42 protein-coding genes (2 of these 42 cut by a window edge) are annotated in these 57,671 nt (G+C 71.4%); 15 read left to right on the forward strand and 27 right to left on the reverse strand.

Annotation, left to right across the window (positions count from 1 at the left end; genetic code table 11):
• Positions 1–385, reverse strand: the start of a protein-coding gene (locus OHS59_RS41100; protein WP_443061585.1) for an RICIN domain-containing protein. Its footprint begins 1,838 nt before the window's first position; only the first 385 of its 2,223 coding nucleotides appear in the window; its start codon is at positions 383–385; its stop codon lies off the left edge, out of view.
• Positions 386–673: 288 nt separating this feature from the next.
• On the opposite strand from OHS59_RS41100, the gene OHS59_RS41105 reads away from it, so the two are divergent.
• Positions 674–1,579 (forward strand): alpha/beta fold hydrolase, encoded by a 906-nt coding sequence (locus OHS59_RS41105; RefSeq protein ID WP_328498423.1) that lies wholly within the window; start codon positions 674–676, stop codon positions 1,577–1,579.
• A gap of 73 nt (positions 1,580–1,652) precedes the next feature.
• Here OHS59_RS41105 and OHS59_RS41110 read toward each other — a convergent pair whose 3' ends face one another.
• On the reverse strand, positions 1,653–2,405 hold the full coding sequence (locus tag OHS59_RS41110) for an NPP1 family protein (protein ID WP_443061586.1): 753 nt from the start codon (positions 2,403–2,405) through the stop codon (positions 1,653–1,655).
• 229 nt (positions 2,406–2,634) lie between these two features.
• Between OHS59_RS41110 and OHS59_RS41115 the strand changes: the two genes are divergently transcribed.
• Positions 2,635–4,377, forward strand: coding sequence for a phospholipid carrier-dependent glycosyltransferase (locus tag OHS59_RS41115; RefSeq protein WP_443061587.1), 1,743 nt, complete (start codon positions 2,635–2,637; stop codon positions 4,375–4,377).
• Positions 4,378–4,513: 136 nt separating this feature from the next.
• A complete protein-coding gene (locus OHS59_RS41120) occupies positions 4,514–5,473 on the forward strand; it encodes an endonuclease/exonuclease/phosphatase family protein (RefSeq protein WP_328498425.1) in 960 nt (319 codons plus the stop codon).
• On the opposite strand, the gene OHS59_RS41125 is transcribed toward OHS59_RS41120, so the two are convergent.
• A complete protein-coding gene (locus tag OHS59_RS41125; RefSeq protein WP_328498426.1) occupies positions 5,446–7,209 on the reverse strand; it encodes an acyltransferase in 1,764 nt (587 codons plus the stop codon). The two genes, OHS59_RS41120 and OHS59_RS41125, sit on opposite strands and share 28 nt — an antisense overlap.
• 273 nt (positions 7,210–7,482) lie before the next feature.
• Between OHS59_RS41125 and OHS59_RS41130 the strand changes: the two genes are divergently transcribed.
• Entirely contained in the window at positions 7,483–8,127 is a 645-nt protein-coding gene (locus OHS59_RS41130) for a DUF6629 family protein (RefSeq protein WP_328498427.1), read from the forward strand.
• 151 nt (positions 8,128–8,278) lie between these two features.
• Here the strand turns inward: OHS59_RS41130 and OHS59_RS41135 are convergent, their stop codons facing one another.
• From OHS59_RS41135 to OHS59_RS41155, 5 genes are all read right to left on the reverse strand, one after another.
• Positions 8,279–10,525 carry a M4 family metallopeptidase gene (locus tag OHS59_RS41135; protein WP_443061678.1) on the reverse strand — a complete coding sequence of 749 codons (2,247 nt, stop codon included), beginning with the start codon at positions 10,523–10,525 and terminating at the stop codon, positions 8,279–8,281.
• Between the two features lie 475 nt (positions 10,526–11,000).
• The gene (locus OHS59_RS41140; protein ID WP_328498429.1) at positions 11,001–12,005 is read right to left on the reverse strand and encodes a helix-turn-helix domain-containing protein; all 1,005 of its coding nucleotides are present in this window, start codon (positions 12,003–12,005) and stop codon (positions 11,001–11,003) included.
• Between the two features lie 120 nt (positions 12,006–12,125).
• Positions 12,126–15,977 (reverse strand): S8 family serine peptidase, encoded by a 3,852-nt coding sequence (locus OHS59_RS41145; protein WP_328498430.1) that lies wholly within the window; start codon positions 15,975–15,977, stop codon positions 12,126–12,128.
• Between the two features lie 145 nt (positions 15,978–16,122).
• Positions 16,123–17,073: a TauD/TfdA dioxygenase family protein gene (locus OHS59_RS41150; protein WP_328498431.1), complete on the reverse strand. Its 951-nt coding sequence runs from the start codon at positions 17,071–17,073 to the stop codon at positions 16,123–16,125.
• A gap of 136 nt (positions 17,074–17,209) precedes the next feature.
• Positions 17,210–17,914 (reverse strand): TetR/AcrR family transcriptional regulator, encoded by a 705-nt coding sequence (locus tag OHS59_RS41155; protein ID WP_328498432.1) that lies wholly within the window; start codon positions 17,912–17,914, stop codon positions 17,210–17,212.
• Between the two features lie 227 nt (positions 17,915–18,141).
• On the opposite strand from OHS59_RS41155, the gene OHS59_RS41160 reads away from it, so the two are divergent.
• Positions 18,142–19,683, forward strand: coding sequence for an APC family permease (locus tag OHS59_RS41160; RefSeq protein WP_328498433.1), 1,542 nt, complete (start codon positions 18,142–18,144; stop codon positions 19,681–19,683).
• A 64-nt stretch (positions 19,684–19,747) separates the two neighbouring features.
• Positions 19,748–21,406 carry an amidohydrolase gene (locus OHS59_RS41165; RefSeq protein ID WP_328498434.1) on the forward strand — a complete coding sequence of 553 codons (1,659 nt, stop codon included), beginning with the start codon at positions 19,748–19,750 and terminating at the stop codon, positions 21,404–21,406.
• Positions 21,407–21,440: 34 nt separating this feature from the next.
• On the opposite strand, the gene OHS59_RS41170 is transcribed toward OHS59_RS41165, so the two are convergent.
• The 5 genes from OHS59_RS41170 to OHS59_RS41190 form a co-directional block, all read right to left on the reverse strand.
• A complete protein-coding gene (locus OHS59_RS41170) occupies positions 21,441–21,914 on the reverse strand; it encodes a carboxymuconolactone decarboxylase family protein (protein WP_328498435.1) in 474 nt (157 codons plus the stop codon).
• 146 nt (positions 21,915–22,060) lie between these two features.
• Positions 22,061–22,753 carry a DUF5825 family protein gene (locus tag OHS59_RS41175; protein ID WP_328498436.1) on the reverse strand — a complete coding sequence of 231 codons (693 nt, stop codon included), beginning with the start codon at positions 22,751–22,753 and terminating at the stop codon, positions 22,061–22,063.
• 18 nt (positions 22,754–22,771) lie between these two features.
• A complete protein-coding gene (locus OHS59_RS41180; protein WP_328498437.1) occupies positions 22,772–24,751 on the reverse strand; it encodes a RiPP maturation radical SAM C-methyltransferase in 1,980 nt (659 codons plus the stop codon).
• Between the two features lie 297 nt (positions 24,752–25,048).
• On the reverse strand, positions 25,049–26,806 hold the full coding sequence (locus OHS59_RS41185; RefSeq protein WP_328499559.1) for an alpha/beta hydrolase family protein: 1,758 nt from the start codon (positions 26,804–26,806) through the stop codon (positions 25,049–25,051).
• 7 nt (positions 26,807–26,813) lie between these two features.
• Positions 26,814–28,064, reverse strand: a complete 1,251-nt coding sequence (locus OHS59_RS41190; protein WP_328498438.1) for an MFS transporter — start codon at positions 28,062–28,064, stop codon at positions 26,814–26,816.
• 145 nt (positions 28,065–28,209) lie between these two features.
• Between OHS59_RS41190 and OHS59_RS41195 the strand changes: the two genes are divergently transcribed.
• Positions 28,210–30,984 carry an AfsR/SARP family transcriptional regulator gene (locus OHS59_RS41195; protein ID WP_328498439.1) on the forward strand — a complete coding sequence of 925 codons (2,775 nt, stop codon included), beginning with the start codon at positions 28,210–28,212 and terminating at the stop codon, positions 30,982–30,984.
• 6 nt (positions 30,985–30,990) lie between these two features.
• On the opposite strand, the gene OHS59_RS41200 is transcribed toward OHS59_RS41195, so the two are convergent.
• The 3 genes from OHS59_RS41200 to OHS59_RS41210 form a co-directional block, all read right to left on the reverse strand.
• Positions 30,991–31,551 (reverse strand): GNAT family N-acetyltransferase, encoded by a 561-nt coding sequence (locus tag OHS59_RS41200; RefSeq protein WP_328498440.1) that lies wholly within the window; start codon positions 31,549–31,551, stop codon positions 30,991–30,993.
• Between the two features lie 165 nt (positions 31,552–31,716).
• Positions 31,717–34,521 carry a beta-L-arabinofuranosidase domain-containing protein gene (locus OHS59_RS41205; protein ID WP_328498441.1) on the reverse strand — a complete coding sequence of 935 codons (2,805 nt, stop codon included), beginning with the start codon at positions 34,519–34,521 and terminating at the stop codon, positions 31,717–31,719.
• Between the two features lie 242 nt (positions 34,522–34,763).
• Positions 34,764–35,246 carry a MarR family winged helix-turn-helix transcriptional regulator gene (locus OHS59_RS41210; RefSeq protein ID WP_328498442.1) on the reverse strand — a complete coding sequence of 161 codons (483 nt, stop codon included), beginning with the start codon at positions 35,244–35,246 and terminating at the stop codon, positions 34,764–34,766.
• 181 nt (positions 35,247–35,427) lie between these two features.
• On the opposite strand from OHS59_RS41210, the gene OHS59_RS41215 reads away from it, so the two are divergent.
• Together OHS59_RS41215 and OHS59_RS41220 are read left to right on the forward strand one after the other, a co-directional pair.
• Positions 35,428–36,396 carry an alpha/beta hydrolase gene (locus OHS59_RS41215; RefSeq protein ID WP_328498443.1) on the forward strand — a complete coding sequence of 323 codons (969 nt, stop codon included), beginning with the start codon at positions 35,428–35,430 and terminating at the stop codon, positions 36,394–36,396.
• A gap of 179 nt (positions 36,397–36,575) precedes the next feature.
• Positions 36,576–37,022, forward strand: coding sequence for a MarR family winged helix-turn-helix transcriptional regulator (locus OHS59_RS41220; RefSeq protein ID WP_328498444.1), 447 nt, complete (start codon positions 36,576–36,578; stop codon positions 37,020–37,022).
• On the opposite strand, the gene OHS59_RS41225 is transcribed toward OHS59_RS41220, so the two are convergent.
• Entirely contained in the window at positions 37,006–38,763 is a 1,758-nt protein-coding gene (locus OHS59_RS41225) for a PP2C family protein-serine/threonine phosphatase (protein WP_328498445.1), read from the reverse strand. The genes OHS59_RS41220 and OHS59_RS41225 overlap by 17 nt on opposite strands.
• Before the next feature lie 181 nt (positions 38,764–38,944).
• Positions 38,945–40,117, reverse strand: a complete 1,173-nt coding sequence (locus tag OHS59_RS41230) for a PP2C family protein-serine/threonine phosphatase (RefSeq protein ID WP_328498446.1) — start codon at positions 40,115–40,117, stop codon at positions 38,945–38,947.
• A gap of 156 nt (positions 40,118–40,273) precedes the next feature.
• Between OHS59_RS41230 and OHS59_RS41235 the strand changes: the two genes are divergently transcribed.
• A complete protein-coding gene (locus OHS59_RS41235; RefSeq protein WP_328498447.1) occupies positions 40,274–40,753 on the forward strand; it encodes a MarR family winged helix-turn-helix transcriptional regulator in 480 nt (159 codons plus the stop codon).
• A 223-nt stretch (positions 40,754–40,976) separates the two neighbouring features.
• Here OHS59_RS41235 and OHS59_RS41240 read toward each other — a convergent pair whose 3' ends face one another.
• The 4 genes from OHS59_RS41240 to OHS59_RS41255 form a co-directional block, all read right to left on the reverse strand.
• Complete coding sequence (locus tag OHS59_RS41240) at positions 40,977–41,357, reverse strand: STAS domain-containing protein (RefSeq protein WP_328498448.1); 381 nt, start codon at positions 41,355–41,357, stop codon at positions 40,977–40,979.
• Between the two features lie 169 nt (positions 41,358–41,526).
• On the reverse strand, positions 41,527–43,941 hold the full coding sequence (locus OHS59_RS41245; protein WP_328499560.1) for a SpoIIE family protein phosphatase: 2,415 nt from the start codon (positions 43,939–43,941) through the stop codon (positions 41,527–41,529).
• 219 nt (positions 43,942–44,160) lie between these two features.
• The gene (locus tag OHS59_RS41250) at positions 44,161–48,438 is read right to left on the reverse strand and encodes a HAMP domain-containing protein (RefSeq protein ID WP_328498449.1); all 4,278 of its coding nucleotides are present in this window, start codon (positions 48,436–48,438) and stop codon (positions 44,161–44,163) included.
• 347 nt (positions 48,439–48,785) lie between these two features.
• Positions 48,786–49,664: a SigB/SigF/SigG family RNA polymerase sigma factor gene (locus OHS59_RS41255; protein WP_328498450.1), complete on the reverse strand. Its 879-nt coding sequence runs from the start codon at positions 49,662–49,664 to the stop codon at positions 48,786–48,788.
• A 418-nt stretch (positions 49,665–50,082) separates the two neighbouring features.
• Between OHS59_RS41255 and OHS59_RS41260 the strand changes: the two genes are divergently transcribed.
• Together OHS59_RS41260 and OHS59_RS41265 are read left to right on the forward strand one after the other, a co-directional pair.
• A complete protein-coding gene (locus tag OHS59_RS41260; RefSeq protein ID WP_328498451.1) occupies positions 50,083–51,006 on the forward strand; it encodes a SigB/SigF/SigG family RNA polymerase sigma factor in 924 nt (307 codons plus the stop codon).
• A gap of 361 nt (positions 51,007–51,367) precedes the next feature.
• Positions 51,368–52,312 carry a sensor histidine kinase gene (locus OHS59_RS41265; protein ID WP_328498452.1) on the forward strand — a complete coding sequence of 315 codons (945 nt, stop codon included), beginning with the start codon at positions 51,368–51,370 and terminating at the stop codon, positions 52,310–52,312.
• Positions 52,313–52,433: 121 nt separating this feature from the next.
• On the opposite strand, the gene OHS59_RS41270 is transcribed toward OHS59_RS41265, so the two are convergent.
• Together OHS59_RS41270 and OHS59_RS41275 are read right to left on the reverse strand one after the other, a co-directional pair.
• The gene (locus OHS59_RS41270) at positions 52,434–53,006 is read right to left on the reverse strand and encodes a Dps family protein (RefSeq protein WP_328498453.1); all 573 of its coding nucleotides are present in this window, start codon (positions 53,004–53,006) and stop codon (positions 52,434–52,436) included.
• A gap of 76 nt (positions 53,007–53,082) precedes the next feature.
• Positions 53,083–53,253 carry a hydrophobic protein gene (locus OHS59_RS41275; protein WP_107017343.1) on the reverse strand — a complete coding sequence of 57 codons (171 nt, stop codon included), beginning with the start codon at positions 53,251–53,253 and terminating at the stop codon, positions 53,083–53,085.
• Positions 53,254–53,524: 271 nt separating this feature from the next.
• On the opposite strand from OHS59_RS41275, the gene OHS59_RS41280 reads away from it, so the two are divergent.
• A complete protein-coding gene (locus OHS59_RS41280; RefSeq protein WP_328498454.1) occupies positions 53,525–53,896 on the forward strand; it encodes a PRC-barrel domain containing protein in 372 nt (123 codons plus the stop codon).
• Between the two features lie 244 nt (positions 53,897–54,140).
• Positions 54,141–54,623, forward strand: coding sequence for an ATP-binding protein (locus tag OHS59_RS41285; RefSeq protein ID WP_328498455.1), 483 nt, complete (start codon positions 54,141–54,143; stop codon positions 54,621–54,623).
• 133 nt (positions 54,624–54,756) lie between these two features.
• Here OHS59_RS41285 and OHS59_RS41290 read toward each other — a convergent pair whose 3' ends face one another.
• Positions 54,757–55,197: an ATP-binding protein gene (locus tag OHS59_RS41290; protein ID WP_328498456.1), complete on the reverse strand. Its 441-nt coding sequence runs from the start codon at positions 55,195–55,197 to the stop codon at positions 54,757–54,759.
• 346 nt (positions 55,198–55,543) lie between these two features.
• Here OHS59_RS41290 and OHS59_RS41295 point away from each other — a divergent pair, with 346 nt between their 5' ends.
• Entirely contained in the window at positions 55,544–55,720 is a 177-nt protein-coding gene (locus tag OHS59_RS41295; protein ID WP_210893339.1) for a hypothetical protein, read from the forward strand.
• A gap of 123 nt (positions 55,721–55,843) precedes the next feature.
• On the opposite strand, the gene OHS59_RS41300 is transcribed toward OHS59_RS41295, so the two are convergent.
• On the reverse strand, positions 55,844–57,565 hold the full coding sequence (locus OHS59_RS41300; RefSeq protein WP_328498457.1) for a dolichyl-phosphate-mannose--protein mannosyltransferase: 1,722 nt from the start codon (positions 57,563–57,565) through the stop codon (positions 55,844–55,846).
• A 97-nt stretch (positions 57,566–57,662) separates the two neighbouring features.
• On the reverse strand, positions 57,663–57,671 hold the 3' end of the coding sequence (locus tag OHS59_RS41305; RefSeq protein ID WP_328498458.1) for an RICIN domain-containing protein. 2,046 nt of this gene lie beyond the right edge of the window; only the last 9 of its 2,055 coding nucleotides appear in the window; the start codon falls outside the window, past its right edge — the gene reads right to left on this strand; it ends in the stop codon at positions 57,663–57,665.

Here is a 57,671-nt window from a genome sequence, read left to right on the forward strand (position 1 = left end):
CGTACGTCCACAGCTGCACGGGCGCGCCGTCCGCGACCGAGACGTCGGCGACGTCCCAGGACTTGGTGGCGTCGGCGCGGTTGTCGACCCGCACCCGCCCGTCGCTGGTGTCGCGCAGCTCCCACTGCTGGGCCTGGCTGCTGTTGCACGCGTACTGCTGGACCGCGGTGCCGTCGGCCGTTCCGGCGGCCCGGGCGTCGACACACTTGCCGCTGCCCGCGTTGACCACGGTGGTCCAGCCGGTGGGGAGGGCGGCGGCCGACTCGGCCCGTGCGGGTGGGGCGGCCACCACGGCGCTAGCCGCCGACGCCACCAGGACGAGGGCGGAGAGCAGCGTGGGTGTCCGGCGGCCAGGTGATCTGGTCGGTCCGCTCGATCTGAACACGGATTCTCCTGTGCGTGGGGGGTGGGGGGGGTGAGAAGACGTTGTTCATAGACATGAACAACGGGCGCATTCGTGGAATCTCGGCGATCGGTGAACCTAAAGGTCTGAACCAAGCTCGTCAAGATGTGAAGCAAAGACGGCCGACATTCGCCCGGAGCACGCAAGGACTTGAAGGCGGCACGGTCTCCGGAGGGGCGGTCCGCGGTATCCGTCATTACGATGAAGGAGATCGTCGCGCCGCCCGACGGCCCGCGTGCGAGGGGGCCGACCGACGTCAGGAGGGCCGCCGTGAGCACGATCGCGGTGAAGGCCGCCCAGCTGCGGAGCGGGCTCGTCCTCCCGTACGCGGAGGCGGGGTATCCGGACGGCGTCCCCGTCCTCTTCGTGCACGGCCTCGCGGACTCCTGGTGGGCGTTCGAGCCGCTGCTCAGGCAACTCCCCGCCGCGCTGCACGGCTACGCCCCCACCCAGCGCGGCCACGGCGACGCCGAACGGCCCCCGGCGGGCTACGGCCCGCAGGATTTCGCCGGTGACCTCGTGGAGTTCCTCGACGCCGTGGGCATCCACCGCGCGGTCCTGGTCGGTGCGTCGAGCGGTGGTGTGGCCGCGCGGCTGGTCGCGGGCAGTCATCCCGACCGGGTGGCGGGTCTCGTCCTGGCGGGCGTCCCGGCCACCCTCGCCGACAAGCCGGGCGCGAAGGCCCTGGCGGAGAAGGTCGAGGCTCTCGTCGACCCCGTGCCGCGCGCCTTCGTCGACGAGATGCTCGCCGGCCTCACGGCCCGTCCGCCGGGGCGCGGACTTCTGGCGACGATCGCCGAGGAGAACCTGAAAGTGCCCGCACGGGTGTGGCGGGAGACTTTGCGCGGTCTGCTGGAGACGGATCTCGCGGCCACGCTGAGAGGAATCGTCGTTCCCGCACTCGTGCTCTGGGGCGACGCCGACGGTGTCCTGCCGCGCTCCGACCAGCAGCAGATCCTCGACACGCTCTTCGACGCGAGGCTCGTCGTGTACGAGGGCGCCGGTCACGCCCTGTACTGGGAGGAGCCCGAACGGCTCGTCCAGGACGTCGCGGCCTTCGCCGCCAAGGTCCTGCCCGACCGTCCGGACCCTCCCGACCGTTCCGGGGGTGGCGACGCCCCGGGCAGGGCCGGGACGCCACCGCCCCCGGGAGGCCGGGCGGAAGGGCGGAAGTGACGCGCGATCAGGCGTCGGTCATGCGTCGATCGGACGCTGATCAGGTGGTGGCCAGGCGTTGATCAGGTGCTGATCAGGCGTTGGGGTCGAACGCGATCCCCGACGGCTTCGCCGACGACAGGTGCGAGTTGAACGTGCTGTCCTTGATGCCGAGCGTCGCACTTCCGAAGTTGTACGAGGTCAGCGTGGAGCGCAGCCCGGCGGGATACCCGTTCCAGCCGACCAGCGGGGGTCGCTGCCAGGTCCCCTTGTGGTTCTCCGGCGGCTCGTCGCCCGCGGTCGCGGCGCGGAAGCAGTGCGTGCTGATCCCGTCCTTGTGATAGACGACCTTGGCGTGCGTACCGTCCCAGCGGATCGCCGAACGGTTGTGGACCGTGAACGAGCCGTGGTTGGACGTCGAGACGTACTGGGCCTCGTTGTTCTGCACCCAGACCACGACGTGCTCCCAGTCGTGCCGGTGGCCGCCGAGCCCGCTGCCGGCCAGGGCCTGGTCCTTCTCGAAGTAGGAGCCGTAGACGATCGCGCACCAGCCGTTGTTGCACTTGGAGCGCGAGTAGGTGTTGACGCTGTCCAGGTCGGACGCGTCATGGCACTGGCCGTTCACGGCGCCGCTCGGGTTGAGCCCGCCGTTGACGGTCCCGTCGGGGCCGATGGCCGCCGTGGCGTAGCAGCCGTCCGTGTCGTAGTCGTACGCGGGCTGGAACGTCGAGTCCAGCGCCTCCGCGTTGGCGGGCAGCGCGGGGGGCGGCGCCGCCAGGGCGGTGGCCGGGAAAACAAGGACCAGAGCCGCGGCGCCCGCCAGGACGCCGAGCGACTTCCGGCCCAAGCGCCGGGATCCGAAATGCTTCGAAACCGGTCTGCCGTTCACAAGCGTCCTCCTCATCGGCCCTGTGCAGGCCAACACCCTTTGTGACATGTGCAGTTCAGAGTCGCGGATTTTCACTCGCGTGCCAAGAGGTCGCAGAAGTCACAACGGTTACGGAGCGCCCAACACTTGTAGCTCAACCGGTCCAAGAACGTCACGGACGAGAGAGGTTGATGGGAAGGTGTGCCGCATGAGCGCCCCGCACATCGCCCGGCCGGCGGGTGACGAGCACACCGCCCCCCGTCCACCCGAACCGACAGCCGCGGGCGAACGGCCGGGCCGTACAGGCGGGTTGCGGTGGTGTGTCGGGCTCGCACGGCACCGGCGGTGGCTGTACGCGCTGGCCGTCGTCGCGCTCCTCGCCGAGATGGCGGTGGCGATGGTCACCACCGCCGTCGAACAGACCCCCACCATCGACGAGCCCGTGTACGTGGCCACGGCCGAGGTCTACCTCAAGGAACGCAGCTTCCGTTACAACCCCGAACACCCGCCCCTGGGAAAGCTGATCATCGCGTCCGGCCTGGTGTTCACCGACGCGCGGCACGACCCCGACTTCGTCGGAAGCCAGACGGCGCTCGGACGGCACGTCCTGTACGAGACGGGCAACGACCCGGGCCGTCTGATGCTGTACGCACGCCTCCCGGTGATCGTCCTCACGCTGCTGTTCGGCCTGGTCGTCCTGGCGTTCGCCCGCGACCTCGCTGGACCGGCCGGCGGCCTCCTGGCCCTGGCCCTGTACGCGTTCTCCCCGGACGTCATCGCGAACGGCTCGCTGGCCACGCTCGACGTGCCCGCCGCCGGATTCCTGCTCACCACCGGCTGGCTCCTGTGGCGGGCGCGGCGGCGGCCGTACCTCTGCCTCCCGCTCGCGGGCGTGGCCCTGGGCGCGGCGGCGGCCACCAAGATGAGCGTGCTGCCGGTGGTTCCGGTGCTGATGCTGCCGGCCGTCCTGTCGTTCTGGCACGCCCGACGGACCCCGGGAGCCGACGCCCGCGCCCGGCTCAGGCTCCTCGCGTACGGGGCGGCGGCCGCCGTCGGCATGGCACTGGTCGCGGTCGCCGTCGTCTGGGCCACCTATCTCGTCGTCGACCCGCGGCTGCGCTGGGCGACGCCCGAGAACGTGCCGGACATCCGCGGGATGCGCGGCCGTGTCGCGGCCTGGCTGCCGTTCCCCGAGGCCTACCGGGACGGCATGCGCATCCAGTTCGGCTTCGAGTACGACGTCTGGGAGGGCTTCCTGTTCGGGCGGCTCTACGAGGGCTCGCTCTGGTACTACCTGCCTGCCGCGCTCCTGGTGAAGACCCCGCTCGGCATGCTCGCACTGTGGACCGCGGGCGCCGTCGCGATCCTGGCCGTACGCCGGCTGCGCCCCGCCGCGCCGTACGTGCTCGTCCCCGCCGCCGTACTCCTGGCCGTCTCGATGAACGGCGCCCGGGATCTCGGTGTGCGGTACGCCGTGTTCATGCCGATGTTCCTGGCGGTCGCCGCCGCCGGAGCGACGCTCTTCCGGCACCGCGCGGCCCACTGGGTGACGGTGGCGCTGGTCTGCTTCGTGGCGGTCAGCTCGCTGCGCGCCTACCCGTACTACCTGCCGTACTCCAACGAGGCGTTCGGCGGACCGTCGAAGACCCATCTGCGGCTGCACGACTCGAACGTCGACTGGGGCCAGGACCTGGGCCGCCTGGCGGACCACCTAGACCGGCACCATCACGGCGAGCGGGTCTGGCTCGTCTACAAGGGCGCGGGCGTGCCCTCCTACTACGGCATCGACGCGTCCGACCCGCTCAAGGCCCCCCTCGGCGAGGTGCACGGGCTGCTGGTCGTGTCCGACTCCGCGGCGGCGAAGGCCGACGGACGCCTGGCCGCACTGCTCGACACCAGTACGCCGGTCGACGAGGTCGGCCACTCGATCACGGTGTACCGGCGCCGCTGACGCGCACCGCCACGGGAGAAGAGCTCTGTCACATCCGGCACTTGGGCCCGACTGGTTCGGCCCGTCCGGCGGTATCGTCGAACTCATGACGACGCGTCGCACGGGTCACACGAGTCGTGTGACGCGTGGGAGTCGCGTGCGAAGACGCGGCACGGCCAGGGCGCTCGTGACGGCCCTCATGTGCGTACTGGTGGCACTCCCCGCGAGAAGCGGTGCCGCGCCCGAGGCGGCCGCCGCACCGAACACCGCCCGTGACGTCTACGTCGGGACGTTCAACATCTACGGGAACATCGGCCACCGGGGAGACGCCGGTGACTGGATCAGGGACGAGGCCGACGCCGTCCGGGAGCTCACCCTCGGCGACACCGACCGGTGGCTGTTCATCGGCCTCCAGGAGGTCTGCAAGACGCAAGGGGAGCGGTTCGCAAGGGAGTTGGGCATGCGCAGCGCCTTCGTGGACACCGGGACGGACTGCGCCGACGGCCAGCCGTACGGGAACACCATCCTCTTCCACTCGGCAGAGAGGCTCCTGCCGGCGGCACTGCTGCCCAACCCGGACGGCAGGGGTGGCGAGCGGGGCATCATCTGTGCCGTCGTCCGTGTTCCGGAAGATCCGGACCGGTCGGGGCGGCCCGTCCCCGATCGGCCCGACTCCGATCCGCCTGTCTCCCATCCGCCCGTCTCAGATCCGAGGGTGTCCGAACCACCCGTCACGGCCTGCAGTACGCACCTGAGCGTGGGCGAGACCAAGGACCGTGAGCGGCGGGCACAGACCGAGTTCATCCACGACGAATGGAAGCCGGACGGCACGCACGCGCTCGGCGCCGACGGCCCCGTCGTCCTCGCGGGAGACCTGAACGCGCTGCCCGACGCGCGGGAGTTGGACGTCATGTACGGCGGCAACGCCGTCGAGGCGAGCGGCCCTCGTGAGGCCGGACCGCCGTACACCCGGGCGACCTACGACGACGGCCGCAAGCTCGACTACCTGTTCACCTGGGGTGAGCGGGGCGCCGGGCGCTGGCACTGCACCGGCACGCGCCGGACCGTCAACTCGGACCACAGCTTCTACTACAGCGTGTTGTCGACAGGGGTCTGAAAAGCAGCTGCCGGACGAGCGGGCAGCCCCGGTACGGGTGAGCGGGCGGCCTCGGGGCGGTGGACGCCACGCGGCCGGTACCCCAGCCGGTCCGCGACCCCCGCGAGATCGGCGAGCAGCCAGACGATGGCCAGCCACATCTCGGTGCCCTGGAGACCGGGTTCCCGGCCGGGGCCCGTACCTTGCTCACCCGGCGGGCCGAAGCCGAATCCCGTTCCGTCCCGCCACTCTCCCAGCGCGTGAGCCAACTGCTCCCCGGCCCAGGCTCGCGCCTCGGCGGTCCGGTGGCCGCTCTGCCGCCCGGCGAGCCACAGCGGGTGGGCGACGTCCAGCACGTTGCACGCGTTCTGCCGGCCCGCGGCGAACCAGCGCGGGTCCCCGCCGTGGGCGAGCGCGGTGTCCACCGCCCGCTCCGCGTACGGCAGTGGGAGCCCGAACTGGGCGAACGAGCCGCGTGTGAGCCGGTAGTAGCCGTTGACGAGCTGCAGTCGGCCCTCAGCCGGTGAGGGAGTCCCGCCCCACATCCCGGTCCATGGATCCACCCGGGTGCTCAGCCAGCCGAACAGCGCCTCCAGAGTGCCCGGTTCGCCCGCTCCGGCGCCCAGCCCGAGGTTGTGGTGCGCGCCGGTCGTCCAGCAGTCCACCCAGGCACCGGCCGACCATGCCCGGGTCTGCCAGGGCAGTGCCTCCAGGCGTGCGACCAGTCGGCCCGCCGTCATGCGTTCCACGGTGCGGACCGGGTGGGCGAAGCGGGAGCCCAGCAGATCCAGCGCGTAGCCCACGGACAGCACGTGGTACTCGGCTGCGCCGTCGTCGATCCAGCCGTCCGCCGCCCGGGCGGGCAGTACGCCGGGGCCGCCGTCGCGGGCGAGTTCGGGCACCAGTCCGTCGGTGGGGTCCTGCAGGGCGCGCAGCCGCTCGGCGTGCTCGGCGGCGGTCAGCTGCGGCGGGGACGAGCCCAGGAGCAGATCGGCGATCTCCACGGCGTCGCAGTGGGCGCGGACGGTCGGCGGAGCGCCGGGCCGGTCGCGGTACCGGCCCGCGTCGGCGTCCCAGGCGCGGGCGAGGAGGTCCGCGGCCTGCGACCGGGCACGGTCGGCGAACAGGGCGACCGCGTCCCCGAGTCCGCCACCGCTCTCCGCCGTCGCGCGCCGGGAGGGACCGAGGTCGCGCCGGTCGCGCAGTCTGCGGGCCGGGTTGCCGGCGGCGACCGACCAGGGCGGCAGGTCCTTGGTCACGACCGCTCCCGCGCCCACCACGCAGTGGTCGCCGATGGTCACCCCGTCCAGCACGACGACGTTCGAGCCGATCCACACGTCGTCGCCGACGGTGATGCCCTCGCTGGTGAGCGGCTGCCGGTGCACGGGCCGGTCGGGCGCGAACCCGTGGTTGAAGCCGAGCAGCGAACTGTGGGCGCCGATCCGCACCCCGTCCCCCAGCGCGATCCGCCCCCGCACGGTGGCGTACGGATTGACGGTGCAGTCGGAGCCCGTAGTCACCTCGCCGGTGACGTAGGCATGCCCGGCGATGTACGAGTTCCCGCCGAGACGCAGCACGTCGGTGAAGACTCCGGCGGCGGGCGAGACGAAGCAGCGCGGGCCGATGCTCGCCCCGCCGTCCGCCAGGCGCTTCTGGTGTGCGGCCTGGGCGTCCCGTTGCCCGGCGGAGGCGCGATCGCCGAAGTCCCAGGGGCAGTGGTCGAAGTAGGAGTCGTCGAGGGCGCTTTCCGAATCCATCACACCTGAGCATAGAGAGCGCTTACCCTCCCGGCAATGTCGCCGGATGCCGGGTAAGGGGCCGAACGGAGGTACAAGGCACGGCCTCCGGCCCCTCGGGCCGTAACGTGACCACGGCAGCCCGGATGCTGTGCCCCGACCCCGAGCCCACCCTTGAAACCAACCCAACCTGGAACCCGACCCGACCCGACCCGACCCTGAACCCAACCTCGACCACGACCCGAGCTCGACCCCGACCCCGGTCCGAGTCCGACACGAACCCTTGGTGGCGCGATGTGCTTCAGTGCGACGGCCGATCTCGTGGCGGGCTGTGGCATCGCCGCCGTCGGGGTGGCCTGCGTGGCGCGGACCCGCAGGGCGGTCGACCTGCCGATGGTCGCGCTGCCCCTGATCCTGGGCGTGCATCAGATCGTCGAGTCCCTGGTCTGGCGCTCCGGCGGTGGTACGGGACCGGCCACCGTGGCCTGGGCGGCGATCGCCCTGCCGCTGCTGGCGGTGTGGGTGCCCGTGGGCGTGCTGTGCGTGGCACCGCCGGACGCGCGGCGCCGGCTCATGATCCCTCTCGTCGCGGGAATCGCCACCGCGGCCGTCCTCTCGGCCCGCCTCGCCTCGCACGGTGTGACGGCAGAGATCCGCGGCCACACCGTCGGCTACGCCGTCTCGTTGCCCGCTCCGGAGGTGCTCGTGGCGGGCTATCTGCTGGCCACGATCGGCGCGCTGTTGCTCTCCGGCGACCGGATCCTGCACATTCTCGGCATCCTGGTGACCGTGGGCGCGGCGACCTGCTGGGCGCTGTGGGAGGCGGAGTTCGTCTCTACGTGGTGCGCGTTCGCGGCGGTGTGCTCGCTGGTGATGTACGCGTGGGTGCGCGGGAGGTCCGTGTCGCCGGTCGCACCCCGGACGTTCGTCGAAGGGTGAAGGCGGCCCGCGGGCGACGGTGCCCCTGGACGGGGCCGGCCGCACCCGGTCGGCTTCCGGGCGCGGCCGTGACAGTGCCTCCGGTGTTCAGAACGCGGCGGTGACAGTGCCTCCGGTGTTCAGAACGCGGCGGTGACAGTGCCTCCGGGGTTCAGAAGGTGATGCTCCAGCTGTCGAGGTGGCCGGGGTCGACGGTGAAGATGCCGGGTGTGTTGTCCGTGACGCGCAGCTTCCACGTGCCGTTGGCCGGGAGCGCCGACGCGTCGACCGTGAAGGTCGCGTGCAGTTCGGAACCGGTGTCCCAGACGAAGTCCTTCACGAGCAGCGCAGTGCCGTCCTCGCCGACCAGGTGGATGACCTGGCCGCCGATGAAGTCGTGCACCAGGTCGACGGTCACCTTGAGGTCGCTGGAGGCGTTGCCCTCGCGGCCGGTGACGACGATCGGCGACTCGATGGTGCGCCAGTTGGGGATGTCGAAGCGGTCGGGATTGACGAAGTGGTCGCCGCCGGAGGCCAGGACCGTCCAGGTGAAGGAGAGCGTCCGGGTCTCCGCGGCGGAGTTCCTGATGGTGACGGCGGCCGGGAAGGCACCGGCCGTGGTCGGGGTCCCGGAGAGGAGCCCGGTGGCGCGGTCGATGGACACGCCGTCCGGCAGACCGGTGGCGGAGTAGGTCAGGGCGCCGGGCCGGGTGGTCGTCGCCTCGATCGGACGGCTGGTCGGCTGGCCCACCGCGGAGTCCCGGGCGGAGGGGGCCTTCGCGGCGATGTGGTTGACGTAGCGCGGGCCGACGTTGACGGCCGCCCAGGCGTTGCCGACCGCTTCGTACGCGTCGCTCGACGTGCCGAACAGGTCGGCCGCGGCCTGCAGTGTGGCGGTACGGGCTCCCGCGTAGTCGGTGTTGCTGGTCATGTAGCGGGTCAGGGCCCGGTACCAGACGTTGGTGGCGTTGTGCAGGCCGAGGCCCGCGACCGGCAGGCCGTCGTAGGTGGGGCTGTCGTAGGCGACGCCCTCGACGGTCTTCTCGCCGCTGCCCTCGGCGAGCAGATAGAAGAAGTGATTGCCCACGCCGGAGCTGAAGTGCGGGTCGAGCTTGCGGGTCTGCTCGGTCCAGTGGTCCTGCGAAGTGCCCTTCGCGGAGGCGTCCTTGGAAGGCTGGTCCATGTACCGCAGGGGCTTCCCGGTGCCGCGCACGTCGGCCAGTTCGCCGATCCGGTAGTCCGGCACGTCCTCGGCGCTGTCGGCGAAGAACTCCACGGCGGTGCCCATGATGTCGCTGGTGGCCTCGTTGAGACCGCCCGATTCACCGGAGTACGTGAGGTCGGCGGTCGCGGAGGTGACGCCGTGGGTCATCTCGTGGGCCGCGATGTCGAGTTCGGTGAGCGGCCGGGCGTCGTTCAGACCGTCGCCGTACGTCATGCAGAAGCAGAGGTCGTCCCAGAAGGCGTTGGCGTACCCCTTGCCGTAGTGCACCCGGGAACGGGCGCCGACGCCGTCGTCCGCGATGCCGTTGCGGCCGAACCGGTCGTGGTAGAAGTCCCAGGTCTTCTGCGCCCCGTAGGCGGCGTCCACGGCGGCCGTCTGCCGGTCGGCGGGCGTACCGTCGCCCCAGACATCGTTGTCATCCGTCAGGGGGACGCCGTTGCCGCCCGCGCTGATGTCGTACGTCGTGTGCCCGCCGCGCTGCGGATCGGTCAGCCGGTAGAGGTCGCCGTCGCGTACGGACCCGACCTGCACGGTGCCGCTGTACTGGCTCGTCCCCGTACCGGGGTGGACCTGCTCGAAGCTCCCCAGCCGGGCTCCGCTGTCGGCGTCGGTCACCACCCGCAGACTGCTCGGAGTCCCGTCCTCCTGAACGCCGTTGACGACGCTCTCCCAGGCCAGCACCGGTTCGGCGGCGCCTTCGCCCGCCCAGACGACGAGCCGTGGCGCGCCTTCCGCCGCGGCCTCGTCCGTCTTCTGCGACTCGGCCGCCGCGAGAGCGGACTCGGCCGCCTTCGCGGCCGGCACGGAGGCCTTCGTCGTCGGTACGGAGATCGTGGCCGGCGACGACTTGGAGACGCTGAGGGCCTTGCGGCGCTCGTGTACCACCAGGTCGCCGCCGAGGACGGGCAGTCCGGCGAACGTACGCTCGTAGCGGGTGTGCACGGTGCCGTCGGCGTCCTTGATGACGTCCTTCGGTATCAGCTTCTCCCGCTCGCCCAGCTTCAGGGAACGGGCCGTGGCCGTACGGGAGTCGGTCGCCGCGGCGAGCAGTTTCTTCCGCTGGGCCGGGGAGAGGGTGACGGTTTCGGCGCCGGGTCTGGGTTCCGCCTCGATCTGCCGGGGCGTCCGATCGGCGCGGGCGGCCTCGGGTTCGGCGCTCCAGGCGGGGAGCGTCGAACCCAACAGCGCGACCATCGCGCCGAGGACCGTCGCCGTCGTGCGCGAACGCACACGGGTGCGACGCCGGGACGCCGAAGGGCCCGCGGAAGTCGGGGAGTCCGGGGAGTCCGCGGGGCTCGGGGGTGAGGCCGCCGTCCCGGTCGTACGGGGAATGTCCGTCACTGCTGCAACTCCTGGTGTCCGGCCGCCTGGTGACGGCACGTCAGATGTAGGGCCGGAGGGAGTGACGCCCCCGGTGGGAGATGGTGCGAGAGACGACCGCGCGAGTCACTGGATCGTTTCAGCGGGAGGAGTGACTGTCACCACTGCGGAGATCATTGTCCGGAATACGGTCAGCGGCCGTCCGTCGGGAGCATCGCCGCGCGTGGCTGATCACATGGGCCTTTACGTGGTGGCAACACGGCTTTCATCGGCCACTTTGGCCACTTCTCGCCCTATGGCCGACCCCCGGGACCGACCCCCGAGACCGGTCCCCGTGGTGGGTGGTCCGTCACAGCCAGCCGCGGCGTGCCGCCTGCCAGGCCAGCTGCATCCGCGTCGCCGCACCGGCCAGCTCCATCATGCGCTGGATGTGACGCTGCACCGTGCGGCGGCTCAGGCCCAGCTGGGTGGCCACGGCCTTGTCGGTGACACCGGCCACCAGGAGGGCCAGCAGGCGCCGGTCGACCGCGGACAGCGGATCGGGACCGCCGACCCCGTCGGTCCCCGCGACCGAGCCCGAGTCGTCGACGTCCAGCGGTACGGCGTCCTCCCAGTAGCGCTCGAACAGGGCGATGAGCGCGGCGAGCAGATTGCTGTCCCGTACGAGCGCGGCGGTCGGTTCGTCGGGGCTGCCATGGGGGCCGCCGGGTACGAGCGGGCAGACCGCGATGGCACGGTCCGCGACCGCCAGCCGCAGCGGCAGGTGCGGAACCGCGCGGGCGACCTCCCCGGCGCGCACCCCCGCAACAACGTTGTCAACGGCTCCCTCGTCGTCGAAGAACGCCTTCTCGTACAGCACCCGGTAGCGCACGCCCCGCCCCAGTGCCTCGAACTCCGAGTTGTTGCTGCCCGACGGCATCGCCACGTACTGGGCCTTGCAGAACCAGAGCATCTCGTCCTGGGCGCTCGCCTGTATCTGACGCAGATGCTGACGCAGCGCCTCGGCGCCCGTGATGACCTCGATCAGCTCGCTGGCGTCCCGTCGGCGCATCGTGTCGCGGTACACCTGCAGCAGACCGGTGGCCTCCGCCCGCGCCAGGTCCAGCGCGTCGGCGTTCCGCTTCAGCCGGGGCAGCAGCGCCACGTCCGGGGGAGTGGCCCGGAAGTGCCGGGGCAGCACGTCGGTGTGGCTCGCCATGCCCTTGACGGCCAGCGCCTCCAGCACCGCCTCGGCCTCGGCCGGGCTCAGCCCCGTGCGCGTGGCGACGTCACCGGCCGAGGCCTGACCCGCCGTCACCAGGTGTCGGTAGACGGACTCCTCCGCGTCCGAGACCCCCGCAGCCTCCAGCGTCATGGCGCCCTCCCCGCGACCGACCGGCTTCACTGATCGGACACCGTACTCCACGGGTGTTACAGGCGGTGAGGGTGAGCGGGCCTCCTTCGGCCCGCTCACCCTCCGATGCGCGCGGAGTGACTATCCGCGGTGCAGGTAGGCGCGCTGCACGGTCTGCCGCACCGAGTTGCCCGCCGCGTCGCGTGCCGTCACTCTCAGTGTCACGTAGGCGTCACCGCGTACCCGCGGGGGCTTCTTGACGGCCGCCTCGAACAGGTTGTGCCCGCGGCTCTTCACCTCGGCCCGGCTCCAGTTCCGGCCGTCGTCGTAGGAGGCCTCGACCTGGACGCTCACACCGCGGGGCGCGGCCAGTGCGTCCTGCGCGCGGACCGACAGGCCGACGGTGTGCGTACGGCCGGAGCGGACGGCGTTGTACGCGTCGACCGGTACGTCGTAGTCGAGCTGGAGCAGCGGCAGGGCCGTCGCCGTTTCCGTGCCGCCCGTGCTTCCCGAGCGGAACGACCAGGACGTCTCGGTGCCGGTCCCGTACGCCCACTCCGGCGACACCCGCGACGTGGCGAGGTCCAGCCGGTAGTCCGCCGCTCCGGACGGTACCTCGAAGTCCGCGAACCCGCCGTCGGCCTCCCCTGCCTTCCGGCCGTTGCGGTACAGCACGGCGGCGGCCGAGTCGCCCTGCGCCGCCTCCGCCCCGCCCGAGGTGCCGATACCGCCGCCGCCTTCGAGCAGCCGCGACCGGTGACCCGCCTGCGAGTCGGTGAACTCCGGGATCCGCAGGCTCAGTACGTCACCGGTGCGCACCGACGGCGTGGTGGTGCCGCGCGGGATCGACGGCCGCACGACGGCACCCTGCCAGGTGTCGCTCGTCCGCTCACCCGCCCGGTAGGTGCGCGGGGCGTCCGCCATGCCGACGACCAGCGGGGTGTCCACGTCGAACGTCGTCTCGTGGTGCACGTAGTGCTTCCACTGCGTGTCACCGGAACTCACGTACTCGGTCCGGTCGAAGCCGGTCGGCACATAGCGGGTGTACTGCAGCCAGGCGGTGTCCTGGTACGGCCGCCGCGCGAAGCGCTGCTCACTGGCCCACCGTGCGCCGCCGTTGTCGGCGTACCTGGCCTTCACCACCGCGCTGTTGCGCTCGGACACCGTGTGCACCACCTTGTCGGGCACGCGCTGCGACGACACCTGCATGATGTCGTACAGGTACGGGCTGCGGGCCGTGCCGGTGAAACGCACCGTGACGTGCCCCTTGCCGATCCGCTTCAGCAGGGCGGCTCCCGCCTTCGCGCCGATCCGGACCGTCGGTACGGCCCACCGGTCGCCCTCCGGATGCCAGCGGGTCCACGCGATGTCGCTGAAGTGGACCAGCACGATGCCGCGTACCCCGGCGGCAGCGGCCTGCTCGGCCAACTCCCGCTCGTTGACGTTCTGTTCGTTGGTGAGGACCGCGAGCTTTCCGCGGGCCCGGGCGAAGACCGGCGCCGCGGCGTCCCCCACGGCGACCGCGGGCAGGCGCGTCCCCTTCCCGCCGGTCCCCTTCCCGTCGGTTCCCTTCTCCTCGAAGAGCGGTGAGGAGGGCATGTAGTAGGCGTCCACCGAGTCCGTGCCGCCCTTGTCGCCCGGCACCGTCATGTCGAGGAGCGGCGCGACGAACTGCCAGCGCGAGGCGAACTCGAAGGTGCCGTCGGTGACCTTGGCGGTGGGACTCACGTACAGGCGCTTGCCGACGTCGAAGTACATCGTCCCCTGGAGCAGGCTGTGCCCGTCGATCTTCCGGTACGTCTGGTAGCTGAGGATGCCGCGCTGCTCGGCCGGCTCGGGCGTGCGGATGTCGACGAGGGTCGTCCTGCGCGCGTCGAGCGTGACGGCCATGTCCTTGGTGACCTTCACCTCGGGCAGGACCACATGCCGCAGTTCCTGTCCGTCGGAGGCATTGTCCAGGGACGAGTAGTCCAACTGGTAGGTGCCCTCCTCGACTTCGGCGACGGCCGGTTCGGTGCCGGTGCCCGGGTCGGTGTAGCCCACGAAGCCGTCGGCGCCCCAGATCGTCGGCAGTGCCTCGATCTGCCTGCCCTTGAGGTCGATCGTCCTGACGCTGAGCCGGTGCGTCGGACCCTGCACGGCCAGGCTCACCGTGGTGTGCACGGTGACCTTCCCGTCGGCGGAGGCCGCGGTCACGTACCCGTAGTAGTCGCCCTGCTGGGCACGGGCCGGATCGACCGTCAGCGGTACCTCGGCGGTGGCGCCGGCGGGCACGCGCACCGAGCCGGAGCCGAGCTTCACCGCCCCCTCCGCCGGAGTACGGCCGCCCGCCGTGGCCAGCCGGGCGGTGAGCGCCAGGGTGACATCGGCGCCGGAGGTGTTCGTGTACGTCAGCCGCGTCGTACGGGTCTCGCCGTCGCCGGTCCGGAACGGGCCCAGGGCGACGGTGCCGGTCGCGGTGACCGGGCCCAGCGCCGCCGCGGCCACGTCGATGAGGCCGCCGCCCTGCTCGGTGACCTCCTGGCCGGCCGCCGTGCGGGCCGTGCTGACGAGCGCGTCCTTCAACTGTGCCGCGCTCCAGCCGGGATGCCGCTGGGCGAGCAGCGCGGCGGCGCCCGCCACATGCGGTGCCGCCATCGACGTACCGGAGGCCGCCGTGTGCTGTGCGTCGACCGGGTCGCCCATGGTCGTCCCGGCCGCGCGGGCGGCCACGATGCCGACGCCCGGTGCCGTCACGTCGGGCTTGACCGCGTCGTCACCGGAGCGTGGGCCGCGGCTGGAGAACGGCGCGAGGGAGCCGTCCCGGTCGACCGCGCCGACGGTGAGGGCGGCGTCGGCGGCGCCGGGGGAGCCGATGGTGCTCGTGCCCTGCTCGCCGCTGTTGCCCGCCGCGACGACGAACAACGTGCCGGTGCGCTCGGTGAGTTCGTTCAGCGCGAGGCTCATCGGGTCCGTGCCGTCGGACGGGCTGTCCGAGCCCAGGCTCATGTTGACGACCTTGGCGCCCGAGCCCGCCGCCCACTCCATGCCGGCGATCACCTGGGACTCGCTGCCGTAGCCGTCGTCGCCGAGGACCTTGCCGACGAGCAGGTCGGCGGCGGGAGCCACTCCCTTGCCGCCCTTGCCCGTGCCGTCGGAAGCGGCTCCGCTGCCGCCGACGATGGACGCCACATGGGTGCCGTGCCCGAAGGCGTCACCGGTACCGGAGCTGCCGGAGAAGTCCTTGGCCTCGGAGATCCGTCCGGCCAGATCCGGATGGGACGTGTCCGCGCCCGTGTCCAGTACGGCGACCTTCACGGACTCGCCCCGCTGGCCGGCCTGCCACACGGCGGGGGCGCCGATCTGCGGCACACTGCGGTCCAGCGTGGCGTTCACGCGGCCGTCGAGCCACACGCGAGGGGTGCCGGCCGCGCGTGCGGCGCTCACCTGACCCCCGTCCGGGGCCAGTTGCTTCCAGAATCGGCCGAGGTCGTCCTCGGCGACCCGCACCGACCGCGCGCCGATGCTGTCCAGCCGGCGGACCGGCGAACCGTCCTCGGCGAGAGCGGTCAGCCGCCGCACGGCGGACTTCGCCGCGCCGTCGGCGCCCGCCACGATCAGGGGGAGCGCGTCGCTGTGCGCCTCGTCGTACCGCTGGGCGAGGAGCGCGCCCACGTCGAACAGCCCCCGGTCCAGGCGTCCCGCCGAGACCAGGTCCCCGGCGTCGGACGGCATGACCGTCAGCCGCCCGTCCTGCTCGTAGGTCCTGAAGACGATGTGCCGCCGCCCGGGCCCGGGCGTGACCGAGGCGGTCCGCCGCCCTTCGGAGTCGGCGCCCACGGTCACCCGGTCACCGGTGATCAGGCGTACGGTGCCGAGGCTCTTCGGCGCGGGGACGTCGGCCGCCGCTGTCGCCGTGGGCCCCGTACCGGTGCGGGCGGCCACCGGCGCCACCGCGCCGGCAGCCAGTGCGAGTCCTGTCGATATCGCCGCCACCAGGCGAATCCGTCTCATCAGTGCCGTGCCTTCCGTCGTACGCACAGAGAAGTTCATGCGCTGGACAGAATCCGGTGGCATCGAATGTCATGTCACTCGATTCCGGTGGCACAGGTGGGACATGTCGCAACCACGACATCCGGGCGACCGTCCCGATCGCCCTTCACCAGAGCCCCGGTTCGCTCCCCACGATCGCGGCCGACGGCCTGCCGTCCACGCCCACGGGGACCTCGCCCGCGAGCATCACCCGGTGCATGACCCGCGGATGGTCGACCTGCGTCGTGTCGCTCGGGGCCAGGTGGATGGTGGCCCGGTTGTCCCAGAACGCCACGCTCCCCGGCTCCCAGCGGAACCGCACGGTGTACTCGGGCCGGGTCGCCTGGCCCAACAGCATCTCCAGCAGCGGCGCGCTCTCCATGCGGGAGAGCCCCAGAATCTGCTCGACGTAGTAGCCGTTGACGAACAGCACGCGCTCACCCGTCACCGGGTGCACCCGTACCAGCGGATGCTCGGTGGCGATCTGCCGGTCGAGGAGATGGCGTGCGTACGCGTCCTCGCCGGGCCGGGTCTGATAGCCGACCCCGAGGCGGTGTTCGGCGCGCAGCCCGTCGACGAAGTCCCGCAGCGGAGCCGAGAGTCCCGCGTAGGCGGCCGCCAGGTTCGACCAGGTGGTGTCGCCGCCGTACGGGGGCACGGTCTCGGCGCGCAGGATCGTCGCCGCCGGCGGATCGACGCGGGCGCCGTGGTCGCAGTGCCAGCCGCGCAGCAGCGAGTGGCGGCGCCTGCGCAGCCACTCGTCGTGCTCCATGCCGTATCGGCCGCCGAGTTCCAGCCGGTCGGCCGTCGTCTCGATCTCCGGGACGTCGGCGGGCGACGCGCTGCCGCGTTTCCGCAGGCGGACCGGTTCGCCGAACCCGCGGGCGAACGCGACGTGCGAGGCGTGGTCCAGGCGCTGCTCGCGGAAGAACACCACCTTCCAGCGCAGCACCGCCGCCCGGATCTCCGCGATCACCGTGTCGTCCAGCTCCCCTGCCAGGTCGACGCCCGTGATCTCGGCACCGATGTGCCCGGCGGCCGGCCTGACCTCGATCCGCGTGCCCCTGTCCGTCGTCATAACGTGCTCCGTTGATCGTGCGGGCGGCCTGATCGTGCGGGTGATCCGGCCGTGGCGTGTGATCGTGCGCGGCGACTCGTCGAGGTCAGCATGACCCGTCCGTCCGAGGTACGACAGTGTGCCTCGGGGCACCGGGTCAGGTTCGCGCGCGCAGGGCCGCGGCCCGGGCCGCCAGTGAGTCGAGCAGCAGGTCCACGGCCATGTCGAAGGAGCTCTCGGCCATGACGTGCAGCTCGTCCCGCACCTCGCCCAGCGCCGGATAGGACTCCGGGTCGACCGACCGGTAGGCCTCCGCCCACGCCTGCCCGTCGGCTTCACGCCGTTCGCGGGGGAGTGCCTTGCAGGCGGCGTCCAGGGCCGCGTGCCCGAGGACGGTGTCGATGAAGGCCAGGTAGAGACGGACGGCCACGGCGGGCGGGAACCCGGCGGACAGCAGCAGGCCCACCCCCGTCTCCACCGCACGGAACTCGTTCTCCCGACGCGTGATGCGGTACGAGGCCATGGCGGCGGCGCGCGGATGGGCGAGGTACCCGGCGCGCACCCGTGAAGCCATCTCGCGCAGCGAGGCCACCCAGTCGGGACCGGGCACGAACCCGGCCATGGCATCCCCGATGATCCGGTCGGAGACGGCCAGCAGCAGGTCGTCGGTGTCGCGGAAGTAGCGGTAGAGCGCGCTCGGATCGCAGCCCAGGGCAGCCCCCAGACGGCGCACGCTCAGCGCCTCGGGACCGTGCTCGCCGATCAGGCGCAGCGCGGTCTCCGTGATCAGTTCCTTGGACAGCACGGTGCCCGTCGCGGTGGGACGACGGCGCCGGCGTTCCTGTGGGGCCCGGGTGGACATGGCGGGTGATTCCTCTCGCGCCGGGAGACCGCTGGACGGCCGCCGGGAGGTCCCGGCGCCACGGGCGCCACCGGCGGGTCTGCCGATGGACCTCCGCAGGTTCAGTGAACGGCCGGCCACGGCCTTATGTCAACAGCATTGACGCAAAGTGCGGGGACGTTGTTCCATCCATCGCACCCCCACACGGCTCTTCCTCCCGTCCCTCTCCCTCCCCGTGAGGAGCCCTGATGTCCTCGACCCCGGATCAGACCGCCCCGGACCAGGCCACCCCCGGCCGGGCCGCACCGGACCGCCCGCCGACGGAGCTGCGCCGTTCCCTCGGTGTCCTCGACGGTGTCGCCATCGCCGCCTCCAGCACGGCCGCCACCACCAGCATCGCCATCGGCATGGGCGCCATCGGCACGATCGTCGGACTCCAGGCACCGGCCCTCCTGCTGCTGGCGTTCCTGCCCGTCCTCGGCATCGCCACCGCCTTCGCCCGCCTCAACCGTTCCGAGCCGAACTGCGGCAACGGCTACACCTGGGTCGGCAAGTCCCTCGGCCCCTGGCCCGGCTTCCTGGCCGGCTGGGTGACGCTCGTCGGGTCGGTGATCTTCCTTGGCTACACGAGCGCGGTGACCGGCTCGGTCGTGCTGATCTTCGCCGACAAGGCGGGCCTGGACTCCGTCGCCGGGATCGCCCTCGACCCGACGTCCACCGCCGCGAGCACGGTGGTCGGCCTGGTGGTCCTCGCCGGGGTCACCGCCCTCGCGATCACCGGGGTACGGGCCGCGACCCGCCTCCAGTTCGGCCTGCTGGTCTTCGAGTACGCCGTCCTGCTGGTCTTCTGTACGTGGGCGCTGGTCACCGGCCACCAGGACTTCTCCTGGTCGTGGTTCAACCCGTTCGAGATCTCCAGTGGTACGGCCTTCGCACAGGGCATGGTCCTCGCGGTGTTCTTCTTCTGGGGCTGGGACGCGGCGTTCAGCGTCACCGAGGAGACCCGCGGTCCCGGCGATTCGGCCCGCGGCGGCTTCATCGCCCTGTTCGCCATGCTGGGCCTCTTCATCTTCGCCTCGGTCGCCTTCCAGCGGGAGATGAGCCTGCCCGAACTCATCGCCAACGGCCCGCAGGCCCTCCCGTACCTGGGTGCCAAGCTCGCCGCCGAACCCTGGGCCAGCCTCCCGCTGCTCGCCCTGATGTTCTCCGCTGTCGCCTCCGTCCAGTCCTCCGTCATCCCCACCGCCCGCGGCCTGCTCGCCATGGGCCGCGACCGCACGATGGGCCCGGTGTGGACCCGCATCCACCCCAAGTACGGCACACCCGCCGCCGGAACCCTGGTCGTCATGTCGATCGCGACCGGCATCGCCCTGCTCGCCATGGCCATCCCCAAGCTGAGCGACATGCTGCTCGCCGCCGTCAACGCCATCGGTCTCGTCGTCGCCCTCTACTACGGCCTCACCGCGCTCGCCTGCGCAGTCCGCTTCCGCGCCGCGCGCCACGACGGCCCGCGCGAGGCCCTGCTCGCCGTCGGCGTCCCGGCCGCCTCGGGACTGATCCTGCTGGGCCTCGGCGGCTACCTCGGATACTCCTACCTGACCATGACCGACCACATCGAACTCAGCCCCGACAACGGCTGGTTCATGCTTTCGCTGCCCGTCACCATCGTGCTGAGCGGGCTCGTCATGGCGGCCGTCGCCAAGTACGCCCGCCACTCCCCGTACTTCACCACCGGACGCGGCACCGACGCAGACGCCCTCTCCCTCCCGATGGACCACACAGCCGTCTGACTCCCGTCCCCTGCCCGATGGACCACACAGCAGACCGACCCCCTTCCCCTGGAGCGCTGAACCCATGTCCCACCCCCAGGCCGCCGACCTCGTCCTCACCGGCGGACCCGTGCACACCGTCGACTCCGCGCGCAGCCGGGCCACCGCCGTGGCCGTGCGCGGCGGGCGGATCGTCGCCGTCGGCCACCAGGAGGTCCACGAACTCGTCGGGCCCGGCACCGAGGTCGTCGACCTCGCCGGACGGCTGCTGCTGCCCGGTTTCCAGGACGCCCACGTCCACCCGCTGGGCGCGGGCACCGAACTGGGCCTGTGCCACCTCAACGACACCGTCGACCCGCGGGAGTACCTGCGGCGGGTGAAGGCCTACGCCGACGGCCACCCGGACGCCGAGTGGATCACCGGCGGCGGCTGGTCCATGGAGGCCTTCCCGGGCGGCACGCCCATCGCCGCGCTGCTCGACTCCGTCGTCCCCGACCGGCCCGTGTTCCTGCCCAACCGCGACCACCACGGTGTGTGGGTGAACTCCCTCGCCCTGGAACGGGCCGGCATCGACGCCCGCACACCTGACCCGGCCGACGGACGCATCGAGCGGGACGCCGACGGCAACCCCACCGGCATGCTCCAGGAAGGCGCCGCGCACCTCGTGGGCCGCCTGCTGCCCGCCCCCACGCCCGACGAACAACTAGCCGCGCTGCTGCGGGCCCAGGCCGTGCTGCACTCGTACGGCGTCACCGCCTGGCAGGACGCCATCGTCGGCACGTACGCGAACATGATCGATCCGACGCCCGCCTATCACGCGGCGGCCGACCGCGGTCTGCTCACCGCCCGGGTCGTCGGAGCGCTGTGGTGGGACCGGGGGAGGGGCGCCGAGCAGATTCCCGAACTCGTCGCCCGCCGGGCGGAGTCGAGCAGGGGACGGTTCCGCGCCACCAGCGTCAAGGTCATGCAGGACGGCATCGCGGAGAACCACACCGCCGCGCTGCTGGGCCCGTACCTCACCCGCTGCGGCTGCGCCTCCGACAACTCCGGCATCAGCTTCGTCGAGCCGGCCGAGCTGAAGAAGTACGTCACCGAACTCGACGCGCTCGACTTCCAGGTGCACTTCCACGCACTGGGCGACCGGGCGGTCCGTGAGGCCCTGGACGCCGTGGAGGCGGCCCGCGCGGCCAACGGACGGCGCGACACCCGCCACCACCTCGCACACCTCCAGGTCGTGCACCCCGAGGACGTGCCGCGCTTCCGGGCGCTCGGCGCGACCGCCAACCTGCAGACGCTGTGGGCCGCCCACGAACCGCAGATGGACGACCTCACCATCCCGTTCCTCGGCCCCGAACGAGCCGCGTGGCAGTACCCGTTCGGGGACCTCCTGCGTGCGGGGGCGACCCTCGCCGCGGGCAGCGACTGGCCGGTCAGCAGCCCCGACCCACTGGCCGCCATCCATGTCGCCGTCAACCGGATCGCCCCGGACGCGCCCGCGGGCACCCCGGCCTTCCTCCCCGGCCAGAAACTCGACCTCGGCGCCGCCCTCGCCGCGTACACCGCGGGCAGCGCCCACGCCAACCACCTCGACGACGTCACCGGCAGTATCGGCGTGGGCAGGCTGGCCGACCTGGTGGTCCTGGACCGCGACCCCTTCGACGGGCCCCCCGAGGAGATCGCCGAGACCCGTGTCCTGCAGACCTTCGTCGAGGGCCGCCGGGTGTACGCGGCCGACGACGCGTGACCTGCGAGGGCGCAGGCCCCAGGGTGCCTACCGGCTAGCCGAACTGGCCGACCCGGTAGTCCCCGGCGGGCTGCTGGACGATGACGTTCGCCCGGTTGAAGGCGTTGATGAGGGAGATGAGGAACACCAGTCCTGCCAACTGCCCCTCGTCGTAGTGCTTGGCGGCGTTCCCCCAGGCCTCGTCGGTGACCCCGCCCGCCGCGTCGGCGATACGGGTGCCCTGCTCCGCCAGTTCCAGCGCGGCACGCTCGGCCTCGGTGAAGACCTTCGCCTCGCGCCAGGCCGCGACCAGGTTGAGCCGGGTCTGGGTCTCCCCGGCCGCGGTGGCCTCCTTGGTGTGCATGTCGGTGCAGAAACCGCAGCCGTTGATCTGGCTCGCGCGGATCTTCACCAGCTCCTGCGTCAGGGCCGGCAGGCCCGAGTCGGAGACGACCTTGCCCGCCGAGGAGAGATGCTTGACGAAGGTGGCCGCGGCCGGGCTGCCCAAGAGGTTCAGACGGGCTTCCATGATGTGCTCCTCTGTCGTAGTAGGGAGTTGCACATCCATGACGGGAACGGCCCGCGGAGTGTGACACGGGCAGATGTGACGTGCGTCTCGCGCTCCTCCCGACAGCGCGTTCCTCCCGGCGGCGCGTTCCTCCGGACGGCAGCCGGTCAGACCGCGAACGAGGGCCACGGCCAGCGGCGGACCCGGTACGGCAGCCACCAGGCGAGCCGGCCCGCCCGCCCGGCCAGGCTCTCGCCGACCAGATGGTCCAGAACCCCGGAGGGCACCTCGTCGGCCGGACAGCCCGCCGACAACCGGTCGACGGCCTCCAGATAGGCCGGGTCGTCGAGTGTGTACCGGGCCAGCGAGCCCCCGGCACGACGGTCGCGGACCTGGATGAAACCGGGGCCCCTGCGGTAGACGCACTTGCCCACGTAGAAGGTCGAACGCCACTCCTGCCGGATGTCCTGCGCGTCGTTGCTGTCGTTGCTGTTCTTGATGTCTTTCGTGTCCTGCGCGTCCAGGATCCGACGCGGCGGATGGAGGTGACTGAACGACCGCCAGATCTCCGGGTCCGCCCCGAGCGCCACGTCCCAGTCGACGACGATGCCCCAGCTGGTGAGTTCCCCCGTCAACAGCATCGTCGAGACGATCGCACGGGCTCCGGTCGCCCCGGTCAGGTCGGCGGGGCGGTCCAGAGCGACCCGCCGTACCCCCTTGCCGTACAGCGCCGCGGCGGTCTCGGCCGGGGTGGCGGACTCCGCCACCACCGTCACCACCGGGCTCATCACGGGCAGTTGGAGCACTTCCTCGTCGTGGTCGCGCCAGGTGGTCAGGGCCAGTGGGGTCGTGGTCGGCATCGCGCGTACTCCTCTGTGTCAGCCCGCGAGACTCGGCTCGGCTTCCGGCCGGGTCTCCGGTTCGGTCTGCGACTCGGTCTGCGGCTCGGTTTCCGGTTCGGTTTCCGGTTCGTCCTCGGTGGTGCCCTTGCGCCGCGTGTCGAAGATCCGCTCGAAGCGCAGGAGTTCCTGGTTGGTGGCCGTCGGCACGATGTGCACCCAGTGCCCGTCATCGGTGAAGACCAGGCCGAGCCGTGACCAGTCGCGGAGCAACGCCTCGACCGCCGTCGCGGAGGCGTCCCCGTCCAGCTTGCGGACCAGCGCGGACACGGTGTGCGGCTGGTCGAGGAGCCGGAACACGGCCATCTCGAAGGGGTCCCGCAGCGTCATCGTGGTCCAGTCGAAGTCCTTGCGCCGGCTGACCAGGACGATCCGGTCGCCGAGGTCCACCTGGCTGAGCCTGCTCTGGACATGCTCCGCCTGCCAGCGGTCCCCGGCTGCCTTCAGCACATCACTGGTGGTCTCGTCGATACCGCGGTGCGGACTGGTGAACAGGTAGCCGAACTCCAGCAGCTCGGACTCGGGCAGGTTGTAGTTGCGCCGGTACTGGGCGTCCGGCTTGAGCGGCTGGAAGCCGAACTCGGGCCGGTCGAAGTTGGGACTGAACCGCTCGGTGACGATCCGGGCCACTCCTTCCATCGGCGCCAGGTGATGCAGGGCCGGGAACTGCGCCACGAGCGGCAGATAGTCCTCGGGACGCTCGCCCGGGAAGCCGTACAGGTAGTTCCAGGAGACCGACAGGCCCACCGTCTCCGCGTCCCGCAGCATCCGCACGTTCAGACAGCCCGTGACACCCTTGTCCATCAGCTTCAGCACCCGGCTGCTCAGACTCTCGATGCCCGGCTGGACGTTGACCAGGCCCGCCCGGTACAGGGTTTCGAGCTGCTCGCGCCGCAGATTCGACTTGATCTCGAACTGCAGCCGCAGGTCGTAGTCGCTCTCGTGCAGCCTGGGCAGCACGGTCGACAGGTACTTCATGTCGAGGATGTTGTCGACGACGTACATGTCGAGCACCTGGTGGCGTTCGACCTGACGGATCACCTCGTCGTAGAAGGCGTCCGGGGCCTTGCTGCGGAACTCCATGAACGAGCCGTTGAGCCCGCAGAACGTGCAGTGGTGCTTCTCGCCCCACCAGCAGCCGCGCGACCCCTCGACCACGAGCTTCGGCTCCACCCAGTCGCGCGCCCCGGACGCCTCCAGGCGTTCGAAGTACCCGTCGTAGTCGGGGGAGACGATGTCGGCCGGGCGCAGTGGCTTCGTGCTCATGGAGTTGACCCGCACGGTGCCGCCGTCGCGCCTGCACAGCCCCGCGATGCCCGCGAGCGCCCCGGGATCGGGGGTCTCCTTCGCCAGCTCGCGCAGCAGGGCCGGGAAGGCGTGTTCGCCCTCGCCCCTGACCACGTAGTCGACGAAGTCGAAGTTGCGGTGCAGGGCCGCCCCTTGGGGCCCGTCGCAGTTCGCGCCGCCGAACACCGTACGCACCCGGGGCGCGGCGAGCTTGATGGCGCGGGCGGTGGCCAGTGACGCGGTGTTCTGCTGGAAGGTCGTGGTGAACCCGACGACGTCCGGTTCGAGGGCGACGATGCGCCGGGCCAGTTCGGTGACGAACTCCGGCGCGGAACGGTGCAGTTCGATGCTCAGCTCGCGGTCGCTCTCGGACAGCGGAAGCTGTTCGGTCATCTCCCCGATCCGCCGCTCGGGGTCGTCGTCGGGGTACAGCGCCGAGGAGAAGACCCAGTCGCCGAGGCCGCTGAAGTAGCTGTCCAGAGCGAGCAGGTTGAACTGCCCCAGGTCGAACTCGCGCCGTTCGATCAGCCAGTCGACGTAGTCGAGGTTGCCGTGGACGACGGTCACCTCGCCATCCGGGAAGGTGTCCTGCGCGCTGCGGCGCAGGATGCCCACCGCCAGGGAGGGCACGTCGAGGAGCGCCCAGGGCATGTTGACAAGGACGATGTTCACAGTGACTCCCGGATGACCGAAGGCCGTTGGATGGTCGGGACGCGATGGTCGGGACGCGATGTGCGGACGGGCCGGCCCGTGGGCCGGGCGAGGACGGCCGGGACGGCCCGAGGGACGTCCCGGCGTCCGTGATGTCACGAGCTGACGATGATGACGACGATCGGCCTGTTGGCCCGCGTCTGGTTCTTGAGGTCGAGCGGGTCGTTGTGCACGACTGCTTTACGCACGCTGTTCACCTCCTCTCCGAATCGCCTCGGGATGCGGCCGCCGGACCGTGGTCCGGCGGAGTCGTAGGGTTCACATCACCCGGGCGCCGACCCGGCCGCCCGGCTGCGTACCGCCCAACTGCGCGCCGCCCAACCGTGCGCCGAGGAACGACACGACGGAGGTGAGCACCGTCGCCTGGTCGTCCATCAGGCGGCTCTCGTGCCCGGTGCGCAGTTCCAGCAGCTCCGGGGCATGACCCCGCGCGCGCAGCGCCTGCGCGTACCGGACCACCTGCTCGGGCGGGCACTTGACGTCGTTGCCTCCGGCCACCAGCAGCACCGGGGCGCGCACCGCGTCGACGTACGTCATGGGTGAGGCCTGCGCGTACCGGTCCGGTATCTCGTCGGGTGTGCCGCCGAAGAGCCGGGTGTCCAGGGACCGGAGCGCGGGTGTGCCCGCCCTGAACGCGGCGACGCTGTCCGCGATGGGATACACCGCCGCCCCCGCCTGCCACAGCTCGGGCCGGGTCCCGAGGGCGAGGAGGGTGAGATAACCGCCCCAGGACCAGCCCGCGAGCCCGATCCGGGCCGGATCGGCGAGGCCCTCCTGTACGAGGTCGGCGCGGACCGCGGCGAGATCAGCCACCTGGGGCAGCCCCACCCCGGCGTCGTAGGCGTTGCGCCAGGCGGGCCCGTAGCCCGTCGAACCGCGGTAGTTGACCCGTGCGACCGCGAACCCGGCGGCGCCGAGAAGGATCACGGTGGGGTCGTACGCGTCCCGGTCCTGCTGGAGCGGGCCACCGTGCACCAGGAACACCGTCGGCCACGGCCCCGGCCCGTCGTCCGGCGCGGTGAAGAGGGTGTGGATCTGACCTCCCGGTCCGAGGGTCCACCGGTCGCTGAGCGTCAAGGGCAGCTCCACCGGGGGGAGTTCCGGTGTGCCGGGCGGGCGGCGGCCCGACGAGGTCCGCAGCACCGGTGGCGTCCTGGTGTCCGTCCACACGAGGTGCAGGTCGTTCCCCGGCTGCATACGGGCGTCGAGCACGGTCCCGGTCGGCACGGGCAGCGCGGCACGCTGCCGGCGGGCGAGGTCCACCAGCGACAGGGAGCTGCGACCCCGGCTGTCCTCCCGGACCAGCACCTGCCCGTCGGGACACCAGGTCGCGGAGATCTCCGACTCGAACCGGCACCAGTCGGCCGACCGCAGTCCCTCTTCCGGCGTCCAGGTCCGCAGCACATAGCCGTCGTCGCACTCGGCCGGCAGCAGGAGCAGTGGTGTGCCGGCGGCCGGCCGGAAGCCCGCCGGCCAGAGCGGACCCGGTAGTTCGGCGACCGTGGCCCCCGAGCGGTCCAGCACACGTACGGCCGACTCCTGCTCCACCGCCAGCAGCGAACCGTCGGCCGACAGGTCCACCAGCTCACCGCCGCCGCTCGCCGTCAGCAGGGTGTGCACCTCACCGCCCGGCGACCGGAGACGGACGGAGAAACCGTGTTCGTCGATCAGTCCGACAGCGGCGGTCCCGTCGGCGGCCATCGCCAACCCCGCGTTCAGCGCGGGCGGCACACCCGGCAACGCCGGCCGGTCCGCGCCGCCCGCCCACGGCTGGATCCGCCAGCTCCCGCGTCCGGCACGGTCGTCGTCGAACCACCACAGGAACTCGCCGCCCGGATCCACGTCCGCGACATCCGTGCCGAGTCCCGGCCGGTCGGTCACCGGCCGTGCCGTACCCCGCGCGACGTCCCAGGCCAGGATCTCGCACCGGTCGCCGGCCGAGCCCACGAAACACCCCCGGTCCGGGGCGAGTTCGGCGATCGACGGAAGCGTCCCGGGTGCCACGCGCAACTGCATCTCCACGTCAGTCTCCTTGTGACACGGAAGTCGGAACCGGGGCGGCCGGCAGGTCGTCGAGGTGCCGACGGCCGCCGCGCGCGTATCCGGCCAGGACCAGCAGGACCGCCGCGAGCAGCAGCCCCACGGCCACCGGATCCAGCAGTCCGGCCAGCACGCCCGCCGTGACGGGCGCGACGAGCTGCACGGCGTTCGCGGCGCTCTCCATGACGGAACCGGTACGGCCCTGCAGCTCGGGCGGGACGAGCGCGATCGCACGCGTCTGGAACAGCACGCTCAGCACCGGCCCGACGAACAGCGCAGCCCCGAAGAGCGCTCCGTACGCCCAGACGGAACCCACCGCGCCGAGCGGCGCGACCAACGCCACCATCGCGAGCGAACAGCCCACGACGAGCCGCCCCGCGGGCACCCGGCGCAGCACCCACGGCGTCACCAGCGCCCCCACCAGACCGCACCCGCCGGCCAGGCTGAGCATCAGCCCCACCGACGCGGGCGAGGCACCGTGCGTGCGGGCCGCGATCAGCACGAAGTAGTACGCGGCGGTGAACACGGCGTTGACGCCCGCGCCCCACACCAGGGCGAACCGCAGGAACGGCTGGTGCCAAAGGAAGCTCGGTCCCTCCCGGGCGGAGTCCCCGAACGACTTCCCCCGGTCCGGGCCGCCCGGCGCCGACAGGTCCGTGCGGATCGCGCGGACGCACAGCGCGGCCCCGGCGTACGACAGGGTGTTCGCCGCGAACGGCGCCCACCGGGCCAGCTGGTACAGCACACCGCCCAGGAACGGGCCCAGCAGCGCGGCCCCCTGATCGCGGGCCTGGAGCGACGCGACCGCGCCGCTCGGGTCGTCCGGCGGGAGCACCGCCCGGATCGCCCCGCGGGCCGCCGCCGCGTACATCGCGCCCGCGGCACTCTCCACCGCGGTCACGGCGAAGAGCAGCGGCAGCGTGATCCGGTCGAGGACCACCGCCGAGGTCAGGATCCCGAACGCGACGAACGAGACCGCCGCCGAACCGAGCATGATCCGCCGCCGCGACCACCGGTCGGCGAGGACCCCCGCGACCGGTCCGAGCGCGGTCGGGACGGCCACCGCGACCGTCCCCAGCAGCCCCGCCATCGCCGGACTCCCGCCGACCGTCAGCACCAGCAGCACGAGTGTCAGCTCGGCGGCGTGCGTACCCATCAGGTCCGTGGTGCCGGCCAGCCAGTACAGGCGGAAGTCACGGCGTCGGTCCGGTGCCCCGGCACGTGGCCTGCTCAACGCGTCACCCCCGTCACGGCGTCGGCCTTCGAGGCCCCTCACTGTGTCCGGCGGGCCCAGGGGAAGGCTTGGACGAACCTTGAATCGGTCTTGCCGGGCGGGTATGACGAGGAAGCGAACACCGATTTTCGGGGGGCGTGCGGTCATGACGGCGCATTTGACGGTGCTCGGCAGTATCGAGTCGCACATCGACGGCAGACCCGTGCCGCTGGGGCACGTCCGCCAGCGCAGTGTCCTCGCCGCGCTCATGGTGGACACCGGGCGCCCCGTCACCACCGGACAGCTGACCGAGCGCGTCTGGGGCGAGGACCGGCCCCGGCAGGCCCGCGCGACCCTCCACGGTTACGTCTCCCGCCTGCGCCAGGCCCTTTCGGACACCGCCGAGGTGGCGATCACCCGGGACGGGGGCGGTTACGTCCTCGCCCTGGCAGACACGGCCACCGTGGACCTGTACGACTTCCGGCATCTGGTCGCCCAGGCCCGCGAGGCCGACGACCTGCGGGCCATGGCCCTGCTGGAGGACGCCCTGGCCCGCTGGAGCGGTGAGGCCTTCGGCGCGCTCGACACCCCCTGGTTCAACTCCGTGCGCGACACCCTCGACCAGGAACGCTTCGCGGCCCAGCTCGACCACGACGACCTGCGACTGCGCCTCGGCCGGCACTCCGAGCTGCTCCCCGGCCTGCGGGCACGCTCCGCCGCCCACCCCCTCGACGAGCGCCTCGCCGGACAGGTGATGCTCGCCCTGCACCGCAGCGGTCGCCCCGCCGAGGCCCTGGCCCACTACCAGCGCGTGCGCCACCGCCTCGCCGGTGAACTGGGCATCGAACCGGGACCGGCGCTGCGGCAGATCCAGGCCGCGGTCCTGGACCCGGACCACACGCCGTCCGTGAGCCGGACCTCCGCTCCAGGACCGGATCGCTCACACCGGGCGCCGGCCACTCCACCGGCCCAACTGCCCGCACCCGTCACGACGTTCACCGGCCGCCACGGCGAACTGGCCCAACTCGACGAACTCGTCGGCACGGCGGGAATCATCGCGCTGACCGGCACGGCGGGTGTCGGCAAGACCGCGCTGGCCGTGCACTGGGCGCACCGGGTGCGCCACGCCTTTCCCGACGGACAGCTCTACGCGAACCTGCGCGGCTTCGACCCCTCGGCGGACGCGACGAAGCCCGCGGAGGCGCTGCGAGGCTTCCTGGTCGCCCTCGGAGTCCGGCCGGACCGCGTCCCCGCCGGACTTGAGGAGCAGACCGGTCTGTACCGCAGTCTGCTGGCCGGCCGAAAGGTCCTGATCCTCCTCGACAACGCCCGCGACGCCGAACAGGTCCGCCCGCTGCTGCCCGGCGTCCCCGGCACCTGCACGCTGGTGACCAGCCGCAACGGCCTCACCAGCCTTGCCGTGACCGAGAGCGCGCGCCTTCTCACCGTCGACCCGCTCACCTCCGGCCAGGCCCGTGCCCTGCTCACGGCGCGGCTCGGCGGCCCCCGCATCGATGCCGAGCCGGCGGCCGTGCGGGAGATCGCCGCCCGCTGCGCCGGTCTGCCGTTCGCGCTGGCCGTCGTGGCCGCCCGCGCCGCCGCCCGGCCGCACTTCCCGCTCGCCCTGCTGGCCGAGGAACTGCGCGCCGACAGCGGCCGCCTGGACGCCCTGGACGCGGGCGACCCGGCCACCCAGGTCCGCGCCGTGTTCTTCTGGTCGTACCGCGCCCTGGGCGCCGACGCCGCGCGCGTGTTCCGCCTGCTGGGACTGCATCCCGGGCCGGATCTCGCGGTCCCGGCAGCCGCCGCGCTGGCCGGCCTCCCGGTGTCCACGGCCCGGGCCCGGCTGACCGACCTGACGCGCGCGCATCTGCTCACCGAACACCGGCCCGGCCGCTACACCTGGCACGACCTGCTGCGCGCCTACGCAGCCGAACTCGCCCGCACCCAGGACACCGACCGCGAACGGGCCGGCCACCGGATGCTCGACCACTATCTGCGCACGGCCCGCAGAGCCGACGCCCTGCTGACGCCCCGGCGCGCCCCGGCCGACGCCACGGCGGAGCAGCTCGCCGACCATCAGGACGCACTGGACTGGTTCACCGCCGAGTACCCGATCCTGCTCGCCCTCGTGGCCCGGGCCCCCGCTCCGGACGTCTGGGAACTGGCCTCGACGCTCATCACCTTCCTCGACCGGAACGGGCACTGGCAGGCCCTCGCCACCACACAGACGACGGCGCTCGAAGCCGCCGGACAGCACGGGGACACCGCGGCCCGGGCCGACGCGCACCGCGGCCTCGGACTCGCCCTGGACCGGCTGGGGCACCACGCCAGGGCCCACGCCCAGTACCACCGGGCTCTCGCGCTCTACGGCGACCTCGACAGCCACTGGGGGCAGGCCCGGGTCCATCAGCACCTGGCCAGGATCTCCGAGTCCGAGGGCCGTCACCGGCGTGCCCTCACCCACGCGCGGCACAGCCTGGACCACTACCGGGCGGAGCGCGACACCGCCGGACAGTCGGCCGCCCTGAACGACATCGGCTGGGTGCTCGCGCAACTCGGCGACCACACCGCGGCGTTGACCACCTGCCGCGAATCGCTGGCCCTGGCCGAGGCGGCGGGTGACCTCAACGGGCTCGCGCACATCCGGGACAGCCTCGGGTACGTCCACCTGCGCCTGGGGGAGTACGAGGAGGCGGCGTCCCAGTACCGGCGGGCCGTCGCTCTGTTCCGGCAGACAGGGGACCGGCTCAGCGCGGCCAGAGGCCTGGTCCGACTGGGCGAGACCTGGCAGGAGGGCGCGCACCCCGACGCGGCCCACGACGCCTGGCTGCACGCGCTGGCGCTGACCGACCAGCTCTGTCTGCCCGACACCGACCCGCTACGGGCCGGAATCCTGAACAGCCTGGGCCCGCACGCCCTCTCGGAAAGCCCGTCCTAGTCCGTCCTAGCCCGTCGTGGCCGCGGTGCCGGGCAGCGGCTGCCGGTCCGCGGACAGCAGACCGAACAGCAGGTCGTCCGTCCACTCGCCCTTGATCCAACTGGCCTGCCGGAGAAGACCCTCCTGTACGAATCCGAGGCGCCGCAGCAGCCGGGCCGAACGGGTGTTGCGGGCGTCGCACTCGGCGGACACCCGGTGCAGCCCCCGGCGCCCGAACAGGTCGTCGAGCACCGCGCCCACGGCCTCCGCCGCGTAGCCGTGCCCCTGCCGGTCGCCGGCCAGCGTGAACCCGAGCGAGGCCTGCATCAGATTCTCGTGCAGACAGACGCCCACGTCCCCCACCAGACAGCCGTCGGCCTTGAGCTCGATCGCGTACTGGAACCATCCCGGAGTCTCCAAAGACCCCTCGGCGAACTCACGCACGGTCCGCACGGCCGAGTCGAGAGGCACGGGCGCGGTCCAGCCCTGATAGCGGGCCACCGCGGGATCTGAGCGGTACGCGGACAGGGGCGCCGCGTCCCCGATACGGAAGCGGCGCAGGACGAGCCTGGGGGTTTCCAGCAGCATGGACCGATCGTCCCACGGCCGTCACGACCGCCACGCGCCCCAGGGACCGGCCGGCCGGCGAAGCGACCCTTGCACACCGCCCAACGGGTGCGGCAGGGTGGGCTGTCGCCGTTTCCGTGCCGCACCCGGTGGCCGGGCCCGAGCGCCTCTCGGCGCACGGGTGCCTCAGGACACGTACGAGGCGTTCTGCGCCGTCGTCACCACCTTCTGGCCGTCGGCCTGAACGAGGAGACCCGCCGACACCCAGGAGTTCACCGTGTTCTGCACCCGCGTGACCAGCGCGGCCTTGGTGGCGAAGGGCGCGCCGGCCCAGATCTCGTCGAGGAGGGTCGTGCCGTCGCTCCGGGCCGGATTGGTGACGCCCGAGTCGGTGGTACCGAAGACGACCTTGGGTTCGGAGCGCCGGAAGTAGGCGTGCGTGGGGTCCTCGGTGCCCTCGGAGAACGGGGCGAACTCCGTGCCGTTCAGCGTGTGGTGAAGCGGCTTGCCGGCCACGGGGGTGAGGCTCGGCAGCAGGTCTCCGGAGAGGGCGGCGTTGCGGTAGAGCCCGAACTGCAGGCTGCTCGTGGCGCTGTTGCGGGCGACGAGGTTGACCGGGCCGTGGAAGAGAGTCTGCAGTCCCGGGTCGTCGGGGGTCTTCTCGACGCGGGTGCGGAAGGGGACGGTGACGCGCACGACGTCACCGCTCTGCCAGGTCCGCGAGACCGCGAAGTAGGTCCCGGCGGCCGGAGTCCCGCTCACGGCGCTGCCGTTGACGGTCACCTTGAAGCCGCTCGTCGCCCAGGACGGCACCCGCAGCCGCAGTTCGAAGGCGGCGCTCCCGCCGCCGATGGTGAGCGTGGAGCCCTGCTCCCTCGGATAGTCCGTGGTCTGGGTGACGGTGACACCCTTCTCGGACCAGGTCAGCGTGGTCGGGCTGTAGAGGTTGACGTACAGCGCGCTCCCGTCGGCCTTCTTGAAGTACACCGAGTCCTGGTACTTGGTGGCGCTCTCCATGCCCGTGCCCTCGCAGCAGGTGGTGCCCTGCTTGGGCGTGTAGTCCCGGACATGGCCGGGCGTGAGGCCGATGAAGTAGGTGACCAGGGGTTTTTCCGCGTCGGCCGTGTCCTGTTTCGAGCCGAGGACCTGGTTGTAGAGGGCCCGCTCGTAGTAGTCCATGTACTTCGGGTCCTGCTCGTGGAAGAACAGCATCCGGCTGAGCTTCAGCATGTTGTACGCGCAGCACGTCTCGGCGGTGGTGTCGCCGATCGTCCCCGCGACGACCCCGCGGGCCCGCCAGAACTCCCCGGAGCTCGTCCCGCCGATCCCGTACATCCGATGGGGGACGACCATGCCCCAGAAGTTCTTCGCGGCGGTGAGGTAGCGCGTCTCGCCCGTCACGTCGTACAGGCGGACCAGGCCGGTGAAGATCGGGATGTGCTGGTTGGCGTGCAGACCGTCGAGCGTGTCGGTGTTCGCGGCGCAGGCGTCGATGAGCGTGTCGAGGTCGAACAGCCGGGCCAGCGCGAGGTGTTCGGCCTTGCCGGTGAACGCGTACAGGTCGACGATCGCCTCGACGATGCCGCCGAACTCGCCGCTGGAGAAGAGGGCCCACATCCGCTGGAGGGTGGCGTCGGGCAGCTTGGAGAGGCGGGAGTGCATCCAGTCGCACATGCCCGACGCCAGATCGAGCGCACGGGCGTCGTCCGTGGCGAGGTAGGCGTCCAGCAGACCTCTGAGGATCTTGTGCGCGGTGTAGTAGGGCGCCCACACCTTGGTGTAGTCGGAGGTGGTCCGCGTCTCCAGGTCGATGAACTGCGTCTCCGGATACGCGGCGAGGAACCCGGGGTGACTCGGTCCGCCCCAGGTCCGGCGCAGGGTCGCGGTCAGCCCGCGGCCGGAGGCGTCGGCGAAGGTCCCTCCGGTGGTCTCGTCGAACGTGTACGAGGCCAGGGTGCCGCGGCCCGCAGTGGAGGCGGCGGCACGACTGCTCTGCAGGGACGTGATCTCGGCGGCGGTCAGCGCCCGCGACCACGCGTTGAACTCGTCGAAGACGCCCGCGAACACCGGGTCGTCGAAGTTCGAGCGGCCCAGCCAGTTGTTCGTCAGGGTGCCCAGCGACGACGGGTTGAGGGTCATCGAGGTGTTCCGGGCCACCTGGGTGCCGTTGACGTAGAGGGTGCCGGTGCTGCCCGAGATCGTGACCGCCAGGTGGCTCCACTGGCCGATCGGGAGCGCGGCGGTGCCGTCGAGGCCCTGTTCCGCGCCGGGTCCGCCGGTCGTGATGGCGAAGCGCGGTACGCCGGAGGCATTGCGGGCGGCCAGGTACATGTACCGGGTGTTGTTGTCGCCGAAGTCGAAGATTCGGGTCCAGTTGGCGTTGTGGGTGGGCTTGACCCAGGCGGACAGGGTGATCGCGGCGGAGCCGTTCAGCACGGCGGCCGGCAGGCTGACGTACTGGTAGGAGCCGCGCACGTGCTCCGCCGCCGTGCCGAATTTCCCTGCGGCGCTCAGCACGGCCGGGTCCTTGCGCAGGGCCGCGCGGACGTCGGTGAGCGCCGCGAGCATGGTCCGGATCTTGTCGGCGTAGACCTGGTCGCCGGTGCTCGCGTACGCCTGCGACAGCATGCTCAGGAAGTGGCCGGTGTAGTGGCCGCGGAGGTTGCCGTTCGCCTCGCCGTCCAGGCCCTCCCAGCCGCCCGGCGCGACCGCGCCGCCGGTCGAGAGACCGGCGTTGGCGCGGAAGACCTGGAGCAGCCGGTTCACGTCGTAGCCGCGGCCGTGGTCCAGCATGAACTGGCGCTTCGTGGCGAAGAGGCCCTGACCGACCTTCACGTCCTTGAGCTCGAACGGCCGGAGGGTCCAGGCGGACGGTGCGGGCAGGGTGGCGGCCGTGGCCCGGCCCGCACCGGCGGTGTACGACATCGCCGGTGCGGCGGCTGCGAGCAGGGCGGCCTGCAGAACTGTGCGTCTCGGGAGGGCGGGTGCCATGCGTTCCTCGTCTCTGCGCGGGGGTCGGCTTCGACGGGGGGTGTCCGGCGAAGCTCGCAGTGTTCGAAATACCGTACGACGTCCGGGAATTCGACCAGAACATAGGTATGTGAAGCGAGCACGTCAATGCTTGTGGCGTGAATTGCTTTCAGTGGGGGCTGGGGGTGGTGGCTCGCCTGCGGGCCGGTGGGGGCTGGGTGCGCGGTTCCCCGCGCCCTTCGGGGGGTTGGGTGTCGCGGTTGCTACCGGGTGCTGACGTTGGTTGTGAGCAGGCGGAGCAACTGCTTGGCCATGGCGTCCTGTTCCGGGGTCAGGTCCATCGCGTCGCCCATCGCGAGGGGGACCGCGTCCGCCCGGTCCTGGAGCCGCACTCCGGCGTCGGTGAGATGCAGCGCGACGGAACGCTCGTCCTCCGCCCGGCGCTCGCGCCGCAGCAGGCCGTTCGCCTCCAGACGCTTGAGGAGCGGTGAGAGCGTGCTGGACTCCAGTTGGAGAGCGGTGCCCAGGTCGCGTACGGAGATCGAGTCCTGCTCCCACAGGACGAGCATGACCAGGTACTGCGGATAGGTCAGCCCCAGCTCGTCCAGCAGGGGGCGGTAGCGGGCGGTGACCGCCCGGGAGGCGGCGTAGAGGGCGAAGCAGAGCTGGTCCTCCAGCAGGAGTGAGCCCCCCTGCGCCGACAGGGGTGGATCGCCCTGCGCCGATTCGGCTCCGGCAGTGCTCACGGGGTACCTCCACTCAGTGATCTACACCCTATCGCCGACCCTACCGTCGAGTCCCCTCGATCGTATCGTGCCCTAATAAGTTGTGCACGACTAAGTCGTGAGCTACTGTTCTGGTGTTGCCGCCGCTCCCGGCGAAGCCCGCGAGGAGCCTGCCCACGGCACCAGATCCGAGGAGATCGTCATGACCGACACGACCGGCGCCCGCCCCGTCCTGGAGCCCGCCGCGGCGGCCTTCGCCGAGGCGACGGCCAACCCGCCCTACCTCTTCGACCTCGGCCCCGTCGAAGGCCGCAGGACCGTCGACGAGGTGCAGTCGGGCGACGTCACCAAGCCCGCCGTCGACGAGGAGTGGATCACTGTCCCCGGCGGCCCCACCGGAGAGGTCCGTACGCGGATCGTCCGTCCCGCGGGAGCCACCGGCACCCTTCCGGTGATCATCTACATCCACGGCGCAGGCTGGGTCTTCGGCAACGCCCACACCCACGACCGCCTGGTGCGCGAACTGGCCGTCGGCACGGGTGCCGCGGTCGTCTTCCCCGAGTACGACCTCTCGCCCGAGGCGCGTTACCCCGTGGCCATCGAGCAGAACTACACCGTCGCCCGGTGGGTCGTCACCGCCGGCGCGGACCACGGGCTCGACGCCTCCCGCGTCGCGGTGGTGGGCGACTCGGTCGGCGGCAACATGGCCGCGGCCCTGACCCTCATGGCCAAGGAGCGCGGCGACGTCACGCTCGTGCAGCAGGTGCTCTTCTACCCCGTCACCGACGCCTCCTTCGACACCGGCTCCTACCACCAGTTCGCCGAGGGCTACTTCCTGCGCCGCGACGGCATGCAGTGGTTCTGGGACCAGTACACGACCGACGAGAAGCAGCGCGCCGAGATCACCGCGTCCCCACTGCGCGCCACCACCGAGCAGCTCACCGGACTGCCGCCCGCCCTGGTCGTCACCGGTGAGGCCGACGTCCTGCGCGACGAGGGCGAGGCCTACGCCGGCAAGCTGCGCGAGGCGGGCGTCGCGGTCACCGCGGTCCGCTACCAGGGCATCATCCACGACTTCGTGATGCTGAACGCCCTGCGCGAGACCCACGCCGCCGAGGCCGCCATCAGCCAGGCGATCGCCGTGCTGAAGGGCGCCCTGGCCGCCGGCTGAGCCGACCGGGCCACCGGTCGGCCGCCCCGGCCGCCGAAGCAGCCCGGCCCTCCTCGTCCCGTACCACGCACACGGGAAGGAGAGGGCCGGGCTGTTCGCCGTGTACGGTCCGGTTCTTCGGGTAGGGCCGACGTACATGAGCACTGGCGAGGCCGGAGTCGACCGAAAGAGAAGTGCGTGTGACCACCCCCGTGCCGGACACGTTCGCCGATCAGGTTCTCGACGCGGTGGAGGGCCTGGTGACGCTGTGGTTCGCGGCTGCCGAGGACATCACCCCGCGCATGTCGACGCGCCAACTGCTCGCGCTGCAGACCGTCCACCGGCTGCCGGAGCTCAACCTCACCACTCTCGCCGAGCACTTGGGCATAGCGCTTCCCACGGCGAGCCGCCTGTGCGACCGGCTCGAAGCCGCGGGCCTGTTGCAGCGGACCGTCCAGCCGCACAGCCGCCGCGAGATACAGCTGCTGGTCACCTCGCACGGGCGCCGGCTCCTGGCGGACGTCACCGAGCGCCGGTCCCGGAGCCTGGCCGGTGTGTTCGACGCGATGGCACCGGGCGAACGCGACTCCCTGCGGCACGGACTGCACGCCTTCGAGCGGGCCCGTGCCCTCAGAAGGCCAGCCTGACGGGCATCCGCGCCATCTCCGCCGCCCGGCTGTGCAGATGGCAGAGCAGAAGACACACGTCGTCGTCGCGCTCGGAGTCGCTCAGCAGCGGATTGAGGAGAAGGTCGGCCGAGCCGTCCAGGTCGGCGTCGAGGTCCGCGGACCGGAAGGTGCCGAGCGCCGCGGCGAGCCGCTCGATACCCGGATCTATGCCCTGGGCGCGCCGTTCGACCAGACCGTCCGTGTAGAGCGCCAGGGTCGAACCCGGCGTGAGGGTCACGGTGTGGTCCTGGATCACCTGGTGCAGCGGGATGCCGAGCATCGCACCGGGCTTGGCGTCGAGCGTGCGCACCTGCCCGTCGGGGGTGCGCAGCACGGGCGGCGGATGGCCCGCCGCGGCCCAGGTGAGCGTCGGCTCGTCGGGGTGGAAGCGCGCGATGACGGCGGTGGCGTACAGATCGGGCTGCAGGTGGTGCAGGAAGATGTGCAGCCGGGTGAGGAGCTGGCCCGGGGTGCCGCCGTCGACCGCGTACGCGCGCAGCGCGGTGCGCAGCTGGCTCATCATGACGGCGGCGTGCAGTCCGTGCCCGGTGACGTCACCGATGACGGTGATCAGGCTGCCGTCGGGCTGGCGGAAGGCGTCGTACCAGTCGCCGCCGATGTTCAGACCGTGGGTGGCCGGCAGATAGCGGGCGGCCAGATGCAGCCCCGGAGTGGTGGGGAGATCCGTGAGCAGGGCCCGCTGGAGAGTCTCGGCGATGTCGCGGTTGTGCTCGAAGCGCTGGGCGTTGTCGATCGCGATGCCCGCCCGGCGGGTGAGCTCGATCAGCATGACGGCGTCGTCGGCGTTCCACCGGGCACCGGGCGGCGACAGGGTCAGCACCCCCAGCGGTTCCCGCCGCGTCCCCAGCGGAACGCACAGCAGGGGCACCGAGGGGTGCAGCGCCGAGGGCAACTGGTCGTCCACGCCGGGCAGGTCGCCCGGATGGTCGGCGGCGTACTGCGGGCGTCCGCTGCGGGCCGCCACCACGGCGGCGACCGGCCGGGGGGTGTCCTGCTGCTCCTCGTCCCCCTCGTCGAAGAGCCACACGTCGACACACTGGGCGTACTCCGGGACGAGGAGGCTCTGGAGGCGGCGGACGATCTCGTCGTGGTTGAGCGAGGCCGTCAGCACGGCGCTGGCATCGGCCAGGAACGTCAGCCTGCGGCGGGCGGACTCCGCTTCCGTCCGCGCCTGCCGCTCGGCGGCGAAGAGCTCGCGCTGGGCCTCGCCGGCCGCGTCCAGTTCGGCGTGCAGGGCCAGCACACCCTGGTTGGTCTGGTCGAGCTCCTCCCGGTGGGAGGTGACCAGGTACTCCTGCTCGCCGAGCTTCTCCAGTACCAGGACCGTGTCCTCGTCGGCGCCCAGCAGGCCCTCGGCCAGCGTCTCGGCGTCGTCCGCCACGGGCCCGGTGTCCGTCGTGTCCGCGCTCCCGGTGCCGGTGACCGTCATGTGCCACGGCGGCCGCCCCTCGGGGTGCGCGCCGTCGCACGAGGTCACGACGGCCCGCAGCGGACCCTCCGCGGGCGGTGCCGCGGCCGCCTCCAGATCGAGCCGCCAGGTGCCGCCCTTGGCGAGGCACTGGCGCAGCTGCGCGCTGAGGGCGGCCGTCAGCCGGGTCCGCTCCATGGCGGGCACCCCGTACGCGGCGGCCAGGCGTGCCGTGTCGATACGGGCCCGTGCGGCGTCGGTGACGGTGGTGATGTGCCAGGTACGAGTCATGGTGTGCGGTCCGACGGAGTGGGGGCCGGTACGGCGACGAGGATGTCGTCCCGCGAGGGCCGGGCGGATCGGGGAGTGCCCGGCCCACGACGCCGGACCACCGGCGGTCGGGGGCGGACGCCGGGGGCCGTGCCGTACGTGAGGAGGAGCAGGTGCCGGAGCACGAGGTGGCGGAATCGCATCACGGCGTCGGTCTTCCCCCGAACCAGTCGAGACAGGCGACCAGTGCGTCGTCGTCGGGTTCGGGGCCGCCGCGGTGTCCCGTCAGTTCTCGCAGGACCGCCCCGGGGACCTCGGCCGCCGGCACCAGGCTCGTGGCCGCGATCGCGCGGGCCAGCGCGCGTTCGCCGTACGTCTCACCGCCCGGCGCCGCCACCGAGTGGACCCCGTCGCTGACGAAGATGAAGCGGTCGCCGGGTTCGACGGTGAACTCCTGGGTGAAGTAGTCGGTCTCCTCGAACATGCCCAACGGGAGCTGCTCCTCGAAGTCGACGGCGGTGACGGCCCGGTCGCGCAGCCGCAGCATCCGCGGTGAGCCGGCGTCCACGACCTGCAGGCGGCCGGTGGACAGCTCCAGGTCCATCATCAGCACGGACAGGTGGGCGTTGCCGCGGTAGTGCGCGTACACCGCCTGGTCGGCGAGGGCCGCCTGGTCCGCGAGCGGGAGGCCGGCCCTGCGCGCGTTGCGCAGCGCGTTGACGCCCAGGCCGGTCAGCAGCGCGGCCTCGATGCCCTCGCCCATGCCGTTGGTGATGTAGAGCGCGAGATGGTCGGCCGTGGCGGACCAGTCGAAGTTGTCGCCGAACACGGCGTAGGCGGGCTCCAGCTGGGCGCCGAGCGCGTACTCGGGCCGGGCGCAGGAACGCGCCGGCAGCAGCTGCCACTGCATCTCGGCGGCGAGGGTGAGCCGGTCCTTGCGCCGTGCCTGCAGATACAGGTCGGTGTCCCGCTCGGCGACGACCACCTCGTGGCCCAGCACCTCGGCCACCTCGGCCAGTTCGGCCGAACACTCGGCGGCCGTGTCCGCCGAGGGCATGGTGACGGACAGCACCCCCAGCCGGTCCCCGCGCACGGTGACGGGCAGATGGACCCGCACCGAGCCGCCGGAGCAGTTCTCGAAGACCGGTTCCTGCGCCCCGAAGGCCCGCCCGGCCGGACCGGTGTGCACGGGCAGCGGGGCCAGGGTGTACGGCAGGGTGGCCACGGGCTGCAGCAGGGTCAGTCCGTAGTCGGCCATGAAGAGTTCGACCTCTTCAGCCGCGTACCGGGCGCACAGCACCTCCCGGACAGCGTCCAGCAGTTGGTGCGGAGCAGCGGAGCGCAGCGCGCGCTCGGCTGCCACGAATCTGTTCACGATGGGGGATACGCCGTTCTCTGCGCGTCGGTGGCTGCGGGTCCGCACCGCCGTGCGCACGGTGCCGGGTGTCTGCCCTGGTGGAGGTGGTGGGCCGGGGCGGGCGGCCCGGACCCGTGAGCTGACAGCGCCACGCAAGCCTGGGAGAGTGTCACCGTGACCTCCTCCTCCCCGCACCCGCAGCCCCACGAGGTGGCGCGAGTGACCTCCGAGGCGGCGGAGCTGCTTGAGGTCCTGTGGGGGCGCGCCTCGACGGCGCCCGTCTCTGCCTCCCAGCTGAGGGTGCTGTTCATCCTCGAACACAACGAGGGCGTCAACCTGCGCACCCTCGCCGACGCGCTGGGGTCCACGCCCCCGTCGGCCAGCCGGCTGTGCGACCGCCTGCAGGCCGTGGGGTTCGTCGAGCGGAGGCCCGCCGCGACGAGCCGCCGTGAGCTGCGGCTGTACCTCAGCCGTCGCGGGCGTACGTTCCTCAGCGACCTGCGCACCCGCCGTGAGCGGGCGCTGCAGTCGGTGCTGGAGCAGATGCCGGCCACGCGGCGCACGCAACTGCTGGCGGGCCTTGAGGCGTTCTGCGCCGCCGCGGCGCAGGAGATCCACGAGGACGGGACGACCACCGGCGCCAGGACCGCCTGAGCGTCGCGCAGTCCGCCGAGGGGCGCGAGCGCCCATCGGTCCCCGTGCCGCCGGACGTGCCCGGCGCGAGAGTCCGTCCTCGTCCTTCGGTGCATACCGGAACCCTCCCGCGCCTCGGCGCTGCCCACTTTCTTGCTTCGGTCCACTGTTGTCAAACGGCAACTGTTGCGCTCACGTGTGCTCCGCCGTCCCTCCGGGGTGACGGAGCCGCGCCGGGCAGGGCTCAGGCGGGACCGTCCTGCTGCTTGTCCACGAGGGCGAGCGCGTCGTCGACGCTGTTGGACACCGGCACGGTGATGCTCACACCCGTGAGGTCGAGGATCCGTCGCACGGCCGACGTCGGCGAGATGATGTGCACGCTGCCGTCGAGTTCCCGGGTCTGCTGGTACGCCCTGATGATGATGTTCATGCCGGACGAGTCCATGAAGGGCACGGCCGAGAGCTCCAGCAGGAAGTGGCGACGGCCGTGCTGGAACTGGTTCGCCAGATGGTGCTGCAGCCCCGTCGCGGTGTCGATGTCCAGATGGCCCTCGACCGTGAGCAGGACGATGTCCTCACGAGGCAGGGTGACCTCTACGGACAAGGGGTTCTGGGCTGTGGACACGAGTACCTCCCGCAAAGCAACAATGGTGTGGCCCGCATACCCCCGTACTCGGACTCGATGCCGCCGAAATCGGCCGCGCGACGTGATCAAACTCTCGTCGGCGTGCCCGGCTGCACATGATCGCGCGCCTACCCCCGCACCGCCCTCTCATGCGGACGACCTTCGGGGACTACGACACCCGGATCCCGATGATGCAGGTGTCGTCGTCGGTGTCCGACCTGCTGTAGGTGAGGAGCCGGTCCAGCTGCTGGTCGAGTGAGCACGGCGCCGTACGGACCGTGGTGAGCAGCTGCGTCATGGACTCCTCCATCGTGCGGTCCCGCCGCTCGATCAGGCCGTCCGTGTACATCAGCAGGGTGTCGTCGGCCGCCAGCTGGACCTCGTCCTCGGCGTACGTCATATCGGGCACGGCGCCCAGCAGCAGGCCCTTGAGGAGGGGCAGGGACACCGCCTCCGCGTCCCGCACCAGTACGGGCGGCAGATGACCCGCCCTGGCCCAGCGCAACGTACGGCTGCCGGGGTCGTAGATGCCGCAGACCGCGGTGGCGGTGATGGATCCCGACAGATGGTGCGCCACGCTGTTGAGCCAGGTCAGCAGCTGGCCGGGGCCCGCGCCCGTCACCGCGAGCCCCCGCAGCGCGTTCCGCAGCACGACCATGCTCGTCGCGGCCTCTATGCCGTGACCGGCCACGTCACCCACGCACAGGAGCACGAGACCGGACGGCAGGACGACCGCGTCGTACCAGTCGCCGCCCACGAGCTGTTCGGTCTCGGCGGGCCGGTAGCGGACGGCCACGTCGAGCCGGGGAGCCTGCAGGGGCGCCTGGGTCGGGGGCATGATGGCGTGCTGCAACTGCAGCGTCAGCCGGTTGCGTTCGGTCGCCTGCTGCTCGGAGTGCGCGAGCTGGTCCCGCGTGGCGGCCAGCGCGACCTCCGTCCAGTGCTGGGCCGAGATGTCCTGGTAGGCCCCGCGCACGACGAACGGCCGGCCGTCGGCGTCCAGCACCGGTTCCGCCACCACCCGGATGTGCCGGGTCACGTCGTCGGGACGCTGGAGCCGGAAGGCCGCGGACGCCGCCCGCCGGTGGTGGAGCAGGGTGCGCAGGAAGCGGCCGATGGCGACGGCGTCGTCCGGGTGCGCGTGCAGCGCCAGCTCCTCCAGCGGCACGGGACCGCTCGACGGCGATCTGCCGTACAGGCTGAAGAGCTGGCCGTTCCAGGTGATCTCGCCCGTGAGCAGGTTCTCCTCGAAGCCCCCGATGCGGCCCAGGCGCTGGGCGTGCTGCAGCAGGCTCGCCAGCCGTGCCGTCTCGTCCTCGATGCGCCAGATGAGCAGCACGCTGCTGCCGTGCCTGCTGATGCTGATGTCGGCCACGGCGGCCAGCGGCACCTGGTCGACCAGAGCCGTGAGGTTCATGCGCTGCGCGCGGAACGGCTCGCCGGTGGCGTAGACCCGTTCGACCCGCTGGAAGAGTTCGCTCTCCCCGGCGGCCATCGGGTAGGCCTCAAGGAGCAGGGCGCCGTTGACGAGGCCGCGCGGGCGGCCGGCCGGATCGAGGAAGTGGCTGTTGACATGATGGATGTGGAAGTCGACGAGATGCCCGCCGTCGACGTACGGGACGAGGACCAGCGCCGGATCGTGCAGTCCGTCGGCCAGATCCACCAGCTCGGCCGCGTCCGGGAGGACCCGCGGCTCGCTGACGGTGTCACCGCCGTGCACGAACGCGTACGTCTCCAGGGTGTGGGCGCACAGTTCGGCCAGCGCCTCCACCTGGCGGATCACCTGGGGCGGCTGCGGTTCCAGGGGAGTGGCCCAGACGACTTCGAGGACCCCGTGGACACGCCCGCCGGTACCGGCGGGAAGCGCGGCCCTGCCCCCGTCGGGGAAGTGGTGCTGCCCGATGGAGGGGAGACCGGTCTGCGAGAGGGACCCGATCCATTGCCCCGCGCGTTCGGTGAGACTCGTGCGGGCCACCGTCGTCACCCCGGGGGGCACATAGTGCCAGCGCGCGGCCTCCGCCGGTGAGAATCCGGCGCTGCCCGCCAGCGTGAGGGAACCGTCCGACCCCGCCGTCCAGATGGCCACGGCCACCGCGCCGAGCGGGGTCAGCGCGTGATGGAACAGGGAGTCGGCGACGGCCTGGGTGTCGGGGGCCGCCAGCGCGCCGCTCTCGGCCTCCCGCAGCCGCACGGCGGCGGAGCGCTCGGCCTCCTCGGGACGGGCCGGCTTCCCGCCGTGGCCCGACCGGATCTCGTTGCCCTTCGCGCCGGCCAGGAACGCGCCGGTCACGTCCGACAGCCGGTCGCGGGCGGACTGGTTGATGACGTCGACGGCGAGTTCGAGCGGTGTCACCTTGGCCTGGTCGGCCAGCTCGGCGAGCTGGCGGGCGGCCTGGGCCGGACCGCATCCCAGCCGCTCGACCAGAATGCCCTTGGCGAGTTCCATCAGGGCACGCCCGTCGGCCTCGGCCTGGGCCGCCCGCACCTCGCTGCGCAGCCGTTCCACCGTCGCGGCCAGCTTGCCCACCGGATAGTTGGCGGTCAGCGCGGTCTGTCCGTCCGCGGGTACGTCCACGTCCGTCACGTCCGTCGTCGCGGCCACTTCGGTGCTTGTGTTCGTGTCTTCGCCCACGGCTGCGTCACCGGCGTCGATGCCGGTGACGGCGTCGGCGGTGTCGTCGGCCGGATCAGGGCGTTGTTCAGGAAGGCTCACGATGCCATTGCTCCTCGGCGGGGATGCCCATGGGGGCGGGGCACGGGGACCTGCGCCCGGCCGGCGTCACGCACGGCCGGGCGCGGTCGCTCACGCAGGCAGCCAACGGCGGACGCAGGCGATCAGGTCGTCGGTGTCGACCGGCTTGGTCACGTAGTCACTGGCTCCGGAGGCGAGGGACTTCTCCCGGTCGCCGGGCATCGCCTTCGCCGTGACGGCGATGATGGGAAGCCCCGCGTACTGAGGCATCTTGCGGATCTCGGCCGTGGCGGCGTAGCCGTCCATCTCCGGCATCATCACGTCCATCAGGACGAGCGCGATGTCGGGGTGGTTGACCAGCGTCTCGATGCCCTTGCGGCCGTTGTCCGCGTGCAGCACGTGGAACCCCTGGAGTTCCAGGATCCCGCTCAGCGCGAAGAGGTTGCGCGCGTCGTCGTCGACCACCAGGACCGTACGGCCGAGGAAGGCGTCCTCGACCGCCCGGGGCGAGCCGGCCTGCGGCTCCTCCGCGCGGGCCAGGGACGGCACGTCCCCCAGTTCCTCGGCGGAGAGGTGCAGGGCGATGCGCTCACGCAGTTCGTCGAGACTGGACAGGAACTCAAGGGCCCGGGTGCCGGAGCGGGCCTGCAGCTCCTGTTCCTGCGCGAAATCGGCGCGGTGGCCGCTGTGGACGAGCACCGGAACGTTCGCGAGCGCGGAGTCGCCCTGCATCGCGTCCAGGAAGCGGGGCGCCTCGCCGCCGGGCATGCCGAGTTCGAGAACGACGCAGTGGCAGGGGCCCGCCGCCAGCGCGCTCGCCGCCTCGTGCGCCCCGGAAGCGGTGATGACGTCGACCGTGCCGCGCGGGTCACCGGCGTCCTGGCCCCGGGTGACGTCGGAGACCGCGCTCTCCGCGACGAGTGTCAGCAGTCCGCGCTGCCGCTCCTCGACGACCAGGAGACGACGGCGACGGCGCTTGGCCGGGACCACCGGGCCCGAGAGGGGGGCGTTGGCAGCCGGCTCCTCGGCGGAGGAGGTGCCCGGCGCCAGCTCCAGCGGGCGGTCGTCGATGACCAGGTTCTCGTAGTCGGGGCGCGCCACGGGCAGGAACAGGGTGAACGTACTGCCCTGTCCCGGCGTGCTGTCGACGGTGACGGCGCCGCCGAGCAGGTGTGCGATCTCGCGGGTGATGGACAGCCCCAGACCGGTGCCGCCGTACTTGCGGCTCGTGGTCCCGTCCGCCTGCTGGAAGGCGCCGAAGATCGTCTCCAGATGCTGCTCGGGGATGCCGATCCCCGTGTCCTGCACGCGGAAGGCGACGATGGTGCCGCCCCGGAACACCCCGCTGGGCACCTCGTGGTCGGCCGCCGGTTCGATCCGCAGCTCGACGCCGCCGTGCTCGGTGAACTTGACCGCGTTCGACAGCAGGTTGCGCAGGACCTGGCGCAGCCGGGAGTCGTCGGTGAGCAGGTCGGCGGGGGAGCCGGGCGCCGTACGCACGGAGAAGTCCAGGCTCTTCTGGGTCGTCATCGGCCGGAAGGTGGCCTCGACGTACTCCAGGAGCTGGCGCAGCGGGACGACCTCGGGGCTGACGTCCATCTTCCCGGCCTCGACCTTGGACAGGTCGAGGATGTCGTTGATCAGCTGGAGCAGGTCGGAGCCCGCCGAGTGGATGATGCCCGCGTACTCGACCTGCTTCGGGGTGAGGTTGCGGGACGGGTTCTGGGCCAGGAGCTGGGCGAGGATCAGCAGGCTGTTCAGGGGGGTCCGCAGCTCGTGGCTCATGTTCGCCAGGAACTCCGACTTGTACTTGGAGGCCAGTGACAACTGCTGGGCCCGGGTCTCCAGCTCCTGGCGCGCCTGCTCGATCTGCAGGTTCTTCGCCTCGATGTCGCTGTTCTGCGCGGCCAGCAGGGAGGCCTTGTCCTCCAGCTCCTCGTTGGAGCGCTGCAGCTCGTCCTGCTGGACCTGCAGCTCCTCGGAGCGGGCCTGGAGTTCGGCGGTCAGCCGCTGGGACTCGTCGAGCAGTTCGTCGGTACGGGCGTTGGCCACGATGGTGTTGACGTTGACGCCGATGGTCTCCATCAGCTGTCCCAGGAAGTCCAGGTGGATCTGGGTGAAGCGGGTCACCGAGGCCAGCTCGATGACTCCGAGAACCTGGTCCTCCACCATGATGGGCAGCACCACCAGGGCGGTCGGCACGGTCCGGCCGAGCCCCGAGGAGATGGACACGTAGTTCGGCGGCAGTTCGTCGACCGTGATGGCGCGGCGGCTGCGCGCGGCCTGGCCGACCAGCGAGCGGCCGAAGGGGATGCGGTCGGGCCGGTCGTCCTGGTCGGGATATCCGTACGAGCCGACGAGCCGCAGTTCGCTGCCGTTGCCGGTCTCCTCCGCGAGGTAGAACGCCCCGTACTGGGCGGAGGCGAGGGGTGCGAGCTCGTCCATGATGAGCTCGGCCACCACGGACAGGTCCCGGTGGCCCTGCATCAGGCCGGAGGCCCGCGCGAGGTTGGTCTTGAGCCAGTCCTGCTCCTGGTTGGCCCGCGTGGTCTCGCGCAGGGACTCCACCATGGAGTTGATGTTGTCCTTGAGCTCGGCGACCTCGCCGGAGGCCTCGACGGTGATCGAGCGGGTCAGGTCGCCCTCGGCGACGGCGCTGGCGACCTCGGCGATCGCGCGTACCTGCCGCGTCAGGTTGCCCGCGAGTTCGTTGACGTTCTCCGTCAGGCGCTTCCAGGTTCCGGACACGCCCTCCACCTCGGCCTGGCCGCCGAGCCGTCCCTCGCTGCCGACCTCACGGGCGACACGGGTGACCTCGGCAGCGAAGGCGGAGAGCTGGTCGACCATCGTGTTGATGGTGGTCTTCAGTTCGAGGATCTCGCCGCGGGCGTCGACGTCGATCTTCTTGGACAGGTCGCCCTTGGCCACCGCCGTCGTCACCAGGGCGATGTTGCGCACCTGGCCGGTGAGGTTGTTGGCCATCGAGTTGACGTTGTCGGTGAGGTCCTTCCAGGTGCCCGCCACGTTCGGCACCTGGGCCTGGCCGCCGAGGCGTCCCTCGGTGCCGACCTCGCGGGCGACGCGGGTGACCTCGTCGGCGAAGGCGGACAGCGTGTCGACCATCGTGTTGATGACGTCCGCCAGGGCGGCGACCTCACCCTTGGCCTCGACGGTGATCTTCTGGCTGAGGTCGCCGCGTGCGACGGCCGTGGCGACCTGGGCGATCGAGCGGACCTGGCCCGTCAGGTTCGACGCCATCACGTTGACGTTGTCGGTGAGGTCCTTCCAGGTTCCCGAGACCCCGCGGACGGTGGCCTGCCCGCCCAGGTTGCCGGCGGTGCCGACCTCGCGGGCCACCCTCGTCACCTCGTCGGCGAAGGCGGACAGCTGGTCCACCATCGTGTTGAGGGTCTCCTTCAGGGCGAGGATCTCGCCCCGGGCGTCCACGGTGATCTTCTGCGACAGGTCGCCCCTGGCCACCGCGGTCGCCACCTGGGCGACGTTGCGGACCTGAGCGGTGAGGTTGCCGGCCATGAAGTTCACGGAGTCGGTGAGGTCGCGCCAGGTGCCCTTGACGCCCTTGACGTCCGCCTGGCCGCCGAGACGTCCCTCGGTGCCGACCTCGCGGGCCACCCTCGTCACCTCGTCGGCGAAGGCGGACAGCTGGTCGACCATGATGTTGATGGTGTTCTTGAGTTCGAGGATCTCGCCCCGGGCGTCCACGGTGATCTTCTGCGAGAGATCGCCCTTGGCCACCGCGGTCGTCACCTGGGCGACGTTGCGGACCTGAGCCGTGAGGTTGCCCGCCATCAGGTTGACCGAGTCGGTGAGATCGCGCCAGACACCGCCGACGCCGGGCACCTGGGCCTGGCCGCCGAGGCGTCCCTCGCTGCCGACCTCGCGGGCTACGCGGGTGACCTCGTCGGCGAAGGCGGACAGCTGGTCGACCATCGTGTTGACGGTCTCCTTGAGCTGGAGGATCTCGCCCCGCGCCGGAACGTCGATCTTCTGCGACAGGTCGCCCTTGGCCACCGCCGTCGCCACCTGCGCGATGTCACGGACCTGGGTCGTCAGGTTGCCCGACATGGCGTTGACCGAGTCGGTGAGATCGGCCCAGGTCCCGGAGACACCCGGCACCTCGGCCTGGCCGCCGAGGGTGCCCTCGGTGCCCACCTCGCGCGCGACGCGGGTCACTTCGGACGTGAACACGGACAACTGGTCGACCATGCCGTTGAAGACGGTGGCGATGTCGCCCATGAGCCCGTCCCCGTCGTCCGGCAGACGGGTGCCGAAATCGCCGTCCCGTACCGCCGTCAGGCCGGCCAGCAGCTGGCGCAGCTCCTGCTCGCCCGGCGTACGGTCGACGGTTTCGGTCGTCTGGCTGGTCATGCGCACCCTCGTTCCATGCCTCATAGGTCCCTGTGTGGAGGGACTCGGAACTTCAGGCCCACTGCCGGACCAAACCCTCGTCGGACGTCCTGTTGTACGGGTCCGCCGACGAGGAAATACGCCGCAGGCTAACCCGTAAGTGAGGTTGTGAACAAAGTGTGGTGCCAAAATCGCCAAGCCGGGGACAGCGGGTCCCGCAGCCCGTGGACCGGCGGGCCCCACGAGCACCTGGTGGCACGACCGAGCCCGCCGTCGCGGTCCGGCGAGCGGGGGCTCGTGGGGACCGCGACGGCGGGCTCGGTCACCGGCGCAGGGGGTGGGCGCCGGTCAGGGGGGGCTGGTGGGAGTCAGGCCACCGACGGGTCGAGCAGACCCGCGCGGAGCCGCTTGATGATGCGGCTGATCAGGCGCGACACATGCATCTGGGAGATGCCGAGGATCTCGCCGATCTCCGCCTGGGTGCGCTCCTCGACGAACCGCAGGTGGATGATGTGGCGCTCGCGCTCGTCGAGCTCGGCGACCAGGGGAGCGAGGGAGTGCAGGTCCTCCACGAGCTCCAGCGAACGGTCGTCCTCACCGATGAAGTCGGCCAGGACGGACTCGCCGTGCGAGCCGTTCTCCGAGGTCAGGGCCGCGTCGAGGGAGGAGGAGTTGTAGCAGTTCGCCGCCTTGCGGGCCTCGATGACCTCCGCCTCGGGCAGCGACATGAGCTGTGAGAGCTCCTTCGTCGTGGGGGTGCGCCCCAGACGGGTCCGCAGTTCCTCCGTGGCCTTCGCCAGCTCGACCCGGGCCTCCTGCAGACGGCGCGGCACATGGACGGCCCAGCTCGTGTCACGGAAGAAGCGCTTGATCTCGCCGACGATGTAGGGCACGGCGAAGGAGGTGAACTCCACCTCGCGCGTCAGCTCGAACCGGTCGATCGCCTTGATGAGTCCGATGGTGCCGACCTGGACGATGTCCTCCATCGAGTCCCCCCGGCCGCGGAACCTGGAGGCCGCGTACCGCACGAGGGACAGGTTCATCTCGATCAGGGTGTTGCGCGCGTACTGGTATTCGTGGGTGCCTTCCTCCAGCACGGCCAGCCGGTCGAAGAACTGCCGGGACAGCTCCCGGGCGTCCTTCGGCTTGACGCGCGACGGGTCCTCGATGAGAGGCAGTTCCGTCTCGTCCGTCGTCCGGACGCCCTGCGCCGTGGCCGTTGCCCCGCCCGCCGTCACGGCTGCCATGCCGTTCACCCCACTCACCGTCGCTGTTGATGACACAACGCCGTCTGCCCCGCTTCACGCGGCTCATGCCACCCGATCCGGAAAGAGATCAGGGTCACTGCGGATCTGGCCGGAAGTCGACGCCTCGCACCGTCGGCCCTCGTCATGGACCTGCCGCGGAAGCGGGGCCGACGGGTCCACGGTACGCGTAGGTGGACCCTGAGCCGGTTCGGGCGCCGGGAGGGCGAGGCGACGGGCCGTCGATTTCGAGACGGGGTGTTTCCCCTCCGGAAGCAAGGGCAGGCGGAATTTCGTGCTTCGGACCGGAGGCACGCCCGCAGGAACGGCATCGGCCGACTGCGGTGGCCCTCCGGCGTCCCCGGAAGTCATCGTCCCTGCGGCATCCCCTCGCACGCCACTTGTTCAGGAGCGAATCCGCATGAGCATCGACTTGTCGACAAGCCGCTTCGAGCAGCCCGTATCGGCCGAGGCCCAGCCCGTGTCCGCCGAGACGGCGGCGGCACCGGATCCGCACGCCCGGTCCGTGACATCGAGGCATCCGCACGACGACGCTCCTGACTCGGCGGGCGACTTCGCCCGGCTGGCCGGGTTGGCGGACGGTCCCGAGCGGGACGCCGTCCGTGACGAGCTGGCGAAGGCGTGGCTGCCCATGGCCCACCGCATCGCCGGCCGGTTCCGGGACCGTGGCGAGAACATCGAGGACCTGCGCCAGGTCGCGGCCGTCGGGCTGGTGAAGGCGATAGACCGGTTCGACCCCTCCCGCGGGGCGTTCGAGAGCTACGCCGTGCCCACCATCACCGGCGAGGTCAAGCGGCACTTCCGGGACCGTATGTGGGCGCTGCGGGTACCCCGGCGGGTGCAGGAGCTGCGCAACAAGGTGCGGATCGCCCGCCGCGATCTCACGATGAACCCCGGGGCCCCCGAGCCGACGACAGCCGAGATCGCGGCGCACGCCGGGCTGACCGAGGACGAGGTCGGCGCGGGGATGGAGGCGATGGAGAGCTTCAGCACCCTGTCCCTGGACGCCGAGCTGTCGTCCACCGACGACAACTACAGCCTCGCGGACACCCTGGGCGACCTCGACTCCTCGTACGACCGCGTCGTCGACCGTGAAGCGGCGAAGGAAGGACTCCGCCGGCTGCCGGAGCGTGAGCGGAACATCCTGTACATGCGCTTCTTCGAGGACATGACGCAGAACCGCATAGCCGACCAGCTCGGCATCTCCCAGATGCACGTCTCGCGGCTCATCACCCGCAGTTGCGCACGGGTGCGGGACGAGGCGCTGGGCGCACAGGCCCGTTCCGGTCGCGGGGACACCGACGGTCGCAAGGGTGCCGCGTGACGCGGCACCGCGGTCCGGGCGACGTACGCGCGGCCCCGCCCGGAGCCCGTCCGGCAGCCGTGATGTGAACGTGTTCTCCGGGCCGGCCGCGCGGGTACGGCCGGCCCGGTCCGTGCGTCGTGCGGGTCAGGAGTGACGAGGGAACGCCAGTGCGACGGCGTAGTGTGGGCTCCGGGGTGAGACCGGTGGACCTGATGGACAGCACGGACAACGCGTCGTCGACGCCGCCGGCGAGCGACGGCGGGCCGACCCGAACCGTCCGGCCGGCAGCAGGCCCGGCGCCCACCGCCCATCTCGCCCGGATCCCACCTCGGAGCCGCCGGACGGGCCCGACCGCACCGCCCCCGACGGGAGCGCCGACGTGACGACGACGCCCACCGAGTCGGCGACCGACGCGCCCTTCGTGCACCCCGCGCTCTTCTACCGTGACGACCAGGAGTACCTGGCGGGCACGGTTCCCTTCGTGCTCGAAGGGCTGGCCGCGTCGGAGCCCGTGGCGGTGGCCGCTCCCGCCCCCCGGCTCGCACTGATCACAGCCGCGCTGGGCCGGGCGGCGGACGCCGTGCACCTCGTCGACATGACCATGGCCGGCCGCAACCCCGGCCGCATCATCCCCTCGGTCCTGCGAGCTTTCGCGGACGCCCGGCCGGGCGTCCGCGTCCGTATCATCGGCGAACCGATCTGGCCCGGCCGCACCGCCGTGGAGTACCCGGCCTGCGTCCAGCACGAGGCCCTCATCAACGAGGCGTTCAGCGGCCGGGAGGTGACCATCCTGTGCCCGTACGACGCCCGGTCCCTCCCGTCGGACGTGCTCGCCGACGCCCACGCCACCCACCCGGTCCTCATCACCGCGGGACGGCAGTGGGCCAGCGACACGTACGACCCCGGGAAGGTGCTCGCGCGCTGCAACGAACCGCTGCGCCGTCCGTCCGGCGCGGCCACCCACCGCTACGACGCCGAAGCACTGCCGGCCGTCCGGGACTTCGCGCTCGCCCGGGCTCGGGAGCGGGGGATGAGCGCGGTCCGTCTCCAGGACCTGGCCCTGGTCGTCGCCGAGCTGACCACCAACAGCGTGGTGCACGCCGGTGGCGGGGGGACGCTGCACCTGTGGGCGGAGAACGAGCAGATCGTCTGCCAGGTGCAGGACTTCGGCAGGCTGGCCGATCCCCTCGCGGGCCGGCGCCCCGCGCGCCCCGACCAGATCGGAGGCCGTGGCCTCCTGCTCGTCCACTACCTCTCGGATCTGGTGCGGCTGCACACCGACGACGACGGCACGACGATCCGCAGCTACGTCTCACGCGTCTGAGACGCGGTTGCGACCGCACGCGCACGAAGCACGCGAGCGTGCGCCCGAAGCGTGCGCCCGAAGCGTGCGAAGGGGCCCGGAACCGTAACGGTTCCGGGCCCCTTCGCGGTGGCGGGCCCTGCTACCGGCCGCCGTCCCGCTCGGCCGAGCGCGCGGCCTGGCTCTCGGTGTGGGCGTCCGCCGTGGACAGGACACCCCCGGAGCTTTCGAGGTGCGCGCGCACGAACCACTGGAACTGTTCGAGGGAGCGCAACTGCTCGATGAGGAGGTCCTCCGTCACCGGGTCGAACTTGCCGACCTCGGTCAGCGCCGCCCGGTGGCTCTCGACGATGCCCGTGTAGACCAGGTCGAGGGCGCCCAGATGGGCGATCGCGTCGGCGCGTCCGACGTCGTAGTCGTCCCAGGTCCGCTCGGCGACGAGGGCGCCGGGTGTTCCCGCGGGCACCCCGCCCAGCGCGGAGACGCGCTCGGCGGTGTCGTCGGCCATGGCCCGGACCCGGTCGACCTGCGGGTCGAGCATTTCGTGAATGGCGATGAAATGCGGACCGACCACATTCCAGTGAATGTGCTTCAGGGTGAGCGAGAGGTCATTGAGTGCGTGCAGCCGAAGGCGGAGCAGTTCGATGACCTTTCCGCCGTCCTGGACACTGAGTCCGGGAACGGTGTACTTGGGCTCGGTTCGAGACGACGTCATTCCTCATTCCTCCCTGGGAATTCATTGTTCACCGGTGGCGGGTGCGACGGCCGGTGCTTCGGGGCTCGCGGCCCGTCTACCAGCGGTACCAGCGTCCGCGGCGGCCACCGGAAGCGGTCGGACGCACGACGAAGCCGAGCAGCCAGACGACGAGCACGATGACCGCGATCCACCACAGCGCCTTGAGTGCGAAACCCGCACCGAAAAGGAGAAGGGCGAGCAGAAGAACAAGAATGATGGGAACCATTGATATCAACCTCCAGGCCTTCTGGTTCCCTGCCTTCCGGCTGGTACGCCTGCTGTTTTCGGGACGGCGTGGGTCTCTTGTCGAAAGCCGTCGGGTGGACTGCGAGGACCGTGTGGCGGACGGGCCGGGCGGGCCGGACGCGGCCACTGCGGGGAATCCGTGGGGAATGGGGATCGGGCAGCAGGGTATTGGCTGCCCGAGGGGACGGCGGCCGGCGCACACCGGCCGCGGTACTCCGTTCGCAACTCGACCACGGGAAGGAAGGAGCGACGTGACCACCGACAGGATCTGGTCGTACGCATCGGCCAGTGGATACGCGGAGGGCCTGCTGCTCGCAGGGTTCACGGTCGCCGCTGCCGACGGAACGATCGGGCACGTGGACCGGCAGGTGGACGAATCCGGGATGCGGCATCTGATCGTCGACACAGGTGTCTGGGTGTTCGGCAGGAGTGTTCTGATCCCCGTGGGCGTGGTCACCGCGATCGATCCGGAGGCCCAGGAGATCAAGGTGGCGTGCACCGAGGACGAGATCAAGGCCGCGCCCCGGTTCCGGACCGACCGCGAGACGCTGGACCCAGATTTTCTCGCCGGAGTCGGCCACTACTACCGGGGCCTGCCGCCCCGGCCGGCCACCGCGAGCTGATCCGGGTACGACGGAGGGCCCCGGATTCGCCCGTCATGGAAATGGATTCGGCGGGAAGGCGGTCCCCGAAGGGGTGCGGACCGAGGGGACGACCATGATGTCGATCTCGACCGCGCAGCCTCTCGTCCTCGGGGCAAGGTGCAGGTGATGGCGATGCCGGGGACGGTGACCTGTCCGTGAAGCCGCTGGTCGGCTCCGGGCCGGCGCCGGGCATCGAAGAACCAAGTGCAGGGACACGACGCATATGGACCGAACCGACACGACCGCCATCGCTTCCGCAGGCAGTCCGCCCGGGGTGACCTCGTTGGCGCCGGCCCCGACCGCGAGCACGGCGACGGCGCCGGCCGGCGTCACCACCGCGGCGACGGCCCGTGCGTACGCCCGCAGTGTGGTGCTCGAACAGTGGAACGACGCCGACCGCACCGCGACGGAGGCGGCTCTCATCGATCTCTCGCTGGTCGTGTCGGAGCTGGCCGCGAACGCCATCCGGCACGGGGGCGGGCTGGCCGGATTCGAGGTGACACCCACGCGTCGGGGAGTGCGGCTGGCCGTGCACGACAACAGTGACGTCATCCCCGCCGTGGCCTTCGGCCCGGGATATCTGCCGGCGAAGCACCACGGCAACGGCTACGGCTGGCCGGTGATCATCCGGCTGGCGTGCGAGATCACCATCGAACCGCGTCCCGGCGGCGGCAAGACCGTCAGCGTGCTGGTGCCGCTCGTCTGACGGCGGCGCCGGAACACACCTGCGGCCTCGAAACACACCGACGGCCTCGGACGGTGTCCGTCCGAGGCCGTCGGTGTGTGTGCCCGCAGAGCGGTGGACCGCACCACGGGCGGACCGCACCATGGCGGGAAACTCACCACGGCAGGAACACGTGGATGTCCTTGCCCTTGTCGGTCACCACCACGCTCACCTGGTCACACAGCGTGTGGATCAGATGCCACCCGACGCCTCCGTCACCCCGGCCGGGATGGAAGGGGCGGGGCGCGGGCGGGGTGGTGCTGGTGTCGTGCATGGTCACGTGCACGCCGTCGAACGTACGCCGCAGACGCAGTTCGAACGGGCCCGGCGCGTACTGCACCACATTGGCCGCCAGCTCCGTGACGACCAGCAGGATGTCGTCCCAGTGCTCCGGGGCAGCCGGTGGTGAGGTGCGCGTGAGCACAAGGAGGAACTCCTCCGCGGCGAGTCGTGCACCCGTCACATTGGGCAACTCGCCGGGGAAGGTGGTCGTTCTGGTGTACATCTCCTCAGAAGGCAGTTTGTCGTCCCAACGCGGCTCGGGCTCGGTCGCCATTGCGCCTTCCCCAGCCCCTCCCCGCGGGGCTGTGCTGATCCTGTGCTTCCACCGCTGCTGCTTCCCGACGGCGAGAGGCTTACTCGTCCGGGTCCGGTGGGGATGGTGGACTAACCGGAATGCAGTGGTCTCTGATGATTCCCGTGTGATCGGCGAGTACCACGTTCGGACCGAGTCATGGGTACTTGGCCCCGCCCGATGTGCGCACGGCGATGTGGCGGCCGTCGGACCCGTACGCGTCGGCCGGTCCCGCGGCTGTTTTCCGCGTCTGTTTCGGCCAGGCCGGGGCATACGGAGGTCTGGGACGGGAGCCGCTCCCGTCCCGCAACCGGAAAGAGGAGAATCCGTGCTCGGCATAGCAGCTGCAGTCCTGTTCTTCATCGCGTTTCTGATCAACGCCGCGGACATCGCGACCAATGACACCTTCACCTCCACGAACGTGATGCTCATCGGGTTGACCGTGCTGGCCCTGCACGTCGCCGGGGTGGGTACCGGGTGGGGGAGCAGGAGCCGCCGGCGGTGAGGTGCGAGACACCGCCAGGGCTCGCCCACAGCACGAGAACGGACCGCATGGTGACTTCCTGTCGCCGTGCGGTCCGCGCGTTTGCGCCGTCCCGGCCGGTGGCAGCCGTCCCGTCCGGGACGCTCAGATCCAGGTGTCGAACCACATCCTGGAGCGCCAGTCGGCGTACGGGACCGTCGCGCCCGTGTAGATCGGGAAGAAGTAGATGAAGTTCCAGACGATGAGCAGCACCAGGGCGCCCGCGGTGACCGTCCCCAGCGCCCGGCGTCTCCCCCTCGTCCCCGGTGGGCCCAGCAGCGCGCCCGCCGCCATCGCGACCGCCAGGCACAGATACGGCACGAAGGCGACCGCGTAGAAGGCGAAGATCGTACGGTCCTGGTAGTGGAACCACGGCAGGTAGCCCGCGGCGACCGCGCACAGGACGGCCCCCGCCCGCCAGTCGCGGCGCATGGCCCACCTGAAGAGCAGATACACCAGCGCGAGACACGCGGACCACCACAGCAGTGGTGTGCCCAGCGCGAGGATGGCCTGTGAGCAGCCCGAGGCGGTGCGGCAGCCGTCCTGGGCGAAGTCCGTCTCGTAGGAGTACGCCACCGGACGTCCCAGTACCAGCCAGCTCCAGGGATTGGACTCGTACCGGTGCGGTGAGTGCAGTCCTACGTTGAAGTCGTAGACCCCGCTCTCGTAGTGCCACAGGCTGCGCAGGGCGGCCGGGATCCACGACCACGGTCCTCCGCGGCCCTCCGCCCAGTGCCGTCCGTAGCCCCGGTCGGTCAGGAACCAGCCGGTCCAGGTGGCGAGATAGGTGGCCACGGCGACCGGCACGATGGAGAGCACCGACCAGCCCGCGTCCTTGCGCAGGACTGCCGAACACGGCCGGTCGGCCCCGGCGACGCGGCGCGAGCCGACATCCCACAGCACGGTCATGACCAGGAAGAACACCAGGAAGTAGAGGCCGTTCCACTTACTGGCCGCCGCCAGGCCGAGGAAGAGACCGGCCGCGATGCGCCAGGGCCGCACGCCCATGCCCGCTTGCTCGCCCGTGTGCCGGTCGGGGCCCGCGAAGCCGTCCTCGTCCACGGGCAGACTCGCCGCGAGACGGGCCCTGGCCTTGTCCCGGTCGACGAGCAGGGACCCGAACGCCGCCAGGACGAAGAACATGACGACGAGGTCCAGCAGCGCGATGCGGCTCATCACGAAGTGCAGTCCGTCCAGGGCCATCAGCAGCCCGGCGAGACAGCCCAGTGCCGTCGAACGGAACAGGCGGCGGCCGATCCGGCACAGCATCAGCACCGACAGCGTGCCGAGCAGCGCCACCATGAAGCGCCAGCCGAACGGGTTGAAGCCGAACATCCACTCGCCGAGGGCGATCACCCACTTGCCCATCGGCGGATGCGCGACGAAGGCCCCGGCGTCGGACAGCGGGATCACCTGAGGGTCCGCGACGATCTGCGGGTCGGCGACCTTGCGGTCCGGCCAGGTGCCCTCGTAACCGAGCCGGAGCAGCGACCACGCGTCCTTCGCGTAGTAGGTCTCGTCGAACACGAGTCTCCGGGGCCGGCCCAGTTGCCGGAAGCGGATCGCGCCGGCCAGGGCGGCCACCAGGAGCGGGCCCAGCCAGCCCATCGCCTTCGCGAGCCGGTGTGCCGCCACCGGGCCGAGACCGAGGGCCTCCCCGGAGCGGGTGCCCGGTTCCGGGAAGGGCGGGACCAGGAGATCCCGGGTGTCGGTCCGTGGGCGCGCCACGAACCCGAACCGGCGCAACCGCTCCGCCCAGGGACTGGACTCTGTCTTCGTGTGGGCGTCGGCGTCGACGCCCGCCTCCGCCGCGGTGTCACTGGTCACCGGGTCATCGTAGGGAACGGATGTTCATGGCGGTTCCCCGGAGGCGGGCGCCGGAGGTGACGCCCGGGTCGGCGGCAGGCCGCCGGCAAGTAGGCCGCTAGTCGGC

The organism is Streptomyces sp. NBC_00414 (assembly GCF_036038375.1).
Lineage (GTDB): Bacteria > Actinomycetota > Actinomycetes > Streptomycetales > Streptomycetaceae > Streptomyces.

Bases quoted from the DNA above. Each gene is read 5' to 3' on its own strand.
- OHS59_RS41155 (WP_328498432.1), bottom strand. From the start codon at position 17,914: ATGTCCACCCGGGCCCCACAGGAACGCCGGCGCCGTCGTCCCACCGCG.
- OHS59_RS41260 (WP_328498451.1), top strand. From the start codon at position 50,083: ATGAGCATCGACTTGTCGACAAGCCGCTTCGAGCAGCCCGTATCGGCC.
- OHS59_RS41165 (WP_328498434.1), top strand. From the start codon at position 19,748: ATGTCCCACCCCCAGGCCGCCGACCTCGTCCTCACCGGCGGACCCGTG.
- OHS59_RS41255 (WP_328498450.1), bottom strand. From the start codon at position 49,664: ATGGCAGCCGTGACGGCGGGCGGGGCAACGGCCACGGCGCAGGGCGTC.
- OHS59_RS41270 (WP_328498453.1), bottom strand. From the start codon at position 53,006: ATGACGTCGTCTCGAACCGAGCCCAAGTACACCGTTCCCGGACTCAGT.
- OHS59_RS41130 (WP_328498427.1), top strand. From the start codon at position 7,483: ATGTGCTTCAGTGCGACGGCCGATCTCGTGGCGGGCTGTGGCATCGCC.
- OHS59_RS41250 (WP_328498449.1), bottom strand. From the start codon at position 48,438: ATGACCAGCCAGACGACCGAAACCGTCGACCGTACGCCGGGCGAGCAG.
- OHS59_RS41125 (WP_328498426.1), bottom strand. From the start codon at position 7,209: ATGGATTCGGAAAGCGCCCTCGACGACTCCTACTTCGACCACTGCCCC.
- OHS59_RS41215 (WP_328498443.1), top strand. From the start codon at position 35,428: ATGACCGACACGACCGGCGCCCGCCCCGTCCTGGAGCCCGCCGCGGCG.
- OHS59_RS41115 (WP_443061587.1), top strand. From the start codon at position 2,635: ATGAGCGCCCCGCACATCGCCCGGCCGGCGGGTGACGAGCACACCGCC.
- OHS59_RS41150 (WP_328498431.1), bottom strand. From the start codon at position 17,073: ATGACGACGGACAGGGGCACGCGGATCGAGGTCAGGCCGGCCGCCGGG.
- OHS59_RS41170 (WP_328498435.1), bottom strand. From the start codon at position 21,914: ATGGAAGCCCGTCTGAACCTCTTGGGCAGCCCGGCCGCGGCCACCTTC.
- OHS59_RS41160 (WP_328498433.1), top strand. From the start codon at position 18,142: ATGTCCTCGACCCCGGATCAGACCGCCCCGGACCAGGCCACCCCCGGC.
- OHS59_RS41145 (WP_328498430.1), bottom strand. From the start codon at position 15,977: ATGAGACGGATTCGCCTGGTGGCGGCGATATCGACAGGACTCGCACTG.
- OHS59_RS41225 (WP_328498445.1), bottom strand. From the start codon at position 38,763: ATGACTCGTACCTGGCACATCACCACCGTCACCGACGCCGCACGGGCC.
- OHS59_RS41195 (WP_328498439.1), top strand. From the start codon at position 28,210: ATGACGGCGCATTTGACGGTGCTCGGCAGTATCGAGTCGCACATCGAC.
- OHS59_RS41140 (WP_328498429.1), bottom strand. From the start codon at position 12,005: ATGACGCTGGAGGCTGCGGGGGTCTCGGACGCGGAGGAGTCCGTCTAC.
- OHS59_RS41135 (WP_443061678.1), bottom strand. From the start codon at position 10,525: ATGGTCGCGCTGTTGGGTTCGACGCTCCCCGCCTGGAGCGCCGAACCC.
- OHS59_RS41290 (WP_328498456.1), bottom strand. From the start codon at position 55,197: ATGGCGACCGAGCCCGAGCCGCGTTGGGACGACAAACTGCCTTCTGAG.
- OHS59_RS41205 (WP_328498441.1), bottom strand. From the start codon at position 34,521: ATGGCACCCGCCCTCCCGAGACGCACAGTTCTGCAGGCCGCCCTGCTC.
- OHS59_RS41185 (WP_328499559.1), bottom strand. From the start codon at position 26,806: ATGCAGTTGCGCGTGGCACCCGGGACGCTTCCGTCGATCGCCGAACTC.
- OHS59_RS41200 (WP_328498440.1), bottom strand. From the start codon at position 31,551: ATGCTGCTGGAAACCCCCAGGCTCGTCCTGCGCCGCTTCCGTATCGGG.
- OHS59_RS41285 (WP_328498455.1), top strand. From the start codon at position 54,141: ATGGACCGAACCGACACGACCGCCATCGCTTCCGCAGGCAGTCCGCCC.
- OHS59_RS41175 (WP_328498436.1), bottom strand. From the start codon at position 22,753: ATGCCGACCACGACCCCACTGGCCCTGACCACCTGGCGCGACCACGAC.
- OHS59_RS41275 (WP_107017343.1), bottom strand. From the start codon at position 53,253: ATGGTTCCCATCATTCTTGTTCTTCTGCTCGCCCTTCTCCTTTTCGGT.